The following is a 56,416-nucleotide window of genomic DNA, read 5'->3' on the forward strand; positions in this document are numbered from 1 at the left end:
GTTCTGGGGCTGGGAGCGGTCGGTGGGTGCTGGCCCGCCGTGGCGCCGGCGCTGGCGCTCGGCGGGGCGAGTGGGTCGCAGCGTGCCGCGGTCACGGTGGGGCGTGGCGAGCGTGGTCGGTGGCAGCCCGCCGTGGCGATGGCGGTGGGCCTGGATGCGGGGGCGCGGCAGAGCACCGCCGCGGCGGTGGAGCTCGGTGAGGGTGGTGAGTGGCAGCGCGCCGTGGGGCGGGCGCTGGCGCTCGGCGCGGCGGGTGGGTCGCAGTGTGCCGCGCTCGCGACAGGGCTCGGCGCCCGGCGTGGGCCGCGGGGTGCAGTCGCGGGGGAGGGCGGCCGTCGTCATGATCCGTCCGCCTCCGCGCGTGGCAGCAGCACCCGCACCACCAGGCCGTGCGGGTCCGCCGCGCGCAGCTCGATCCGTCCGCCCCGGCCGGCGGTCAGGCGCTCGGCGATCGCCAGGCCCAGTCCGGTTCCCGGGAGGCCCCGGTGCCGGTCGGCGCGCCAGAACCTCGCCTGCGCCTGCGCCAGCTCCTCCGCGGACAGCCCGGGCCCGGCATCCGCCACCGACACCACCGCCCACGCACCCTCCACGCCGCACGAGACCGAGACCTCCGCGCCCGGCGCGTACTTCAGCGCGTTGTCCAGCAGCACGTCCAGCACCTGCGCCAGCTCCGCCTCCGTCGCCGCCGCACGCGGCGGCTCCCCGGTGGCCCTCTGTGCCTCTGCCGCGTGCAGTGGCTCCCTGGTGAGGTGCGGCGTCATCCCGGCGGGTTGCCTCTGTGCCTCTGCCGTACGCGGCGGCTCCCCGGTGAAGCGCAGCCTCACCCCGGCGCGCTCGGCGGCCGGTTGCCACAGGTGCACCTGCGCCTCCGCCACGGCCGCCGCGTCGCAGGAAGCGCTGTCGCCGGACACGGCCAGCTCGCCGGCCCGGTGCTCGGCCGCCGCCAGGGTCAGCAGGTCGTCCAGCAGAGCCTCCAGACGGTCCAGCTCCGCGACCGCGCCCTCGTAGGTGCGCGCGGCCGACGCGGGCAACGACGGCCCGAGCGCGTCGACCCGCAACCGCAGCGCCGTCATCGGGTTGCGCATCTGGTGCGAGGTGTCGGCGACCAGCCGCCGCTGCTGGTCCAGCGCCGCCGTGACCGCGTCCGACATCCGGTTGAACCCCGCCGTCAGCTGCCGCAGCTCGGGCGGTCCGGCCAGGTCCGCGTGCACCGGCCGCAACCCCGCGGTCAGATCCCCCACCGCCCGGTCCAGCCGCCGCATCGGGCCCAGCACCCACCGCGTCGCACCCAGCGCGAGCCCCGCCCCCGCCAGCGTCACCAGCGCCGCCCCGGCCAGCACCGCGAACCAGCTGCGCCGCACGTCGTCGGCGGCCCTCGTCACCGACGCCCGCAGCACCACCGCCCCCGAGACCTTCGTGCCGGTGCCCGCCGGGCGGGCCAGCAGCACCGGCGTCCGCGACCACGGCCGCACGGTCGCCGCCGGCTGGCTCGGCTGGTTCCGCAGCGCCGCGTCGATCAGCTCCGCCACCGCCGGATCCGCCGCGGCCAGGCCACCGGTCTCCGCCACCGGGGCGCGCCGGGCGGTGACCACGACGATCCCCTCGCCGTACAGCTCGGTGTACCGGGTCACCTCGGCCAGCAGCGCCGACGCGTCCCCCGCGGCCACCGCCTGGTCGGCCAGCGCCGCGAACCGGTCCACGTCGGCGGTCCGGGCGAGCAGCAGCTGCTGCGTGCGCTCGGTCGCCGTCACGCTGAGCAGCGGCAGCGCGAACCCGGCGGTCGCGAGCACGACGAAGGCCAGCAGCACGGCCAGGACGCGGGTGCGCACCTACGCGCCCAGCCGGTAGCCGAACCCGCGGATCGTCGTCAGCAGCTCCGGCCGCCGCAGCTTCGCGCGCAGCTGCGTCAGGTGCACGTCCAGCGACCGCGACACGGCCACGTACGCGTCGCCCCACACCTCGTCCATCAGCTGCTGCCGGCTCACCGCGGTGCCCGCCCGCCGGGCCAGGGCCGCCAGCACGGCGAACTCCTTCGCGGTCAGCTCGACCTCCGCGCCGCCGACCACCACCCGCCGCGCGCCCAGGTCCACCTCGATGTCGCCGACCACGACCACCTGCGGTTCCGGCCGCGCGGCCGCGGCGCGCCGGGTCACCGCCTCGATGCGGGCCAGCAGCTCGCTCAGCCGCACCGGCTTGACCAGGTAGTCGTCGGCCCCGAGCCGCAGGCCCCGGACCACCGATCGTTCGTCGCCCCGGGCGGTGAGCACGATGACCGGCAGCGCGCTCACCGCCCGCAGCTTGCGCAGCACCTCCAGGCCGTCCAGGTCGGGCAGGCCGAGGTCGAGCAGCGCCAGGTCGGCGTCCCGGTGGGCGAGCAGCGCGTCCTCGCCGCGCCGCACCCGGGTGGGCTGGTGGCCGTGCGCGCCGAGGGAGTCGACGAGGGCGCCGGCCACCCCGTCGTCGTCCTCCACCAGCAACACGCGCACGGACCACACCTTAGGAGGCGTCCATCGCCGACTCCTTGCTGGTGTCGCGCATCCGGACGTAGATGACCAGCGAGATGAACACGACCGCGGTGACGTACCAGAAGAACAGCGACTCGTGCCCGGCCTGCTTGAACCACAGCGCGACGTACTCGGCGGTGCCGCCGAACACCGCGACCGCGACCGAGTAGGGCAGCCCGACGCCCAGCGCGCGGATGTTGGTCGGGAACAGCTCGGCCTTCACCACCGCGCTGATCGAGGTGTAGAGCGCGCTGATCGCCAGCGGCACCACCATCAGCACGAACGCGAACACCGGGTTGCGCGTGTGCGCCAGCAGCGTCAGCGACGGCACGGTGACCAGCGTGCCCAGCACGCCGAACCCGATCAGCAGCGGCCGGCGGCCCACCCGGTCCGACAGCGCGCCGTAGAGCGGCTGCAGCACCACGAACACCACGAGCGCGAAGAAGTTGATCCACGCCGCGTCCGGCTTGCTGATGCCGCTGGTGTTGACCATGAACTTCTGCAGGTAGGTCGTGTAGGTGTAGAAGAACAGCGTGCCGCCCATGGTCAGGCCGACCACGAGGGCGACCTCCTTCGGGTGCTTGGCCAGCGCCTTGAGCGTGCCGTGCGCGGCGCTGTCCCGCTTCGCCTTGGACGCCTCGAAGTCGGCCGACTCGTCCATGCCGCGCCGCAGCCAGAACACGATCACCGCGCCGACCGCGCCGATGCCGAACGCGATCCGCCAGCCCCAGCTGTGCAGCTGCTCGGTGGTGAGCACCTGCTGCAGCACGATCTGCACCGCCAGCGCGACCAGCTGGCCGGCGATCAGCGTGACGTACTGGTAGCTGGAGTAGTAGCCGCGCTTGCCGCGGGTGGCGACCTCCGACATGTAGGTCGCCGAGGTCGAGTACTCGCCGCCGACCGAGATGCCCTGCAGCAGCCGCGCCAGCACCAGCAGCAGCGGCGCGGCGATCCCGATCGAGCCGTACCCCGGGGTCAGCGCGATGAGCAGCGAGCCCGCGGCCATCAGGCTCACCGACAGGGTCAGCGCCGAGCGCCGCCCGAACCGGTCGGCGTAGCGCCCGAGCAGCCAGCCGCCGAGCGGCCGCATGAGGAACCCGACGGCGAACACGCCCGCGGTGTTGAGCAGCTGCGCGGTCGAGTCGCCCTTCGGGAAGAACGTGGCGGCGAAGTAGACGCTGAACGCGGTGTAGGCGTACCAGTCGTACCACTCGATCAGGTTGCCGACCGAGCCGCGGAGGATGTTGCTCACCACGCGGCGGCCGGCGCGCCGGTCCTCGCCGGCGTCGATGGTTGACGTCATCGAAAACTCCCTTGTCTCATGACCGCCGACCACGTTCGGTGGCCGGGGCCGCCGCGGACAAGGGAGTGCGCCGAGAGCTAACAGTTCCTTAGGACGAAGGTCCTCGTGACCGGGCTCACCGGGTTACTTCCGCGTAGGCGGCCGGGCGGTGCTGCCCCGCTCTCCGGCGGCCGGATAACCTCACCGGGCAACTGCGGGAATCGAACGAGGAGTGTCACGTGGGACGGTCCGTACTGGTCACCGGCGGCAACCGCGGCATCGGCCTGGCCATCGCCCGGGGCCTCGCCGAGGCCGGGCACCAGGTGGCGGTGACGCACCGCGGGTCCGGCGCGCCGGAAGGGCTGTTCGGCGTGCAGGCCGACGTCACCGACAGCGAGCAGGTCGACGCGGCGTTCAAGCAGGTCGAGGAGCACCAGGGCCCGGTCGAGGTGGTCGTCTCCAACGCCGGCATCACCGACGACACGCTGCTCATGCGGATGAGCGAGGACCAGTTCACCCGGGTCGTCGACGCGAACCTCACCGGCGCCTACCGGGTCGCCAAGCGCGCCTCGCGCGGCATGCTGCGCGGCAAGTGGGGCCGGTTCATCTTCATCGCGTCGGTGGTGGGGCTCTCCGGCGGCGCCGGGCAGGTCAACTACGCGGCGAGCAAGGCGGGCCTGGTCGGCATGGCGCGGTCGCTGGCCCGCGAGCTGGGCTCGCGCAACATCACCGCGAACGTGGTGGCGCCCGGGTTCATCGTCACCGACATGACCGACGCGCTCACCGAGGACCAGCGCACCGCGGCGCTGAACCAGATCCCGGCGGGGCGTTACGGCGAGACCGCGGACATCGCCGCCGCGGTGCGCTTCCTGGCCTCCGACGAGGCGGGCTACATCAACGGTGCCGTGCTGCCGGTCGACGGCGGCCTCGGCATGGGGCACTGACTTCTTCCTCCCGAACTTCACACCGAAAGGACAGGCGTGGCCGGACTTCTCGAAGGTAAGCGACTGCTGATCACCGGCGTGATCACCGACGGCTCGATCGCGTTCCACGCGGCGAAGGCCGCGCAGGAGCAGGGCGCGCAGGTCGTGCTCACCGGCTTCGGCCGGCTCTCGCTGGTGGAGCGCATCGCCAAGCGCCTGCCGCGGGAGGCGCCGGTGATCGAGCTCGACGTGCAGAACACCGAGCACCTGGACACCCTGGCCGACCGCGTGCGCGAGCACGTCGACGTGCTGGACGGGGTGCTGCACTCGATCGGCTTCGCGCCGCAGTCCTGCCTGGGCGCGCCGTTCCTGGACGCCCCCAAGGAGGACGTGTCGGTCGCCGTCGAGGTCTCGGCGTACTCGTTCATGTCGCTGACCAAGGCGCTGCTGCCGCTGCTGTCCCGGGGTTCCTCGGTGGTGGGCATGGACTTCGACGCCCGCGTGGCGTGGCCGGCCTACAACTGGATGGGCGTGGCGAAGGCGGCGCTGGAGTCGGTCAACCGCTACCTGGCGCGCGACCTGGGGCCGCAGGGCATCCGGGTGAACCTGGTGGCGGCCGGCCCGGTCAAGACCATGGCCGCCAAGTCCATCCCGGGCTTCGGTGAGCTGGAGGGCGGCTGGGGCGACCGCGCCCCGCTGGGCTGGGACGCCGAGGACCCGACGCCGGTCGCGAAGACCATCTGCGCCGTGCTGTCGGACTGGCTGCCGGCCACCACCGGCTCGATGATCATGGTCGACGGCGGGGTGCACGCCCTCGGACAGTAGGGCCGATCCAGCGTGAAGGCGGCCACAGCGGCAGAATCGTCTACCGTGAGTTACGACGCGCTGCTGTGGCTGTCCTTCGGCGGTCCGGAGGGACCGGACGACGTCATGCCGTTCCTGGAGAACGTGACCCGGGGGCGGGGGGTGCCGCGCGAGCGCCTCCTCGAGGTCGCCGAGCACTACCAGCACTTCGGTGGCGTGTCGCCGATCAACCGGCTCAACCGCGAGGCGATCGCCGCGGTGGAGAAGGAGCTGGCCGCGCAGGGCGTCGACCTGCCGGTGTACTTCGGCAACCGCAACTGGCAGCCGATGGTGGAGGACACCGTCGCCCGGATGACGGCCGACGGGGTGCGCCGCGCGCTGGTGTTCCCGACCAGCGCCTACGGCGGCTACTCGGCGTGCCGCCAGTACGACGAGGACATCGAACGGGCCCGCGCCGCCGTCGGCGCGGGCGCGCCGGAACTGGTGAAGCTGCGGCACTTCTTCGACCACCCGCTGTTCGTCGGCGCGTTCGCCGACGCGCTGCGGGCCGGTCTGGAGCAGGTGCCCGGCGCGCGGGTGGTGTTCACCGCGCACTCGGTCCCGGAGAGCGCGGACCGGGCCGCCGGGCCGCCGGAGGAGGGTGGCCGCCGGTACTCGCGGCAGATCCACGAGGCCGCGCGGCTGGTCGCCGCGCAGGCCGGGGTCGCCGAGTACGACGTGGTGTGGCAGTCGCGGTCGGGGCCGCCGCAGGTGGCGTGGCTGGAGCCGGACATCGTCGACCACCTCGACGCGCTGCACGCCGCCGGTGTCCAGGGTGTCGTGGTGTGCCCGGTCGGGTTCGTCTCCGACCACCTCGAGGTGATCTGGGACCTGGACAACGAGGCCGCCGAGCGCGCCGCCGAGCACGGCATGGGGTTCGCCCGCGTGGCGACGCCGAACGGGGACCCGCGGTTCGCGGAGCTGGTGGTGGAGCTGGTGCGCGAGCACCTGGCGGGAGCGCCGGTGCGGAAGCTGTCGGACTTCCCGCTCGCCGGGTGCACGGTCAACGGCGTGCCGTGCGCGGTGGGGTGCTGCGAGCCGGTGAAGCGGCCCGTTCGCGCCTGACGCTCAGTCGGCGGCGGCCACCTCGTCGAGGACTTCCCGGGCCCGGTCCAGCGCGGTGTGCCAGCCGCCCGGATCGGGCCGGGGGAAGACGTACTCCAGCTCCACGTCGCCGAAGGTCCGCCCGAGGTAGCGCTCGTCCCACTGCGCGGGCTGCCAGTAGGCCTCGATGCGGATCACCTGGTCCGCGTCCACGCCGTGGTCCGCGGCGACGCGCTCCCAGGCCTGGCGGAAGGCGTCGACGGCCTGCGCGGGCGCGGACTCCGCGAAGACCGCGCCCGTGCCGGTGGTGAACGAGATCAGGTTGCGGGCCGGGTCCACGTAGTCCACGAAGTTCCCCCGTACATCACGAAACGACGCGGGAGATCAAACCACGGAGCGCGCCCGCCCGCGCGTCACGACCCGCCTTCGGTGACGAGGTCGATCGCCGTCGCGGTGACCGTCAGCAGCGCGGGGCGCAGCTCGGGCGCCTGCTGCCCGGCCGCCCGCACCTCCCGCGCGAGCCGCTCGGCGTCGGGGGTGCCGGACTGCGTGATCCACGCCTCGTCGGGGCAGAGGATGGCCACCGTCAGCTCGTCCCAGCCGTGGATGCCGGACATCCGCTCGTGGAAGTCGGGCAGCATGACCGCACCCGCGGCGCCGAACCCGTCCGGGCGGTGCACGCGGAGCAGCCGCCCGGTTTCGGTGACCGCCTCCTCCAGGACCAGGCCGGACCGCACCGAGGCCAGCGCTGTGGTGACGACCTCGGTGAAGCCGCCCGCGCCGTCGAGGTGGTCGTTCAGCACGTGCCGCATCCCGACCGTGCCGCGCGGCGTCAGCGCGGTGTAGGCGAACGTGGCGAACAGGTCGCGCCCGGCCACCGGCAGCCACGGCATGGTTTGCCGCACGACGTCGCTGCCGCCGAGCGATCCGCTGCGCAGCACCGGCAGCAGCTCACCGTTCGCCTGCTTCTCGCGGGCGCGGCGGGCTTCCTCCGCCAGTTCCCCGGCCTCCTCGGCGCGCAGGACCTCGTCGAGCACCTGCTGCGCCTTCTCCAGCGCGCTGTCCCAGCCGGCCGGCTCCGGCCGTTCGAAGAGGAACTGCAGCCCGGCATCGGCGAAGGTTGTGTCGAGGAACTCCCGGTCCGCCGCCGAGGGCTCCCAGTAGGCGGCGATCCGGGTGACCCGCCCGGCGTCGGCGCCGTGCTCGGCCACGATGCGCCGCCAGGCCCGCCGGAAGCCGTCCTCGTCCCGCGCGCCGACCGGCTCGGTGAAGAACTCGTCCGCCGGTCCGAGCGTGAACGAGATGGGGTTGGTGGTGGGGTCACCCAGATCCACGGAAGCTGTCTCCTGCCACTACGACGATGTGTGGATCAAGGAAACACGCCGGTGTCAAGCCGCCGATCAGGGCTGCCGGTCACCCTGTTCGGTGAGTTGCCGGACGGCTTCGTTGATCGCCGCGTAGCGGGCCGTGCGGACCGCCGTGCTCAGCGGGCGCAGGGCGTCGGCGCGGCGCACGGCCGCGGACGACGACAGCGCGCCGCCCGGCTCGTCGATCTCCGCGATCGCCAGGATGGCGCCCACCTCGTCGGCCCGCTGCAGCACCCGCAGCGCCCGGCCCGGCGTCCCGGCGGGCCAGTCCAGGCGCGGCCGCGCCCGCAGCTTCGCCGCCAGCTCCGCCCGCACCCCCGGCCGGTCCCGCGCCACGTCCAGCGCCTGCAGCGCGCCCGCCGAATCCCGGATCGCGTCGGTCAGCCCGTGCTCGGCCTCGCTCAGCCCGACGTAGTCCGGGCTCAGCGGCACCGCGGCCCGGTGGACCGACCAGCGCACCAGCCCCTCCGCGATCGGCACCGGCACCAGGCCGAACCCGAGGTCGGGCAGCAGCACCGCCTCCCCGGCGCGCATCGCGGCCTCGGTGAACGGCCCGCCGCCGCCGAGGCCACGCGGGTCGCCGGGCGCGGGCAGCACCAGCCGGGCGGGCCCGGCGCCGTGCGCGCGCAACGCGGCGAGCAGCTGGACGGGCGTGCCGGGGAAGTCACCGGTGAGCGGGAGGTCGAGCGTCACCGCCGCTTCGGCGTCGGCGGCCACCACCTCGTGCGCCTCGCCCCACGCCAGGAGCGCGTCGAGGACGTCGTCGGACGCCGCGGCTCCGGACAGCCACGCCGAGGCCCACACGGTGAGGGTCGCACTGGGACAGCACACGGCGACCCAGAATACGGCACCCGGCCGCTGGAGTTGCTCCACGTCGACGACACCGCGGGACGTGCGTAGCGTCGTAGTCGTGACACCCGTACCCGAGAACCTCCCGCGCACAGCGGGAGAGCTGCGCGCCGCCGGGCACCTGCCGCGCAGCATCAAGACCGAGATCCACGACAACCTCCTCGCCGCGCTGCGCGAGGGCCGGAACCCGTGGCCGGGCATCGTCGGGTTCGACCGGACCGTGCTGCCCCAGTTCGAACGCGCCCTGCTGGCCGGCCACGACGTCGTGCTGCTCGGCGAGCGCGGCCAGGGCAAGACGCGCCTGCTGCGCACCCTGGCCGGGCTGCTCGACGAGTGGACCCCGGTGATCGAGGGCTCCGAGCTGGCCGAGCACCCGCTGGACCCGATCACCCCGGCCTCGCGGCGCCGCGCCGCCGAGCTCGGCGACGACCTGCCGGTGACCTGGCTGCACCGCGAGGCGCGCTACACCGAGAAGCTGGCCACCCCGGACACCTCGGTCGGCGACCTGATCGGCGACGTCGACCCGGTGAAGGTGGCCGAGGGCCGCAGCCTGGGCGATCCGGAGACCATCCACTTCGGACTCGTGCCGCGCGCGCACCGCGGCATCGTGGCCATCAACGAGCTGCCCGACCTCGCCGAGCGCATCCAGGTCGCGCTGCTCAACGTGATGGAGGAACGCGACATCCAGATCCGCGGCTACACGCTGCGGCTGCCGCTGGACGTGCTGCTCGTCGCCACCGCCAACCCGGAGGACTACACCAACCGCGGGCGGATCATCACCCCGCTCAAGGACCGCTTCGGCGCCGAGATCCGCACGCACTACCCGCTGACCGTGGCCGCCGAGGTGGACGTGGTCCGGCAGGAGGCGAACCTGGTCGCGGAGGTCGGCGAGCCGCTGCTGGAGGTGCTGGCCCGGTTCGTGCGCAACCTGCGCGAATCCACCGTGGTCGACCAGCGCTCCGGCGTGTCGGCCCGGTTCGCCGTGGCCGCGGCGGAAACCGTCGCGGCGGCCGCGTTGCGCCGGGCCGCGCTGACCGGCGAGCACCCGGCCGTGGCGCGCCCGGTCGACCTGGAGGCGGTGCCGGCCGTGCTGCGCGGCAAGATCGAGTTCGAGCCGGGCGAGGAGGGCCGCGAGACCGAGCACCTGGTGCACCTGCTGCGCCGCGCGGTCGCCGAGACCGCCCGCGAGCGCTTCGGCGGGCTCAACCTGCGCCCGCTGGTCGAGGCCGTGTCCAACGGGCACCTGGTCGCCACCGGCGAGCGCGTGCCGGGCGCGGACCTGCTCGCCGCGCTGCCCGAGCTGCCGGTGCTGCACGAGGTCGCCGAGCGGGCCGGGGTGTCCGCCACCGACGAGCCGGGCCGCATCGCCGCGGCCGTCGAGCTGGCCCTGGAGTCGCTCTACCTGGCGCGGCAGCTGGCGAAGGACTCCGACGACGCGACCACGGTGTACGGGCCGTGAGCACCGCACCGCAGGGCTGGTCCTACGGCCCGTGGCACGAGGGCCCCGACCCGCTCGCCCCGCCCATCGACCTGCGCGAGGCGCTGGACGAGATCGGCCGCGAGGTCATGGACGGCGCCTCGCCGCGGTCGGCGCTGGAGGAGCTGCTGCGCCGCGGCACCCGCAACACGCGCGGGCTGGACGAGATGACCCGCCGGGTGTGGCAGCGCCGTGCCGAGATCCAGCGGCGGCACCGGCTCGACGGCACCCTGCAAGAGGTGCGGCGCCTGCTCGACGAGGCGCTGGATGCCGAGAAGCGGGCGCTGTTCCCCGACCCGTCCGACGACGCCCGCTTCGCCGAGGCCCAGCTCGACGCGCTGCCGCCGGGCACCGCGGCCGCGGTGCGTGAGCTGTCGGACTACCCGTGGCGTTCGGAGGAGGGCCGCGAGAAGTACGACCAGATCCGTGACCTGCTCGGCCGCGAGATGCTCGACGCCCGTTTCGCGGGCATGAAGCAGGCGTTGCAGAGCACCAGCCCGGAGGACGTCGAGCGCGTCCACCAGATGCTGTCGGACCTGAACGCGCTGCTCGACGCCCACGCCCGTGGCGTGGACGACATCGACGAGCGGTTCGCCGAGTTCATGCGCCGCCACGGCGAGTTCTTCCCGGAGAACCCGCGCGACGTCGACGAGCTGATCGACGCGCTCGCCGCGCGGGCCGCCGCGGCGCAGCGGATGCTGAACTCGATGTCGGCCGAGCAGCGGGCGGAGCTGGCCGAGCTGGCGCGGCAGGCGTTCGGCGACCCGCGCATCGGGCAGCAGCTGGCCGGCCTGGACGCCCGGTTGCAGGCGATGCGGCCGGGGGAGGACTGGACCTCCTCGGCGCGATTCCGCGGCCAGGACCCGCTGGGGCTGGGCGAGGGCGCGCAGGCCATGCAGGACCTGGCGGAGCTGGACGCCCTGGCGGAGCAGCTGGCCCAGTCCTATCCGGGCGCCCGGCTGGAGGACATCGACCTGGAGGCGCTGGAACGCCAGCTCGGGCCGGACGCCGGGGTGGACGCGCGGCGACTGTCCGAACTGGAGCGTGAGCTGCGGTCTCAGGGACTGTTCGAGCGGGCGCCGGACGGCTCGCTGCGGCTGACCCCGAAGGCGTTGCGGCGCCTGGGGGAGACGGCGCTGTCGGACATCGTGCACTCGCTGCGCGGCAAGACCGGCGAGCGGCAGACCGAGTCGGCCGGGGCGGCGGGGGAGCCGACCGGGGCGAGCCGGCCGTGGCAGTTCGGCGACCGGGAACCGTGGGAGGTTTCCCGCACGGTGCGCAACGCCGTGCTGCGGACCGCGTCCACGGGCGGCGGCCGCGTGCGGCTGGACGTGTCCGATGTGGAGGTCGTGGAGACCGAGCTGCGGTCGCGGGCGGCGGTGGCGCTGTGCGTGGACACGTCGTGGTCGATGGTGTCGGAGGGGCGCTGGCTGCCGATGAAGCGCACCGCGCTGGCGCTGCACCAGCTGATCTCCACGCGCTTCCGCAACGACGCGTTGCAGCTGATCACGTTCGGCCGGTACGCGACGTCGGTGGAGCTGCCGGAGCTGGTCGGGCTGGAGGGCGTGTGGGAGCAGGGCACCAACGCGCACCACGCGCTGCTGCTGGCCGGACGGCACCTGCGGCGGCACCCGGACGCGCAGCCGGTGGTGCTGATGGTGACCGACGGCGAGCCGACCGCGCACCTGGAAGCGGACGGCACCGCGGAGTTCGACTACCCGCCCCAGCCGCGGACGCTGGTCAAGACGCTGTCCGAAGTGGACCGGCTGGCGAAGATGGGGGCGTCGGTGTCGGTGTTCCGCCTCGGCGACGACCCGCGGCTGGCGGCGTTCGTGGACCTGATCGCGCGGCGGTCCGGCGGCCGGGTGGTGGCACCCGAGGCGGACGGCCTGGGCGCGGCGGTGATCAGCGACTACCTCCGCACCCGGCGCCGCTAGGTGACGCGCGCCGCCGGCCGTGCGAGTCCCACGCTCGTGCGCGCGAGTCCCACGCTCGTGCGCGCGAGTCCCACGCTCGTGCGCGCGAGTTCCGCGCTCACGGCGGTGAGTTCCGCGTCCGGCGCCCCGCCGGTGTCAGCGGAGCCCGATCCGCAGGCCCGGGCGGCGGCGGTGCACGGTGAGGTAGGACAGGCCGCCGGGGCCCGCCTCGACGGCGCGCGCCTGGCCGTGTGCCAGCCACACCAGCGAGCCGGGGCCGGCGTCCACCGCGTCCTCCCCGGTGGTCACCGTCCCGGTGCCGGTGACCACCACCAGCAGCACGTCGAGGTCGGGCTCGGTGTGGGTGCCGATCCGCTCGCCCGCCGGCAGGTGCACGAGGTTCGCGTCGAGCTGGCGGCCCTCCTCGCGCAGCCGCCACAGGACGCCCGGCGCGTCCTCGCCCGCCGCGGCGATCCGCGTGAGGTTCGCCGGGACGGTCTCGCTTGGGATCGTGGCGCTCAAGGAAACCTGCTCTGTGAGTACGGACGGACCCGCCCAGGGTAGCCGCGCTCAGCGCCGGGGGACGACCGCGATCCGGGCGCCGCGGCCGGGCACCATCGTGATGTGCCGGGGCCTGGCGTGCTCGCCGCGGGCGCGGTCCGGCTCCAGCGCGAACCGGGTGAGCACCGCCCGCAGCACGATCGTCGCCTCCAGCAGGGAGAACCCGGCGCCCAGGCAGCGCCGCACGCCGCCGCCGAACGGGAACCACGTGCCGCTCGCCGGGCCGCCGCCGAGGAACCGCTCCGGCCGGAACGCCGCCGGGTCGTCGTGGTGCGCCGGATCCCCCTGGACCAGGGCGATCGACGGCATCACCGTGTGGCCCGCGGGGATCCGGTAGCCGCCGATCTCGATGTCCCGCGTCAGCCGCCGGGCGACCTCGGAGATCACCGGGTGCTGCCGCATCGCCTCCTTCGCCACCGCCTCCAGGTACTTCTCGTCCCCGGCGTCGGCGGCCTCGATCGCGCGCCGCTGCCGCGCCGGGTCGCGCGCCAGCTCGTGGAACGACCAGGCCAGGGCCGTCGCGGTGGTCTCGTGCCCGGCCAGCAGCAGGGTGATCAGCTGGTCGCGCAGCTCGGCGTCGGAGAGCCGGTCGTCCTCGGCGGGCACGGTCAGCAGGCGGGACAGCACATCACCGCGGCCGTCGAGGTCGCCGGCCTTGCGGCGGTCGGCGATCTCGGCGTAGAGCAGCTCGTCCACCCGGTCCTGGGCCAGGCTGTACCGCCGCCACGGGCCGACCCGGCGCAGCTTGGCGTTGTGCCAGCCGAACAGCTCCAGCACACCGATGTCGACGATGCGGGTGAGCAGCTCGCGCAGCTCGTCCAGCCGCGGCCCCTCGGCGACGCCGAACACCACGCGCAGGATGATCTCCAGCGTCAGCGCCTGCATGCGCTCGTGCGAGCGGAACACCCGGCCCGGCGTCCAGGTCGCGACCTCGGCCTCGGCGAGCTCGGTGATCATGTCCCGGTACCCGCGCAGCGCCGCGCCGTGGAAGGCGGGCATCAGCAGTTTGCGGGCGCGCAGGTGCACGTCCTCGTCGGTGAGCAGCACCGAGTGCGGGCCCATCAGCGGCTTGAGGATGACGTTGCCCTCGCCGGCGTGGAAGACGTCGGCCGGACCGCTGAACACGGCCCTGATGTGGTCGGGGTTCGCCAGCTGCACGACGTGGCGCTCGGGGTAGAGGTTGAGCCGGATGAGGTCGCCGTAGCGGCGCCGCAGCAGGGGCATCAGCACGTGCCGGAAGTTGCCGAAGAGCACCGTCTGCACGCCCGCCGGGAGCTTCGGCCCCGGCGGCAGCGGGAGCGCGCTCGTGCGGGACGGGGTTTCGACGCTCATCGCGACCTCCTCGACGTGACCGGTGCCTCATTTATACGCACGTGTAATCCGGGTGTCCAGCTAGGGTGCCGGGTGTGGGACACCGGGAAGAGCTGCTCGCCGCCGCGCGGCGGCTGCTGGAGGAGAAGGGGTACGCGCACATCACGGCGCGGGACCTGGTCGCGGCCTCGGACACCAACCTGCACTCGATCGGGTACCACTTCGGGTCCAAGGCGGGCCTGCTCAACGCCGCGATCGGCGAGGTGTTCGAGGAGTGGACCGACAAGCTGGCCTCGATCGCGATGGCCGAACCGGCGGTCCCGCCGATCGAGCGCGGGCGGCGCGCGTGGGCGGCCATGCTGGACAGCCTGCCGGCCAGCCGGGCGCTGCTGCTGTCCTACGTCGAGGCGCTGGCGCAGGCGGAGCGGACGGAGTCGCTGCGGGAGCAGTTCGCCGGGCACTACCGCCGGTGCCGGGCCAAGGTCGCCGAGCTGGTCGCCCGGTCCCTGGCCGACGGCTCCCGGCCCGACGACCCGCGGTGCCAGGCGGTGGCCAGCTTCGTGATCGCCATCTGCGACGGGCTGGCGGTGCAATGGCTGCTCGACCCGGAGGGGGCGCCGACGTCGGAGCAGCTGACGGCCGGCCTGGAGGCGATGTGGGCCGCCTCGTTCCCGGGCGCCTGACTCACCCGATGCGGTCACGCGCCGCGCGATGACCCGGAAGTGGATCTACGGTCCGGGCGTGGCTACGAAAACGATCTTCCGGGTGGTGGCGGTGGTGACGGCCCTGGTGGCCGGGTTCGCGCCGGCGGTGGCGTCCGCGCAGCCCGCGGGGCCCCTGGCCGGGTTCGACATCAGCGCCTCGCAGGGCGTGCCGGACTTCGCCGCGGCGAAGGCGGCCGGCGCGCGGTTCGTGTTCGTCAAGGACACCGCGGGCGCCGGGTACGCCAACCCGAACTTCCTGGCCCAGTTCCGCGGCGCGAAGGCCGCCGGGCTGTACCGGTCGGCCTACCACTACGCGCGCCCGGACCAGACCGGCGGCGCCGAGCACGCCGCCTACCTGCACACGCACGACGGCAAGTGGTTCGCCGACGGCATGACCCTGCCGCCGGCGCTGGACCTGGAGGACACGCCGGGCATTCCCGCCTGTTACGGGAGGCCGCCCGCGGACATGGTCGCGTGGATCCGCGACTTCAGCACCGAGCTGAAGCGGCGCACCGGGCACACGCCGATCATCTACACGACGGCCCGCTGGTGGACGGCGTGCACCGGGAACAGCGCCGCCTTCGCCGCCGACCACCTCCTCTGGCTGGCCCGCTACGACACGACGATGGGCGAGGTGCCCGGCGGCTGGACGGCGAAGTTCTGGCAGTCCGCGGTGACCGGCCCGCTGCCCGGCGACCAGGACACGTTCTTCGGCACGCTCGGCGAACTGCGGTCACTGACCGCTTCGTGACGCGAAACGTTCCCACCGGGCGGGACGGTTCACCGCGGCGCCACCTAGGGTTGGGGTATGAAGACTTGGTCCTCGGTGCCGCTGCCCTACGTGCCGGGCACGCCCCGCCCTCTCCGGTTGTTCGACACCGCCACCGGGCAGGTGCGCCCCACCGCCCCGGGCAAGACCGCGCGCATGTACGTCTGCGGCATCACCCCGTACGACGCCACGCACCTCGGTCACGCGGCGACCTACCTCGCGTTCGACCTGGTCAACCGGGTGTGGCGGGACAGCGGTCACACGGTGCACTACGTGCAGAACGTGACCGACATCGACGACCCGCTGCTGGAGCGCGCCGAGCGGGACCAGGACGACTGGGTGGTGCTCGGCCTGCGGGAGACCGCCCTGTTCCGCGAGGACATGGAGGCGCTGCGGGTGCTGCCGCCGAAGCAGTTCGTCGGCGCGGTGGAGAGCATCCCGGAGATCGTCGAGGTCATCTCGAAGCTGCTGGCGCACGGCGCGGCCTACCGGGCCGACGACCCGGAGTACCCGGACGTCTACTTCGACCGCTCGGCCACCGGCCGGTTCGGCTACGAGTCGAACTACGACGGCGAGACCATGGCGAAGTTCTTCGCCGAGCGCGGCGGCGACCCGGACCGCCCCGGCAAGCGCGACCCGCTCGACGCGCTGCTCTGGCGCGCCGCCCGGCCGGGTGAGCCGTCCTGGGAGTCCGAGCTCGGCCCCGGCCGCCCCGGCTGGCACATCGAGTGCAGCGCGATCGCGGTCAACCGGCTCGGCATGGGCTTCGACGTGCAGGGCGGCGGCTCGGACCTGATCTTCCCGCACCACGAGTACAGCGCCGCCCACGCCGAGGCGCTGTCCGGTGAGCACCCGTTCGCCCGGCACTACGTGCACGGCGGCATGATCGGCCTGAACGGCGAGAAGATGTCCAAGTCGCGCGGCAACCTCGTGTTCGTGTCGCGGCTGCGGGCCGACGGGGTCGACCCCAACGCGATCCGGCTGGCGCTGTTCGCCGGCCACTACCGCAGCGACCGCTCGTGGACCGACGACCTGCTCACCACCGCCCAGCAGCGGCTGGCCCGCTGGCGCGAGGCCGCGGCGCTGCCGTCCGGGCCGGAGGCGGACGACACGATCGCCCGCCTGCGGGACCACCTCGCCGACGACCTGGACACGATCAACGCGATGCGCGCGGTCGACGCGTGGGCCGACGAGGCGCTGCGGCAGGGCGGGCGCGACACGGGCGCGCCCGCCCTGATCCGCGTCGCCGTCGACGCGCTGCTGGGCGTCGAACTCTGATCGGCGTATAACGACCTATACGGTGCGGCCCTGGTGCAGCCGCAGGGTCGCACCGTCCCACTCCCGGCGCAGCCACCGGTCGTGGCTGGCGAGGACGACCGCGCCGGGCGCGGACCCGAGCGCGTCGAACAGCTCCTCGGCGAGCGTGAGCGAGATGTGGTTGGTCGGCTCGTCGAGCAGCAGCAGGTCCGGGGGCCGGGCGATGAGGATCGCCAGCGCGAGCCGCCGCCGCTGCCCGACCGACAGCACCCCGGCCGGGCGGTCGAGGTCCCACGGCGCGATCAGGCCCAGGTTGGTCAGCTCGGGGGAGTCCGGGCCGGCCGCCTCGGCGTAGAGCCGCCGCGGGGTCTTCGCCGGGTCGGGCAGGGTGACGTCCTGCGCGAGCATCCCGGTCCGCAGGCCCGCCCGGCGCCGCACGGCGTGCGGGGCCAGACCGCCGGCGAGCACGCTGAGCAGCGTGGACTTGCCGGCGCCGTTGCCGCCGGTGACCAGCAGCCGCGCCGACGCCGTGACGTCCAGCTCGGCCAGCTCCAGCCGTCCCGGCACGCGGATGCCGCGGGCGGAGAGGATCAGCTCGTCCTCACCCGGCGGGGCGGTGAGCGCGCCCGCGAACCGCAGCGGCGGCGGGGGTTTGCGCACCTGGTTGGCGGCCAGCTCGTCGAGCCGCTGCTGCGCGTTGCGGACCCGCCGGGAAATCTGCTTCTGCACCCGGCCGGTCTTGAAGTCGTACAGCATCTTCGCGTTGTCCCGGGGCGGCCGGTCGTGGGCGACGGCGCGCGCGGTGACCGTGACCGATTCGGCCAGCCGCTTCAGTTCCGCCTGCTCCCCGGCGTAGCGCTGCTCCCAGCGGGCGCGTTCGATGCGCTTGTGCGCCAGGTAGTCGCGGTAGGCGCCGCCGTAGCGCACCGGCCCGCCCAGCGCCGGGTCGAGGTCGACGATCGCCGTGCACACCGCGTCCAGGAAGACCCGGTCGTGCGAGGCGAGCACCACCGTGCCGGACAGCCCGGTGAGGTGGCGTTCCAGGAACTCCATCGCCGGGTCGTCCAGGTGGTTGGTCGGCTCGTCCAGCAGCAGCGTGGCCGGCTGCCGGATGAGCAGCGCGGCGAGCCCGAGCCGGGACCGCTGGCCGCCGGACAGCTCGCCGACGGGCCGCTCGGTTCCGCCCAGCCCGAGGCCGTCCAGGACGATCGCGGCGCGCCGGTCGGCGTCCCAGAGGTCGTGCGCCTGGGCCCACTCCAGCGCCGCGCCGTACTCGGCGAGGGTGGCCTCGGACGGGTCGTCGGCGACGGCTTCGGTGAGCCGCTCCAGGCGCCGGGTCGCGCGGCGGATGTCGGCGAGGGCGTCCTCGACGACCGCGGACACCGGGGTGCCGGCTGGGTAGGGCAGTTCCTGGTGGAGGAAGCCCACGTCCGGTCCGGTGTGGACGGTGCCGCCGTGCGGGCGTTCGAGGCCCGCGAGGAGCTTCAGCAGCGTGGACTTGCCGGCGCCGTTCTCGCCGACCAGGCCGACGCGGTGGCCCGGGTCGGCGGCGAAGTCGAAGCGGTCGAAGACGACGCGGTCGCCGTAGGAGAAGGAGAGTTCGTGAACGCGCAAAGACATGGGACATCACCGGCCGGAGTGTGACGGCGGAACCCGCCGGGCCGGCTGGCCGCGGACGCGGGTCGGACGGGATGTCAGTTCTTCATGGCGCTTCCAGGCTAGCGCGGGCGGTCAACTCTTTTTCTCGCAGCCGGATCTTGCCGACCGGGAGGGCCGGTGCGGCGCATGACTACGGTGGAGCCGTGCCCCACCTCTACGCCACCAGCGACCTCCACGTCACCCACAACGGCAACGCGCCGCTGATCGACGAAATCCGGCCGGACTCGCCGGAGGACTGGCTGCTGGTGGCCGGCGACGTGGCCGAGAGGATCGAGGCGATCACCACCACCCTGGACACCCTCAAGCAGCGCTTCGCCGAGGTGGTGTGGGTTCCGGGCAACCACGAGCTGTGGACCGTCCCCCGGGACGGCAACGATCTGCGCGGCGAGGCCCGCTACCGGCACCTCGTGCAGCGCTGCCGCGAGCTCGGCGTCCGCACCCCCGAGGACGAGTACCTGGTCTGGCCCCACGCCGGCCGGCCGCTCACCATCGCCCCGCTGTTCCTGCTCTACGACTACAGCTGGCGCACCCCGCAGGCCGAGGACGTGTCCCTGGCCGAGGCGCTCGGCCAGGCCCGCGAGGCGAACGTGGTGTGCACCGACGAGTTCTACCTGCACCCCGACCCGCACCCCACCCGCCAGGACTGGTGCGCCCACCGGCTCAAGGTCAGCGAGCAGCGCCTGGACGCCATCCCCGCCGGCCACGGCACGGTCCTCCTGTCGCACTGGCCGCTGCACCGCCACCCGACCGCGCCCCTGCGCTGGCCGGAGTTCGCGTTGTGGTGCGGCACCACCCGCACCGAGGACTGGCACCTGCGCTACCGCGCCGAGGTCGCGGTGTTCGGGCACCTGCACATCCCGCGCACCACGTGGGCCGACGGCGTCCGCTTCGAGGAGGTCTCGCTCGGCTACCCGCGCGAGTGGCGCAAGCGCGCCCGCGGCCCGATCCCGCTACGCCGCATCCTCTGACCGCGCCCGCAGCGCCAGCAGCGGCACCGTCACCACCAGCACCCCGGCCGCGACGAGGAAACTCAGCGCCGGGCTGGCGTGGTAGAGCCCGGTGAACACGGCGGGGGAGGCGGACATCCCGAGGAACCGCAGCGCGGTGACCACCGAGATCGCGCCGCTGCGCCCGCCGCCCGCCCCGCCGAGCACCGTCGCGTTGATCCCGACCAGCACCAGCTGGCCGCACACCCCGCCGACGGCCCACGCGCTGGTCACCGCGGGCAGCGACGGGAACAGCCCGATCGAGGCCATCGCGGCCGCGCCGAGCAGCAGCCCGGCGGCCAGCGCCACCCGCGGCCCGAACCGGTCCGACGCGGCGCCGACCAGCCGAGCGGCGACGAACCCGGCGATCCCGTACGCGGTCAGCACCAGCCCGCGCACACCCGGGGTGAGGGCGAACAGGTCGTCGATCCGGAACGCCACCAGGAACGGCAACCCGGCCAGGCACGCCCAGGCCAGGAACACCACGCCCCCGGCCCACAGCACGACCGGCCGGAACGCGTCCCGCAGCCGCGATCCCGGCTCGGCCGCTGAGTGGTCCGGCGGCAGCGGGGCCGCCGCCAGCACCAGCGCGACCACCGCGATCCCGGCGAACGCCCACCGCCAGTCGCCCTCCGCGGCCAGCCCGCCGACCAGGGGCGCCGAGGTCTGCCCGAGCGCCTGCATCGCGCCGAACGCGCCGAGCGCGCGGCCGAGCCGGTCCGCCGGGGTGATCGCCGCGAGCTTGGTCAGCAGCAGCGGGGTGGTGAACGCGTTGGCCACGCCCTGCAGCCCGCGGGTGACCTGGAACAGCCAGAACCACGGCACCAGCGCGGCCAGCGCCGCCGCCAGGACGTAACCGGCGTAGGCGATCCGGATCGTGCGGACCGGCCCCCACCGCGCGCCGTAGGTGCCGGACACGAGCATCACCAGCGCGAACGGCAGCAGGTACGCGGTCAGCGAGGACGCCGCGGTCGCGGGCGACACGCCGAAGCTCGCCGACAGCTCGGGCAGCATCGACGACACCACCCCGCCCCCGAACGGGCCGAGGAGGCCACCGACGTAGAGGGCGACGCGGGCGAGGCCGCCGCTCACCGGCCTGCCGGTCCCGGCCCCTCCGCGCCCGGACGGCGCCGGCGCAGGTAGCGCTCGAACTCGGCGGCGATCTTCTCGCCGCTGGACTCCTCCAGGGTGATCGCCGTTTCGGCGTCGCCGCGCTCCTCCAGCGAGCGGACGTACTCGGCGATCTCCTCGTCCTCCTCGGCCATCTCGCTGACCGTCTGCTGCCACTCCTCGGCCTGCTCGGGCAGCGCGCCCAGCGGCACCTCGACGTCCAGGACGTCTTCGAGCTTGTGCAGCAGCGCCAGCGTCGCCTTCGGCGAGGGCGGGTGCGACACGTAGTGCGGCACCGCGGCCCAGATGGAGATCGCCGGGATGCCCGCCTGCACGCACGCGTCCTGCAGGATCCCGACGATGCCGGTGGGGCCCTGGTAGCGGCTGCGTTCCAGCCCGAACCGCGCCGCGGCCTCCGGGTCGTAGGCGGTGCCGGTGACCGGGACCGGGCGGGTGTGGGCGGTGTCGGCCAGCAGGGCGCCGAGCGTGACCACGGTGGACACGCCCAGCTCCTCGATGTGGCCGAGCAGCTCGCGGCAGAAGGCGCGCCACCGCATGTTCGGTTCCGGGCCGGTCACCAGCACGATGTCCTGGTCGTAGCCGGGCGGGTGGCAGATGGACAGGCGCGTGGTCGGCCATTCCACCCGCCGGGTGACGCCGTCCACCATCCGCACCGTCGGGCGGCTGACCTGGAAGTCGTAGTAGTCGTCCGGCTCCAGCTCCGCGAGGGGCTTGGCGTCCCAGCTGAGCTGGAGGTGCTCCAGGGCGGTGCTGGCCGCGTCACCTGCGTCGTTCCAGCCTTCGAAGGCGACGACCATGACCCGTTCCCGGGACGTGGCGCCCCCGGGGACGGACTGCTCGGGCTGCGGGATCGCGTCGGCTGGGTCACTCACCCACCCAGCCTACGACCCGCCGGGCGGTGACGAGACCGTAGCCTGGTGTCATGTCCGATCGTTTCTCGTCACCGCTGCTGGACGCCCTCGCCGCCCGTGTGGTCGTGGCGGACGGCGCGATGGGCACCGCGCTGCAGGCGCACGAGTTGTCCCTGGACGACTTCGCCGGCCTGGAGGGCTGCAACGAGATCCTGAACGTGACGCGCCCGGACGTGGTGCGGGGCATCCACCGCACCTACCTGGAGGCCGGCGCGGACGCGGTGGAGACGAACACCTTCGGCGCGAACCTGGCGAACCTGGGGGAGTACGGGATCGCCGACCGCATCACCGAGCTGGCCGAGGCCGGGGCGCGGCTGGCGCGGGAGACCGCCGACTCCTACGCCACGGCCGACCGGCCGCGGTTCGTGCTGGGCTCGGTCGGCCCGGGCACCAAGCTGCCCACCCTGGGCCACGCCCCCTACGCGCGGCTGCGGGACGCCTACGCCGAGCAGGTCACCGGTCTGCTGCACGGCGGGGTCGACGCGGTGCTGGTCGAGACCTCGCAGGACCTGCTGCAGACCAAGGCCGCGATCCTGGGCGCACGCCGGGCGATGCGGGCCGCCGGCCGCGAGGTGCCGGTGATCGCGTCCATCACGGTGGAGACGACCGGCACGATGCTGCTGGGCACCGAGGTCGCCGCCGCGCTGGCCGCGCTGGAGCCGCTGGGCATCGACGTGATCGGGCTGAACTGCGCGACCGGGCCGGCGGAGATGAGCGAGCACCTGCGCACGCTGTCGAAGTCGGCGCGGGTGCCGCTGTCGGTGATGCCCAACGCGGGCCTGCCCGAGCTGGGACCGGACGGCGCGGTGTACCCGCTCTCGCCCGAGGGTCTGGCCGAGGCGCTGTCCGGGTTCGTGCGCGAGTTCGGCGTGGGCCTGGTGGGCGGCTGCTGCGGCACCACCGGCGAGCACATCCGGCAGCTGGCCGAGGCGGTGCGCGACGCCGAGCGCGCGCCCCGCCGCCCGCGGCACGAGCCGGGCGTGTCCTCGCTGTACCAGGCGGTGCCGTTCGAGCAGGACGCCTCGGTGCTGATGGTGGGGGAGCGCACCAACGCCAACGGCTCCAAGAAGTTCCGCGAGGCCATGCTCGACGGCCGCTACGAGGACTGCGTGGAGATCGCGCGCGAGCAGACCCGCGACGGCGCGCACCTGCTGGACCTGTGCGTGGACTACGTGGGCCGGGACGGCGCCGCCGACATGGCCGAGCTGGCCGGGCGGCTGGCGACCGCGTCCACGCTGCCGATCATGCTCGACTCCACCGAACCGGCGGTGCTGCAGGCGGGGCTGGAGCGGCTGGGCGGCCGGTGCGTGGTCAACAGCGTCAACTACGAGGACGGCGACGGCCCGGACTCGCGCTTCACCAAGATCATGCGGCTGGTGTCCGAGCACGGCGCCGCGGTCGTGGTGATGTGCATCGACGAGGAGGGCCAGGCCCGCACCGCCGAGTGGAAGGTCCGCGTCGCCACCCGCACGATCGAGGACCTGGTCACCAACTGGGGCATGCGGGTCAGCGACATCATCGTCGACTGCCTGACCTTCCCGATCACCACCGGGCAGGAGGAGACCCGCCGCGACGCGCTGGAGACCATCGAGGCCATCCGCGAGCTCAAGCGCCGCTACCCGGAGGTGCAGACGACGCTGGGCATCTCCAACGTCTCCTTCGGACTGAACGCGGCCGCGCGCCAGGTGCTCAACTCGGTGTTCCTGCACGAGTGCGTCGAGGCCGGGCTGACCACCGCGATCGTGCACGCCTCGAAGATCCTGCCGATGGCGCGGATCCCGGACGAGCAGCGCGTGGTCGCGCTCGACCTGGTCTACGACCGGCGCCGCGACGGCTACGACCCGCTGCAGAAGCTGATGTCGTTGTTCGAGGGCGTGTCGGCCGCCTCCAGCCGCGCCTCCCGCGCCGAGGAGCTGGCCGCGCTGCCGCTGTTCGAGCGGCTGGAACGGCGCATCGTCGACGGCGAGCGCACCGGGCTGGAGGCCGATCTCGACGCGGCCCTGGCGGAGAAGCCGGCGCTGGACATCGTCAACGACACCCTGCTGTCCGGCATGAAGACCGTCGGCGAGCTGTTCGGGTCCGGCCAGATGCAGCTGCCGTTCGTGCTGCAGTCCGCGGAGGTGATGAAGACCGCGGTGGCCTACCTCGAACCACACATGGACAAAACGGATTCCTCGGGCAAGGGCCGGATCGTGCTCGCCACGGTCAAGGGCGACGTGCACGACATCGGCAAGAACCTGGTGGACATCATCCTGTCCAACAACGGGTACGACGTGATCAACCTGGGTATCAAGCAGCCCGTGAACGCGATCCTGGAGGCCGCCGACGAGCACGGCGCGGACGCGATCGGCATGTCCGGGCTGCTGGTCAAGTCCACGGTGATCATGAAGGAGAACCTGGAGGAGATGAACTCCCGCGGGGTCGCCCAGCGCTGGCCGGTCCTGCTCGGCGGCGCGGCCCTGACCCGCACCTACGTGGAGAACGACCTGGCCGAGCTGTACCACGGCGACGTCCGCTACGCGCGGGACGCGTTCGAGGGCCTGCGGCTGATGGACACGATCATGGCCGCCAAGCACGGGCGGGCGCCGGAGATCAGCGCGGAGGAGGCGGCGAAGAGAGCGGAGCGCAAGGCCCGCCGCGAGCGGTCCCTGCGCATCGCCGAAGCCCGCAAGTCCGCCCGAGAGCCGGAGGCCCCGATTCCCGCCCGTTCCGATGTCGCGACCGATGTGCCCGTGCCCGTGCCGCCGTTCTGGGGCACCCGCGTGGTGAAGGGCATCCCGGTCGCCGAGTACGCCGCCCTGCTCGACGAGCGGGCCACCTTCCTCGGCCAGTGGGGCCTGCGTGGCGCCCGCGGCGGGCAGGGGCCCAGCTACGAGCAGCTGGTGGAGACCGAGGGCCGCCCGCGGCTGCGGTACTGGCTGGACCGGCTGGCCACCGACGGGGTGCTGCAGCACGCCGCCGTCGTGTACGGCTACTTCCCGGCCGTCGCCGAGGGCAACGACCTGGTGGTGCTGACCGAGGCGCACGCCGACGCGCCCGAGCGGGCCCGGTTCACCTTCCCGCGCCAGACCCGCGACCGCTACCTGTGCCTGGCCGACTTCTTCCGGCCCCGCTCCACCGGCGAGGTGGACGTGCTGCCGCTGACCCTGGTCACCATGGGCCAGCCGATCGCCGACTACGCCAACGAGCTGTTCGCGAACGACGCCTACCGCGACTACCTGGAGGTGCACGGGCTGGGCGTGCAGCTGACCGAGGCGCTGGCCGAGTACTGGCACCGCCGCGTCCGGCAGGAGCTGCACTTCACCAGCGGCCGGGCGGTCGCCGACGAGGACCCGCGCGAGCTGGAGGACTTCTTCAAGCTGGGCTACCGCGGCGCCCGTTTCTCCTTCGGCTACGGCGCCTGCCCGAACCTGGAGGACCGCGCGACGATCGTGGAGCTGCTCGACGCCGAGCGCATCGGCGTGAAGCTGTCCGAGGAGTTCCAGCTGCACCCCGAGCAGTCCACCGACGCGATCGTGGCCCACCACCCCGAGGCCAAGTACTTCAACACCTGAGCAGAGGGAGAACCACTTGACGGACGGCCTGGCTGCCGTGCTCTGGGACATGGACGGCACGCTCGTCGACTCGGAGAAGCTGTGGGACGTGGCGTTGTACGAGTGCGCCGAGTGGCTGGGCGGCACGCTCACCACCGAACAGCGGCTCACGCTCGTCGGGTCCAACATGGACGCCACCGCGGGCTACCTGCTGGCCGTGACCGGGCACGAGCCGGCCGCCGCGGCGATCGCGGACACCGGCGCGTGGATCCGCGACCGGACCGCGAACCTGTTCGCCGACGAGCTGCCCTGGCGGCCGGGCGCCCGCGAGGCGCTGACCGCGGTGCGCCGCGCCGGGATCCCGTCGGCGCTGGTCACCTCCACCGAGCGGTCGCTGACCGAGCTGGCGCTGGACACGATCGGGCGGGAGTTCTTCGACGTCACCGTCTGCGGGGACGAGGTGGACGGGCTGAACAAGCCGCACCCGGAGCCGTACCTGCGCGCGGCGCGGCTGCTCGGGGTGGACCCGGCACGCTGCGTGGCCGTCGAGGACTCCCCGCCGGGCACCGTGTCGGCCGCCGCCGCGGGGTGCGTCGTGCTGGTCGTGCCCAACGACGTGACCGTCGCACCGGGGCCGCGGCGGGTGTTCCGCACCTCGCTCACCGGCGTCGACGCGGACGCGCTGCGCGCCCTGGTGTGACGCCGCCGTCAGCAGCGGCGGCCCGGATCGGATGCGGTGCGGGCCGGATGGAAGGATCTACAGACCGTGAAGACCTTCGACGAGCTGTTCGCCGAGCTCACCGACCGGGCCCGCACCCGGCCCGAGGGATCGGGCACGGTCGAGGCGCTGGACGCCGGCGTGCACGCCCAGGGCAAGAAGGTGCTCGAGGAGGCCGGTGAGGTCTGGATCGCCGCCGAGCACGAGTCCGACGACCGGCTGGCCGAGGAGATCTCCCAGCTGCTGTACCGGGTTCAGGTGCTGATGCTCGGTCGCGGGCTGACCACCGAGGACGTGTACCGCTACCTGTAGCGGGACCGGAGAACGATCGAGGAGTGAGGGCATGCTGCGGGTTGCGGTGCCGAACAAGGGAGCGCTGGCCGGGCCGGCGTCGGAGATGCTCGGCGAGGCCGGTTACCGCCAGCGGCATGAGCAGCGCGACCTGACCGTGCTCGACCCGAACAACGAGGTCGAGTTCTTCTTCCTGCGCCCCAAGGACATCCCGATCTACGTCGGCTCGGGCGAGCTGGACCTGGGCATCACCGGCCGCGACCTGGCCCTGGACTCCGGCGCCCCGGTCGAGGAGGTGCTGGCGCTGGGCTTCGGCGGCTCCACCTTCCGCTACGCGGCCCCGGCCGGGCAGGACTGGAAGCCGGCCGACCTGCACGGCAAGCGGCTGGCCACCTCCTACCCGCGGCTGGTGCGCGACGACCTGGCCCGCCAGGGGGTCGAGGCCGAGGTGATCCGGCTCGACGGCGCGGTGGAGATCTCGATCCAGCTCGGCGTCGCCGACGCGATCGCCGACGTGGTCGGCTCCGGCCGGACCCTGCGGCAGCACAACCTGGTCGCGTTCGGCGACCCGATCTGCGTGTCCGAGGCGGTGCTGGTGCAGCGCGCCGGCAGCGACGCGGCCAAGGCGAAGGCGCAGCTGACCGCGCGCCTGCAGGGCGTGGTGTTCGCGCAGCAGTACATGATGCTCGACTACGACTGCCCGCGGACGCTGCTGGACCGGGCGGTCGCGATCACGCCGGGCCTGGAGTCGCCGACGGTCGCGCCGCTGGCCGACCCGGACTGGGTTGCGGTGCGGGCGATGGTGCCGCGCAAGAAGGTCAACCAGATCATGGACGAGCTCGCCGAGGTGGGCGCGAAGGCGGTCCTCGCCTCCGACATCCGCTCCTGCCGGCTTTGACCGGCGGTGTCCTGCCGGCGTTCGCGCCGATCTGGGCACTGACCGGACTGGGATACCTGCTCGGCCGGTTCCGCGTGCTGGGCGAGGGCGCCGAGGCGGCGCTGACGAAGTACGTCTTCGTGGTGGCGATGCCCGCGGTCCTGTTCACCACGATGCAGGACACGCCGCTGACCGCCCTGCTCAACCCGGGTGTGGTCGCGTTCCTGCTCGGTACCGTCGTGGTGGGCGCGATCGGGTTCGCGCTCGGCAAGTGGGTGTTCCGGCGCAAGCTGTCGGAGTGGGCGGTCAGCGGGATGGCCTCCTGCTACGCCAACGCCGGCAACCTCGGCATCCCGGTGCTGCTGCAGCTGTTCGGGGACTCCGCGTTCATCATCGTGGTGATCCTGCTGCAGACGCTGGTGCTGATGCCCGCCCTGCTGGCGCTGCTGGAGACCGACTCGCGGGAGCCGGGCCGCTCGCGGTGGCGGACGCTGCTGATGCTGCCGGTGCGCACCCCGGTGATCGCCGCGTCGCTGACCGGGATCCTGTTCCGGGCGAGCGGGCTCCACCTGCCGCAGCTGGTGGCGCAGCCGCTGCACCTGATCGCCTCGGCCGGGGTGGGCACCGCCCTGCTGGTGCTGGGCATGTCGCTGACCTCCGGTGGCTCCCGCGAGCCGGTGGGGACGCGGCGCGCCGAGATGGCGACGGTGGTCGGGCTGAAGCTGGTCGCCCAGCCCGCCATCACCCTCGGCATCGGGCTGCTGCTCGGCCTGCCGCACCCGGTGCTGATGATCGTGACCGTGTGCGCCGGGCTGCCCACCGCGCAGAACATCTTCATCGCGACCAGCCAGTACGCCCTGGACAGCCGGTTCGTGCGCGACTGCGTGCTCGTGTCGACCCTGGTGTCGATGGGGTCGCTGTCCCTGGTGTCCTGGCTGGTCGGCGAGTTCCTCTAGGGCTGCAGGTCCAGGGCCGCGGCGAAGGTGCCGTCCATGTGGAACGGCGTGGACTGGTGCTGGTGCGTGATGAGCCACCGGTCGCCCTCGCGGCGGAGGCACACCGTCGACCGGAACCACAGGGTGAACGGCTCCGGCTGACCGGCCGGGACGGCGGTGAGCCGGTTCAGGCTGTGCGCGTAGGCGACGTCGCCGCCCACGGTGACGTGCAGGTCGCGAACCTCGTAGTCGACGGGGCCGGAGAACCCGGCGAACCAGCCGCGCAGGGTCTCCGGATCCCGGGTTTCGGCCGGGCCGTGCAGCAGCGGCGGCGCGAGCGTGAACGCGACGATGTCCGGCGCGTACCGGGCGACCACCGCTTCGGCGTCCCCGGCCCGGATCGCGGCCGCCTGGTCCGCGATCAGCGCGCGGATCTCGTTCTGCTGGTCGATGGTGCTGGTCATCGCTGGTCCTCCCACTAAGGTGTGCTTGCACGGGGGACGTCGAAGCCGAGGTGCCGGTCTCGACATCCCCGGCGACCGGATTTCTTTTCTCGGGGGAGGGCCGATGAAGTTCCTGGTGCTGATCTACCGCAACGCCGCCTCGCAGGCGGTGTGGGAGAAGCTGGCCGACGACGAGAAAGGGCAGGGCCTGAAGGCGTACGAGGCGCTCGACCGCGACCTCGCCGAGTCGGGGGAGCTGGTGACGTCGTCCTCGCTCGCGCCGCCGGAGACCGGCAAGCGGGTCCTGGTCCGCGACGGCCAGGTGATCGCGGGCGACGGGCCGTTCGCCGAGGTCAAGGAGCAGCTGGCGGGGTTCTACGTGCTGGACTGCGACGGCCTCGACCGGGCCGTGGAGTGGGCGGCGCGGATCCCGGAGGCGGCGCTGGGCCTGGTCGAGGTGCGCCCGACGCAGGACCTGAGCGTCTTCCTGCCGTGACCGAGCTGCTGCGCGAGCTGGCGCCGCAGGTGCTCGCCGCGCTGGTGCGCCGCTACGGCGACTTCGACCTCTGCGAGGACGCGGTGCAGGAGGCGCTGCTCGCGGCCGCGACGCAGTGGCCGGCGCAGGGGATGCCGGCGAACCCGAAGGGCTGGCTGATCACCACCGCGTCCCGGCGGCGGATCGAGCTGTGGCGCGCGGAGACGGCCCGCCGCCGCCGCGAGGAGCACGTCGCGATGACGACGCCACCGGACCCCGCGCCGGTGCCCGCGGTGGACGACACGCTCACGCTGCTCATGCTGTGCTGCCACCCGTCGCTGACCCCGGCGTCGCAGGTGGCGCTGGCGCTGCGCGCGGTCGGCGGGCTCACCACCGCCGAGATCGCCCGCGCCTACCTGGTGCCGGAATCGACCATCGCGCAACGCATCAGCCGCGCCAAGCAACGCATCAAGGCCGGCGGCGCCCGGTTCCGCCCGCCGTCGCGGGAGGAGTACGGGCCGCGGCTGGCGGCCGTGCTGAACGTGCTGTACCTGATCTTCACCGAGGGCCACACGGCGAGTTCGGGGGAGTCGCTGCAGCGCGTGGACCTGACGGCCGAGGCGATCCGCCTGACCCGGCAGCTGCACGCCCGGCTGCCCGATGAGGGGGAGGTGACGGGCCTGCTCGCCCTGATGCTGCTGACCGACGCCCGCCGCGCCGCCCGCACCGGACCGGACGGCGCGCTGGTCCCGCTCGCCGAGCAGAACCGGTCGCGCTGGGACCGCGCGATGATCGGCGAGGGCATCGAACTCGTCACGCGGGCGCTGACCACCGCACCGGCCGGGCCGTACCAGCTGCAGGCCGCCATCGCCGCGGTGCACGGGCAGGCCGAGCGGGCCGGGGACACCGACTGGCGCGAGATCGCCGGGCTGTACGAGCTGCTCGCGGCCGTGGCGCCCGGGCCGATGGTCACGCTGAACCGGGTCGTCGCGGTGGCCGAAGTGGACGGTCCGCGGGCCGGGTTGCGGGAGCTGGCCGCGGCGGAGCAGGACCCCGCGCTGGCCGGGCACCACCGGGTGGACGCGGTGCGCGCGCACCTGCTGGAGCGGGCGGGCGATCCGGCGTCGGCGGAGCCGGCGTACCGCCGCGCGGCGGTACGCACGCTGAACGTCCCGGAGCGGCGGTACCTGGAGGCGCGGGCCCGCGCCTGCGCCGCCCGATCCGTATAACGACCTATACGGCGCGGCTCTCAGAGCTTGGCCAGCATCGTCTCCACCACGTCCAGGAGGGCAGCGCGGTCCGGCTGCACACGGCCGAGCACCCGGAGGCCGTAGTAGCTGCTCAGCACGTGGTGGGTCAGGGCGGCGGCGCTCTGGTCGCGGCTGATCTCCCCGCTGCGCTGCCCTTCGTCGAGCGCGGCGCGGACCGCCCGTTCGACGGTGGTGAAGTGCCGCCGCACCTCCTGCGCCACCTCCGGGTCGGTGCCGGCCATCTCGATCGAGGCGTTGATGATCAGGCAGCCGGGGGAGGGCGGGTCCGCGAGGTCGAGGTCGATCGCCTGCACCATGAGGTTCCGCAGCCGGTCCTTGACCGGTTCGGGCTGTGCCAGGAGTTCGGTCTGCACGGCGGTGTTGGTTTCGAAGTAGCGGCGCAGCGCGCGCAGGTACATCTGCCGCTTGTCGCCGAAGGCGTTGGACAGGCTGGACAGGCCCATGCCGGTGGACTCGGCGAGATCGCGGGTCGAGGTGGCCTCGTACCCCCGCCGCCAGAACGTGTGCATGACGGCGGTGAGAGCGTGCGTCTCGTCGAACTTCCTGGGCCTGCCCATGCCGCCAACCTATTCGTGGTGGATCAGGCGCGCCAAAACGGCCGCCGGTCCGCGATCCGCGCGACGAGCAGGGTGGCCAGCGCGCCGGCCGCGAGCAGCGCGCCGACCCACATCGGGGCGTGGTAGCCGAAGGCGTCGATGCCGAGGCCGGCCAGCCAGGTGCCGAGGGTGACGCCGGCGCAGATCGTCGCGGTGTTCATGGTGTTGACCAGCGCGCCGCTGTTGGACAGCCGCATGACGCGCGAGGCCATCGCCGGGTTCAGCGGCAGCCCGGTGAAGCCCAGCAGGAACAGGGCGACGAGGGTGAGTGCCTGGTTGCTCGCGACGAGCGCGTACAGGCCCAGCAGCACCGCCAGGACCACGCCGCCGAGCCAGAGGGTGCGCATGGTGTGCGCGTCGGCCAGGCGCCCGAGGACGACGTTGCCGATGACGGTGCCCACGCCGTACAGGACGAACAGCAGCGGGACGACGGCCGCGCCGAAGCCGGCCACCTCGGTCAGCACGGGGGACAGGTAGGCGAAGGTGGCGAACACCCCGCCGATCAGCAGGGCGTTGGTGGTGAAGGCGCCCCAGAGCCGTCCGCTGCGGAAGACCGACAGCTCCGCGCGGAGGTCCGGCCGGCCCGGGGCCGCGGGGCTGCGGACGGTGACCAGGACCAGGACGAGGCACAGGGCGACCAGGACGTCCACGGTCCAGAAGGCGGCCCGCCAGCCCATCAGCTGGTCGATGAAGGTCGCCAGGGGCAGGCCGAACACGTTGGCCACCATGAAGCCGCCGAAGACGACGGCCAGTGCGCGGCCCACCCGGTCCGGCGGCACCAGGCCGGCGCACACGGACGCGGCGAGCCCGAAGAACGCCGCGGTGGCCAGCGCCGTGAGGACGCGGGCGAGCACCATGACCCAGTAGGCGCCGGCGAGGGCGCCGAGGGTCTGTCCCGCGAGGAACAGCACCAGCATCATGATCATTGCCGGCTTGCGGGGCGCCCTCATGAGCGCCAGCGTCAGCGCCGGGCCGCCGAACACCATGCCCAGCGCGAAGACGGTGACCAGGTTGCCCGCCGCGGTGGTCGAGACGCCGAGGCCGGCCGAGAGCGACGGGAGCAGCCCGGCCACCATCACCTCGGTCGTGTGGAGGCAGAAGATGGCGAGGCCGAGGACGGAGACCGCGAGCGGCATCGCCCGGCTGTCTGCCCGGGTGTGGGACGTGGTGGGCATGCGCGGGCCTTTCCGGAGTTTTGGTTCAATTGATCTAAAACTGGCGCCAGCGTGTCACCTCGCTCGGGCCGGTGTCGAGCCGGGGGTGGGGTTACCGCGTCACGGCGGGCATGATCATCGTCACGCCGTTCGGGGACACGCAGTGTGTGCGGGAAGCGCTTTCCGGCGCGGCCGGTCAGGGTTTTCGGTCAGGGGTTTTCGGTCAGCGGTGCCGGCCGGGGCCGCCAGGGCACCGCGGCCTGGACCTCATCCGGAACTTGGCCCCGCACCTCGCTCCTGCCGCTTCGCGGCGGGCATGATCATCCGCACGCCGCGGCGCATGCGGCGTGCGAGAAAGCGTTTTCCGAAGCCGCTACTCGCGGGGTCGCTTGGGCATCAGGTCGTACAGCCGCTTCCGCGCGCCGTTGTCGTTCTCGTTGCGGGCGTGCGCCACCTGGGTGATGAAGTCCTCGAACACGAAGTCGTCCTCGGCCGGGATCGGGGGCGAGGGCTGCTGGCGGGCAAGGTGGCCGTCCAGCACCGCCGCGATCTCCCGGAACGCCACCGCCTGCGTGGTCTCCGGGGCGAACGTGGTGACCGGCATGCCGTGCGCGGCCGCCTCGTTCATCACCACCCCGAGCGGCACGTGCGCCAGCAGCGGGTAGCCGAACTGCTTGAGCTCCTCCAGCGCCGCCACCGCGTACCCGGACATCGGCCGCCGGTACAGGCCCGGCACCACCCCGAAGTAGGGGATGGGCGGGCGGTTCAGCGCGGTCTGCACGTAGTACAGCTGGTCGTTGAGCAGGCGCAGCGCCCGGATGCTGGTGCGGTCCGGCTGCACCGGCACCAGGATGCCGTGCGTCGCGGCGAGGGCGTTGTTGGTCAGCACGTCCAGCGCCGGCGGGCAGTCGATGATGACGTGGTCGTAGTTGGCGAACTGCACGACCCGCGCCAGCTGCCACCCCGGCACCCGGAACTGGTCCAGCCTGCGCACCAGGTCGAACATGCCGGGCGAGGTCGGGATGACGTCGAACGCGCCGCCCGGGCCGATGTTGCTGCGCCGGTGCGGCACGATCAGCTCCTCGACCGGCCCCTTCCACATCTTGGTCAGCGCCTTGGCCAGGCTCGGCGCCTGCGCGGGCACCTCGTCCAGGCCCAGCATCTCCGTGGTCGCGTGACCCTGCGGGTCGAGGTCGATGAGCAGCACCCGGCGGCCGCGTTCGGCCAGCGCCGCGGCGGCCCCGACGCTCAGCGCCGTCTTGCCGACGCCGCCCTTCTGGTTGACCACCGAAGTGATCTGCACTCGAGCGCTCCCAGGTCAGTCGATCCCTGGCCGCAGAGTAGTGGATCTCGTGCGGCCGGCGGGGGACGGTCACGCCCGTCAGCGTGTCCGCACCATCAGCGCCTGCGCGGCCTGGCCCACCTGGCCCTGGACGTCGGACAGCGTGCTGGTGGCCGTGCCCACCCCGGTCGGGCCCACCAGCGTGCGGGCGTCCAGGGCCGTCCACTCGCCCGCCGGCGCGCGCCGCAGGTGCACGGTCAGCTCGCTGTTGATGAACCACCACTTCGCCGGGTCGAGGAAGTTCGACGCGCCGTTGCCGGTGTCGGCGACCGCGAACAGCCGCTGCAACGGCGTCGGCTTCTCCCCGGCCACCAGCTCGACCCGCTGCCTGCCCCACACCCACGCCGGGCCCGGCTCCGCGGGCGAGCCGGCGATGATCCGCCACTCCATCGCGCCCAGGTACCCGCCACGGCCCCAGGTGTCCGGCCAGGTCGCCGGACGGCAGTCCGCCGGCGGTGGTGGCGCCGGCTCCTCGGTGGCCACCGCCGTCGTGTCGGCCTCGGCGATCCGCCACGCCGACGCCCGGGCCACCGCCCGCGTGCCGTCGTGCAGCTCGGCGCCGAGCAGCTCGACCGACCGTCCCGGCCGCTCCACCCAGGACCGCAGCGACAGCTCGGTCAGCGGCGCCGGGCCGAGGATCTCCACGGTCACCCGCGCCAGCAGCCCCGGCCGGTCGGTGGTCAGGCCCTCCAGCGCGCGGGCGAGCAGCGCCGAGGGCGGCCCGAAGTGCTGCGCCTCCGGGGTCCACGGTCCGGCCGTGTGCTCGGTCGGCTGGTAGCGGTCGCCGCCCAGCGGCAGGTAGAAAGCGTTCTCCGTCATCTCCGTCCGCCTGATCCTCAGTCCGCTCGATCCAGGGCCGTTTCCACACCCGGGTCCGGCTCCGGCCAGCCCGGGTACTCCGGTGGCGTGCCGCCGAAGGACGGGCACAGCGACTGGTGCGCGCACCAGTCGCACAGCCGGCTCGGGCTGGGCCGGAAGTCGCCGGTCTTGCCCGCCTTGAGGATCGCCTGCCAGATCGCCTCCAGCGTGCGTTCGAACCGGCGCAGCTCGGCCTCGTCCGGCGCGTAGGCCAGCGACTGCCCGTCGGTCAGGTACATCAGCTTGAGCTGGCGCGGCACGACGCCGCGCAGCCGCCACAGCACCACGGCGTAGAACTTCATCTGGAACATCGCCTTGGCCTCGCCGATCTCGCGGGGCGCGGCGCCGGTCTTGTAGTCCACCACCCGGATCTCGCCGGTGGGCGCGACGTCCAGCCGGTCGACGTACCCGCGCAGCCGGACCCCCGACTCCAGCTCCAGCTCGACGTGGAGCTCGCACGCCTCCGGGTCGAACCGGCGCGGGTCCTCCAGCTGGAAGTAGCTGTCCAGCAGCTTCGTCGCCGACTCCAGCCAGCCCTGCACGTCCTCGCCGTCGAACAGCGCGGCCCACTCGGGGTTGTCGGCCGACAGCTCGCTCCAGGTGGGCGCGAGCAGCTCGCGGGCGCGGTCCGGTTCGCGGTCGGTCTTGGGCAGCGCGAACAGCCGCTCCAGCACCGAGTGCACGAGCGTGCCGCGCAGCTGCGCCTTCGTCGGCACCTCCGGCAGCCGGTCGACCGCCCGGAAGCGGTAGAGCAACGGGCACTGCTTGAAGTCGCTGGCCCGCGAAGGGGACAGCGCGGGGCGGCGCACGCCGAGCTGGGGTTCCGTGGTCGCCGTCTGAGCCATACCCCGCACCCTAAACGAGGGGTCCGACAAGATCGCGACGCCGCGCGCACCCGCGGGTCACCGCCGCCTGACACCCCACGCTCTACCCTGACGGGCATGGCCGCGACCGGCGAGCACGGGAGGAACCAGCCGAGGCGGGTGCTGACCACCGCCGACGGCGGCCTGCTGCTGTTCCGGGTCCAGGACGTGCCGGTGCTGCTCGCCCCCTCCTGGTGGATCGGCTCGCTCGTGGTGGTCGTGCTCTACCAGCCGCTCGTCGACCGGCTCCTGCCCGGCGCCACCGCGGCCACGTCGTGGGCGCTGGCCGCGGCGTTCGCGGTGCTGCTCGGGCTGTCCGTGCTGGCCCACGAGCTGGGCCACTGCGTGGTGGCGCTGCGGATGGGCATCCCGGTGCGGCGGCTGCGGCTGTTCCTGCTCGGCGGACTGTCCGAAGTGGCCCGTACCCCGCGCGAACCCGGTCAGGAGGGGCTGATCGCGGCCGCCGGGCCGGTCGTGTCGGTCCTGCTCGCGGCGTTCGGCGGCCTGCTGCTGTTCGCGGTGCCGCCGGACGGCGCGGTGTGGCTGCTGGTCGCCGAGTGCGCGGTGGCCAACCTCGCGGTCGGCGTGTTCAACCTGCTGCCCGGCCTCCCGCTGGACGGCGGGCGCCTCCTGCGCGCCGGGGTGTGGGCCCTCACCGGGCGGCGGGCCAGCGGCACCCGCGCGGCCGTCGTGGGCGGCGGGATCGTCGCCGCCGGGCTGCTGGTGTGGGCGATGCTCGGCATGGTCTCCGGCAGCGAGGACCGCTGGCTGCGACTGGGCGTGTGCGTGGTCACGGCGTGGTTCGTCGCGATGGGCGCCGGATCGGAGCTGACCGCCGAAGCCAACCGGGGCTGGCCGGAGGGGCTGGCGGTGACCGAGCTGACCCGGCCGGTGCTGCAGCTGCCCGCGGAGAGCCCGGTGTCGGACGCGCTGGCGGCCGCGGCGGGCCGGGGAGTGGTGCTGGTGCGCGCGGACGGCGTCGCGGCCGGCCTGCTCGACGAAGGCGCCGCCGAGCGGCTCGCGGAGACCTCGCCGCAGGCCCCGGCGGAGCTGGCCGCCGAGCCGATCCGCGCCGAGACCGTGCTGCTCGCCTCGGAGCCGGGGGAGGAGATCGCCGAGCGCGTCCGCGAGACCGCCGCGTGGCAGTTCCTCGTGGTCGACGACGAGGGCCGCCCGGCCGGGGTGCTGCGCCGCGAGGACCTGCGCTCGGCCCTGTCGGCCCGCCGCGTCCGCTGACGAGCCGGTCTGGGAAGATCGAGCGCTGCGTTCGCGAGTTTCGAGGAGTTCCACAGTGCAGGTGAGCGGGCCGTTCCGCCCGGGTGACAGGGTCCGTCTGACCGATCCGAAGGGACGCAACTACACGCTGGTGCTCGCCGAGGGGGAGGAGTACCACACCCACCGCGGCGCGCTGCGGCACGACGACCTGATCGGCAAGCCGGAGGGCTCGGTGATCACCTCCGTCGGTGGCACCGCCTACCTGGCGCTGCGGCCGCGGCTGGCCGACTACGTGCTGTCCATGCCGCGCGGCGCGCAGGTGATCTACCCCAAGGACGCGGCGCAGATCGTGATGTGGGGCGACATCTTCCCGGGCGCGCGGGTGCTGGAGGCCGGCGCCGGGTCCGGCGCGCTGACCTGCTCGCTGCTGCGGGCGGTGGGCCCGGAGGGCAGCGTGCTGTCCTACGAGGTGCGCGAGGACCACGCCGAGCACGCGGTCAAGAACGTCGAGCGGTTCTTCCGGGAGCGGCCGGCGAACTGGACGCTGAAGGTCGACGACCTCGCCAGCCACGAGGGCGAGGTCGACCGGGTGATCCTGGACATGCTGGCGCCGTGGGAGGTGCTGGACACCGTCCACCGCAGCCTGGTGCCGGGCGGGGTGCTGGTCGTCTACGTGGCGACGGTGACCCAGCTGTCCCGGGTCACCGAGGCGCTGCGGGAGATGCAGGGCTGGACCGAGCCCGAGTCGTGGGAGAGCCTCGTGCGGCCCTGGCACGTGGTGGGCCTGGCGGTGCGCCCGGAACACCGGATGGTCGGGCACACCGCCTTCCTGCTCACCACGCGACGGCTGGCCGACGGGGTGACCCCGCCGCGGCCGCAGCGCAGGCCGAGCCGCGGCTGAGGTTTCCGCGTCAGTTCGTGCGGTCGCCCAGGTAGCACCACACGCCGCCCTCGTTGGCGAGGCCGAGCTCGAAGTCGTTGGTGCCGCCCGGGCCGACCGCGTGCACCGGCACGTAGGCGGTGTCGCCCACGACGTCCGGGCTGCCGGTGACCGTGACGGTGATGCCGGGCGGGATGTCCGGCACCGACTGCGGCCGGCTCGCGCACACCATCGACTGGATGGTCTCCTTGTCCCCGGTGCTGTACGCGGTGGCGATCGCCTGCGCGGTCTCCTCCGGGGTGGACTTCCCGCCCGGCGCCGCGGTGCCCTCGGGCGTGGACGTCGGGGTGCGCGAGCTGCTGGACGGAGCCTCACTGGAGGCCGGGGGAGCGGTCGCGCTCGTGCTGGGCGCGGCGCTGTTGCCGTCGCCGCCGTCGTCCTTGGTGAGGAACCAGATCAGGAACGCGGCACCGGCGATGACGATCACCGCGGCGATCGCGATGCCGACGATCAGGCCGGTCTTCTTCTTCGGCGGCTCACCGCCCGGCCCGCCCGGGTACTGCTGCCCGGCGTACGGGTCGGCGTAGGGGTCCTGGCCGAACTGCTGCGGCGCGCCGGGGAAGCCGGGCGGCGGGGTCTGCGGGTAGCCCGGCTGCCCCTGTGGGTGACCGGGCTGCTGCGGCCCGCCCTGCGGATATCCGGGCTGCTGCTGGGGGTAGCCGCCGCCCGGCTGCTGCCCGTAGGGGCCCGGCCGGCCCGGCTGGCCGTGGGGGCCTTGCTGCCCGTAGGGCCCGGGCTGTTGCGGCGGGTAGGTCATGATCGGGTTACCCCTTCGTGGATCGGTTGGCTCAGGACTCGTCGACGCACCAGTTCGAACCCTGCCGTTTGAGCGGCATCTTCGCATCCTGCCGGTCACCGTTGTAACGGAGATTGACCGGCACCTTCGCGGTGTCGCCGGTGACCTCGGCCGGGCCGGAGATGCTGGCCTGCAGCTCGCTGGCCGCGTCCCACTGGGACTGCAGCGAGGAGACCTCGCTGTCGGTGGCGCCGCCGCAGGTCAGCGCGGCGTACCGGCTGGCGCTGCGGGCGTTCATGGCGTCCACGACCTGCTGGGCCACGCTGTCCGGGCCGCCCGCGGCGCCACCCCCGGCGCCGGTGGTCGCGGACGAGGACGAGCGCCGGGACGACGGCGCGGTCGCGGTCGAGGAGTTCGCGCGCGCCGTGGGGCTCGCGCTGGAGGAGGAGCCGGCGGCGGCGACGGTGTTGCCGGTGTCCTTCTCGTCGTCGCCGCCGAGCGTGACCACCAGGGTGACGGCCACCGCGGCGACCACGACCGCGGCCGCCGCGATGCCGGCGATCAGGCCGGTCTTCTTCTTCGGCGGCTCACCGCCCGGCCCGCCGGACCCGCCCGGCGCGGCGAACTGCTGCGTCGCGCCCGGGAACCCGGGCGGAGGCGTCCGCGGCGCCCCCTGCGGGTAGCCGGGCGGCGGCCCGCCCTGGGGCTGTCCGGGCTGCTGCCCGTACGGCCCGGGCTGCCCGTAGGGGCCCTGCGGCCCGTGGGGACCCGGCTGGCCCGGGCCGTGCGGCGGGTAGGTCATGGACGGACGTCTCCTCGTTCACGTCGGGTGTCTGCCTGCCTTCGACGCGCCGAAGCGGCATCCGGTTTCCCCCGGCGCGAATCCGGGGTGTAACGCGAGCGATCGTAGCGCCGATGTCCGGCAACTCGATCTTGGCCGTCCGCTGCGGCGGCCGGCGATCCGGTGTGGCGACGCGAAAATCACCCGGGTTTGAAGGAGGAGGAGAAGGGGAAGACGCCCGGTGAACGTCCTGTAAAGCCTTGGTTGGGTGGTCGTGACATGAGTGAATCGCTCACCGCCCGGATGGCCGCTGTCCGTGGCCGGGTGGATACTGTCCGTAGTTTTCCGAGCGGTTCGCCGACCGCTGGGCAGGACCCTCGTGTAACGGTTCCGTCCGGCTTCGTGATGCGACGCGCCGATCCTGTGATGCGGAAAGGGCTTTTCATGTCGGTGATCGCCGGTACCGTGGGTTAAAAGCACTCCGAGGAGGTGCCGACATGCAACACGACCTTCCCGGAGGTCGGCACGAGGACGCCGACCCTTCAGAGATCAGTGGAGCTGGAACGACGCCGGACGAGCAGGCGCGGCAGGTCCGCTTCCTGGAAGAGGAAGTAGCCCTGCTGCGGCGCAAACTAACCGAATCACCCCGTCAGAACCGCGTGCTGGAGCAGCGTCTCGCCGAGGCGTCGGAACGAGTCGCCCAGCTCACGGAGCGGAACAACAAGCTCGTGGAGACCCTCCGCGAGGCGCGGGGGCAGCTCCTCGCGCTGCGCGAAGAGGTCGACCGGCTCGCCCAGCCCCCCAGCGGGTACGGCGTGTTCGTCACCGCGTACGAGGACAACACCGTCGACGTGTTCACCGCCGGCCGCAAGATGCGGGTGTCGGTGTCCCCGGCGGTGGAGGTGGAGTCCCTCCAGCGCGGTCAGGCTCTCCGCTTGAACGAGGCGCTGACCGTCGTCGAGGCGGGCGACTTCGAGCTCACCGGCGAGGTCTGCTCGCTGCGTGAGGTCCTGACGCCGGCGACCGAGGGCGGCAGCGCCCGCGCGCTCGTCGTCGGTCACGCCGACGAGGAGCGGGTGGTCTGGCTGTCCGACCCGCTGGCCGCGCAGACGCTCAAGCCGGGCGACTCGCTGCTGGTGGACTCGAAGGCGGGCTACGCCTACGAGCGGGTCCCCAAGGCCGAGGTCGAGGACCTCGTGCTGGAGGAGGTCCCGGACGTCCGCTACGAGGACATCGGTGGCCTGGGCAGGCAGATCGAGCAGATCCGCGACGCCGTGGAGCTGCCGTTCCTGCACGCCGACCTCTACCGGGAGTACGAGCTGCGGCCGCCCAAGGGCGTCCTGCTCTACGGCCCGCCCGGGTGCGGTAAGACGCTGATCGCGAAGGCGGTCGCCAACTCGCTGGCCAAGAAGGTGGCCGAGGCCCGCGGCGACGGCGACTCGAAGGACGCCAAGTCGTACTTCCTCAACATCAAGGGCCCGGAGCTGCTCAACAAGTTCGTCGGGGAGACCGAGCGGAGCATCCGCCTGATCTTCCAGCGGGCCCGCGAGAAGGCCTCCGACGGCACGCCCGTGATCGTGTTCTTCGACGAGATGGAGTCGATCTTCCGCACCCGCGGCAGTGGCGTCTCCTCGGACGTGGAGACCACGATCGTGCCGCAGCTGCTGGCCGAGATCGACGGTGTCGAGGGGCTGGAGAACGTCATCGTCATCGGCGCCTCCAACCGCGAGGACATGATCGACCCGGCGATCCTGCGCCCGGGCCGGCTGGACGTGAAGATCAAGATCGAGCGGCCGGACGCCGAGGGTGCGAAGGACATCTTCTCCAAGTACCTGACGCCGGGGCTGCCGATCCACGCCGACGACCTCGCCGAGTTCGGCGGGGACGCGCAGGCCACGATCGAGGCGATGATCCAGAACACCGTCGAGCGGATGTACGAGGAGACGGACGAGAACCGGTTCCTCGAGGTCACCTACGCCAACGGGGACAAGGAGGTCCTGTACTTCCGCGACTTCAACTCGGGCGCGATGATCCAGAACATCGTGGACCGGGCGAAGAAGGCGGCGATCAAGTCGGTGCTGGAGACCAAGCAGCCCGGTCTGCGGGTGCAGCACCTGCTCGACGCGATCGTCGACGAGTTCGCGGAGAACGAGGACCTGCCCAACACCACCAACCCGGACGACTGGGCCCGCATCTCGGGCAAGAAGGGCGAGCGGATCGTCTACATCCGCACGCTCGTCACCGGCAAGAACCAGGAGTCCGGTCGCGTCATCGACACGGCCACGAACACCGGCCAGTACCTGTAACCGCAGGCACGTCAGGGGAGGCCGCCGATCCGCCCGGGTCGGCGGCCTCCGCCGTGTGAGTGGCTTCGGGGCCGCCCCGCGCGCCGCCCCGCCCAGCCGGCGAGCAGCAATCCGCCGAGGACGGCCAGCGCGCAGCCGATCACCACGGGCACGTCCGGCCCCGCGCACGACACCGAATCGGCCGTGCAGCTGCGGAACGGCCCGCCCTGCCCGCTGGAGTCGTACCGCCCCACCGCGAACAGCAGCATCAGCAGGGCGGCCCCGTGCACCGGAAGCAGCGCCAGCGTCACCGCGAGCGCGGTCACCACGCCACGAACCCCGCGGACGATCTTGTCGGACACGGGGTGAGGACGCTTCCCGGCGGTTTCGGTTGCCCGGCGTGTCGCCCCGCGATGGCCGTATAACGACCTATACTGCGCGCCATGACCGAGCCCGCCGCCGAGATCCGCGCCCCGATCACCGAAGCCGACGTCCTGGCCTGGCTCGAGGAGACCGCGCAGGCGGTCCGCGCGCACGCCGTCCCGCCCGCGGAGCTGATCCGGCTGCTGGGGGAGTTGCGGCGTGCGTCGGCGGCCTGTGCCGACGCCTCGGACTGGGTGCTGCTGGCGGCCCGGGAGGAGGGAGCGAGCCTGCGGCAGATCGCGCCGGTCTTCGGCAAGGGCTACGTGCGGGCGCCGGCGGCGCGGCTGGAGAAGCTGCACCGGCAGGCGCTGAACTCCGAGCAGTGGCTGGACATCCTCCGTCAACGAGCATCAGGCGTATAACGCCCTATACGGCGCGGCTTTCGGCGAAAACCACCGGTGGCCAGCACGCCGATACACGCTGGAAAACCCGCACGGAAAGGACAGTCCCCTGCGCATCGGACTCGGCCTGGCGGCCCTCGGGCGGCCCGCCTACATCAACCTGGGCAGAAGCAGTGAGCTCCCGGTCCGGCGGGACGTGCGCGCCATGCGCGAGGCCACGTTCGCGGTGCTCGACGCGGCGTACGCGGCCGGTGTCCGCTGGGTCGACGTCGCGCGTTCCTACGGCCGCGCCGAGGAGTTCCTCGCCGGCTGGCTGGCCGAACGCGGTCACCGCGACCTGACGGTGTCCAGCAAATGGGGCTACACCTACGTCGGCGGCTGGCGCATGGACGCCACGATGCACGAGGTGAAGGAGCACTCCGCCGGCGTGTTCTCCCGCCAGTGGACCGAAAGCCGCTCCCTGCTGGGCAACGCCATCAACCTCTACCAGGTGCACTCGCTCACCGTGGACAGCCCGCTGTTCACCGACGAGGCGCTGCAACGGGCGCTCGCGGCGCTCAGCGACGACGGCGTGCGTGTCGGGTTCTCCACCTCCGGGCCGAGGCAGGCCGAGGTGATCCGGCGGGCGTTCGAGCTGGAAGTGGCCGGGCGCCCGGTGTTCTCCGCCGTGCAGTCCACCTGGAACCTGCTCGAACCGTCGGCGGGACCGGCGCTCGGCGAGGCACACGCCGCCGGGAACCTGGTGCTGGTCAAGGAAACCCTCGCCAACGGCAGGCTCGTGGTGAACCCGCCGCCCGCGATCACCCGTCTGGCGCAACGCTTCGGAGTCGGCGCGGACGCCATCGCGGTCGCGGCGGTTCTGGCCCAGCCGTGGGCGGACACCGTCCTCGTCGGTCCCGCCAGCGTGCCGCAGCTGACCGCGAACCTGGCGGCGAACGGCGTCGACCTGCCACGGGTCGAACTCGCGGGACTGCGGGCGCTGGCCGAGCCGCCGGAACGGTACTGGGATCGGCGATCCTCGCTGCAATGGCAGTGAAGGCTTGGACTAATCTCAGCGCCCACAACGCAGACTGAAGGGAACGTCACCGTGCGTCATGGAGGGATGGTGGTCCTGGCCGCGGTGGTGCTGACCGGGCTGACCGGGTGCGCGGATCGCCCCAACGACCTGGAGACCTACTACGACAAGCCGGCGGGCGCGGCGACGCCGTCCGCGACGACGCCGGCGACCTCGTCCAGCGTCTCGGTCGGCCAGGCGGCGGTGAACAGCCCGGTGAACCACATCGCCGAGGACGTGGCGGCGGCGGTGCTCACCAAGAGCGACCTGGCGAACGAGGGTGTGCGGGAGGCCGCCGCCCGCGCCGCCAACGGATCCTGCTTCGACGCCGTGCCCGCGGGTGACCCGCGTGGCTCGACCTGGCTCTACACCAGTGGTTCCGCGCTGACGCAGCAGGTCACCGGCTACCTGGACCGCACCGCGGCCGAGGTGCTGGCGCAGGTCGACTGCGACGGCCAGCCGCTGACGGTCACCCGTCCCGCCGGCGCGGAGGCCGCGCGCGCCTGGTGCGACGGCACCACCTGCACGGTGCTGCTGGCGGGCGGGCACGTGCTGTCCGGTCTCCAGGTCACGGCGAGCACGCAGACCCGGGCCGCGGACGCGGTGAAGGGCCTGGCCGCGCTGGTCGCGGAGAAGCTGCCCGCCAGCTGAGGAAAGCGCTACCCCTGGCGGCGGAACCACTCGCGGGTCGCGTGCCTGCCGTCGGGCACGAAAGGGCTTTCCGGGTCCCGCGCCCAGGCCCGCAGCTCGTCCAGGGGCATCCAGGCGCCGGAGACGATTTCCTCCGGCTGGTGAACGACGGGACCGTCCCAGCGCACCTCGTAGGCGAAGTAGTGGCAGCGCAACGGTGGCTGCTCGAACGTGAACGTGAACAGCGGTCGCAGGGGCACGCCGCGCACGCCCAGTTCCTCGGCCAGTTCCCGTTCCGCGCCCTCGGCGGGCGTCTCGTCCGCGGCGACCACCCCGCCCGCCCAGCAGTCGTAGAGGCCCGGGAACACGTCCTTGTCCGGTGACCGCCGGTGCACGTAGACGCGGGAGCCGTCGCCGGAGCGGACCAGGACCAGCGTCGCGGCGTGCCAGAGGCCCTGTTCGCGCATGTCGGCGCGCCGCACCCGGCCCACGACCGCGCCCGCGGCGTCGTAGTGGGCGACCATTTCCCCATCGCTGTTCACCATCGGCAGCCAGCATCGCAGATCCGGGTGCTTTACCTGGTCGCAACCGGTGGCCCGCTCACCGTGGCCGCCCGGGACCCGTAGGCTTGGGACATGCGGCGGATCATGGGAACCGAAGTCGAGTACGGCATCGCCGTGCCGGGCGACGCGACGGCGAATCCGGTACTGACCTCGACGCAGGTCGTGCTGGCCTACGCGGCGGCGGCGGACATCCCGCGGGCGCGGCGGGCGCGGTGGGACTACGAGGTCGAGTCGCCGCTGCGCGACGCCCGGGGCTTCGACCTGGCTGGCCCGGGCGGTCCGGGGCACGACCCGGACGTGGAGGACCTCGGCGCGGCCAACGTCATCCTGACCAACGGCGCCCGGCTCTACGTCGACCACGCGCACCCGGAGTACTCCGCGCCCGAGGTGACCAACCCGCGGGACGGGGTCATCTGGGACAAGGCGGGGGAGCGGGTGATGGAGGAGGCCGCGATGCGGGCGGCCACCGTGCCCGGGCAGCCGCCGTTGCAGCTGTACAAGAACAACGTCGACGGCAAGGGCGCCAGCTACGGCACCCACGAGAACTACCTGATGGCGCGGTCGACGCCGTTCACGTCGGTGATCTCCGGGCTGACGCCGTTCTTCGTGTCGCGGCAGGTGGTCACCGGCTCGGGCCGGGTGGGCATCGGGCCGCAGGGCGAGGAGGCGGGTTTCCAGCTGTCGCAGCGGTCGGACTACATCGAGGTCGAGGTCGGCCTGGAGACCACGCTGAAGCGGGGGATCATCAACACCCGCGACGAGCCGCACGCCGACGCGGACAAGTACCGGCGGCTGCACGTCATCATCGGCGACGCGAACATGGCCGAGTACTCGACCTACCTCAAGCTGGGCACCACGGCGCTGGTGCTGGACATGATCGAGGCCGGTCAGCGGTTCGACGACCTGAAGCTGGACGAGCCGGTGCGCGCGGTGCACCAGATCAGCCACGATCCGACGCTGAAGACGAAGGTGTCGCTGGCCAACGGGCGCAAGTACACCGGGCTGGACCTGCAGTTCGCCTACCACGAGCTGGCCGCGGCGCACCTGGAGCGCACCGGCGGCGACCAGGTGTCCAAGGAGGTGCTGCGGGTCTGGGGCGAGATCCTGGACGCGCTGGCCCGGGACCCGGCGGAGTGCGCGGACCGGCTGGACTGGCCGGCGAAGCTGCGGCTGTTGGAGGGCTACCGGCAGCGGGACAACCTGGGGTGGGCCGCGCCGCGGCTGCACCTGGTGGACCTGCAGTACTCCGACGTGCGGCTGCAGAAGGGCCTGTACAACCGGCTGGTGGCGCGGGGCTCGATGAAGCGGCTGGTCACCGAGGAGGAGGTGCAGGCGGCGATCACGAACCCGCCGGAGGACACGCGGGCGTACTTCCGCGGGCGGGCGCTGGAGAAGTACGCGACGTCGATCGCGGCCGCGTCGTGGGACTCGGTGATCTTCGACGTGGGCAAGGAGTCGCTGGTCCGCATCCCGACGCTGGAGCCGCTGCGGGGCACGAAGGCGCACGTCGGACGGTTGCTGGACGAGTCGGAGACGGCGGAGGAACTGGTCGAGGCGCTGACGGGTTCGGACTGACCGCAGCGGGAAAACCACCGATTGTCGTGGTCTCTGGGTAGGCTAGGGACAGGACTCACCGGGAGGCGAGATGGCTCAGGAGAAGATCGAGAAGCACGGTGGCGGCGGCTCCGACGACGAGGTCGAGGGTGGTGCCCCGGCCGGCCAGGAACGCCGCGAGAAGCTGGGTGAGGACGTCGACACGATCCTGGACGAGATCGACGACGTGCTCGAGGAGAACGCCGAGGACTTCGTGCGTGCCTACGTGCAAAAGGGCGGCGAGTAACCGCTCACCGGCGGCCATTAGGGTGGTCGCACTGAGTAGCTTGTAGTGCCGGTTGTCGCGCTTCCGCGGGCTCGGAGCCCGCGGGAGCGTCACACTTCGTCGATGGGAACCACGAGCACGTATGGAACACACCTCGGGCCCCACGGGCTCCGCGCTGCCCGCTGCCTTCTTCTCGAGCACGACGTCGTCGTTCGCCGAGTTCCTCCGCATGCAGGCGCCTGACCTGCTGCCGGGCCGCCGGCAGCTGCCGGGCGCCGGTCCGGTGGACGCGCCGCACGGCACCACGATCGTGGCCGTGACGTTCGCCGGTGGCGTGCTGGTCGCCGGTGACCGCCGGGCGACCTCGGGCAACCTGATCGCGTCCCGGGACATGGAGAAGGTGCACGTCGTCGACGCCTACTCCGCGGTGGGCATCGCGGGCAGCGCCGGGATCGCGCTGGAGCTGGTGCGGCTGTACGCGGTCGAGCTGGCGCACTACGAGAAGATCGAGGGCGTTCCGCTGTCGCTGGACGGCAAGACGAACAAGCTCGCCACGATGGTCAAGGGCAACCTGGACGTGGCGATGGCGGGTCTGGCGGCGCTGCCGTTGTTCGTCGGCTACGACATCGAGGCCGACGACCCGAAGCGCGCCGGGCGGATCGTGTCCTACGACGTGACCGGTGGCCGGTACGAGGAGCGCGCGGGCTACCACGCGATCGGGTCGGGGTCGCTGTTCGCGAGGTCGGCGCTGAAGAAGCTGTACGACCCGGACGCCGACGAGGAGACCGCGGTGCGCACGGCGGTGGAGTCGCTGTACGACGCGGCCGACGACGACAGCGCGACCGGTGGGCCGGACCTGGTGCGCCGGGTCTTCCCGACGCTGGTGACGATCACCGCCGAGCGCGGCGCGGTGCGGCTGCCGGACGAGCAGGCCGCCGCGGTGGCGGAGGCGGTCGTCGCGGGGCGGGCCGAGCAGGCCACCCGCGGCCGCAGTTGATCGCCGCGCCCGTGGCTGAACTTCCCCTTCCTTCGAGCATTCTTGGAGCCTGACCGTGACGCTGCCGCTGTACGCCTCTCCTGAGCAGTTGATGCGCGAGCGCTCGGAGCTCGCGCGCAAGGGCATCGCGCGCGGCCGGAGTGTGGTCGTGCTGAAGTACCGCAGCGGCGTGCTGTTCGTGGCCGAGAACCCGTCGACGACGCTGCACAAGATCTCCGAGATCTACGACCGGATCGGGTTCGCCGCGGTCGGCCGGTACAGCGAGTACGAGAACCTGCGGGTGGCCGGTATCCGGCACGCGGACCTGAAGGGCTACCAGTACGACCGCCGGGACGTGACGGCGCGGGCGCTGGCCAACGCCTACGCGGCGACGCTGGGCAGCATCTTCACCGAGCAGCTCAAGCCGTACGAGGTGGAGCTGTGCGTGGCCGAGGTGGGGTCGGCGCCGGAGGAGGACCAGCTGTTCCGGCTGACCTACGACGGCTCGATCTTCGACGAGCCGCGGTACGTGGTGACGGGTGGCCAGACGGAGCCGGTGGCGAACAAGCTGAAGGAGATCTACGAGGACGGCCTGGAGCTGCGGGACGCGCTGAAGGTGGCGCTGGACGCGCTGCGGGCGGTGAGCAACAACGGGGACAGCGCGCCGCTGAAGCTGGAGGTGGCGGTGCTGGACCGCGAGCGGCCGGGCCGCAAGTTCCGGCGCATCCAGGGCGCCGCGCTGGACGCGTTGCTGCCGGAGCAGCCGGCCGAGTCGGCCGAGACCGGCGAGACGGCGCCGGAGAGCCCGAAAGACGGCGAGACCCCGCCGGCGAGTTGAGTTCTGGCGAGGGGTCCTCGGACTTCGGTCCGGGGGCCCTTTCGCATGCCCGGGGCTCGGTGCCCTCGCCTGGCCGGTGGGCAGGGGTCGCGCGGGGAGCGGCTGCTTGGTGTCTCACCGGCTCGCGCGCAGGGCGCCCCCGGGTATCGGCGCCGGGATCAGGCCCAGTGGGCCGGCCGCGTGAGCCCGTCCGGCAGGCGCGTCGCGCTGTCGCCGTGGGCGGCGGTCACCTGGGCCTGCGTGAGGAACAGGCTGCCGGTCAGGTCGGCGCCCGCGAGGTTCGCCCCGCGGAAGTCCGCTCCGATGACATCCGCCTGGCGCAGGTCGGCGTGCTGGAGGTCGGCTCCGATGAGGTACGCGCCGCGCAGGTTGGCGGCCCTGAGGTCGGCTTCGCGCAGCTTGGCGCCGATCAGGTCGGCTCCGCGGCGGTTCTTGCCGCGCTTGCCGCGGACCAGTTCGCTCGCCCGCAGCAGCAGGCCGCTCACCTTCTCCCGGTGGCCGGCCACGTCGAGCTCCACCAGCTCGGCCGGGCCGCCGCGGGCCATCCGCTCGGTCTCCGCCAGCGCCGCCCGCAGCTCGTCGTGCACTGGGCGCGCGGCGGGCAGGCCGAGCGCCTCGGTGAGGTAGAACAGCAGCTCGTGCAGCTGCCGCATCACCGGGAACGCGGCGAACATCGGCTGCCGGGTCTCGGGTGCGGTGCGCCAGTCGCGGCCGCCGAAGGTGTCCTGGGAGATGCGCTGCCCGGCGCCGAAGCAGTCGAAGACGGTGCAGCCGGTGAAGCCCTTCTCCCGCAGCCGGGAGTGGATGCCGCAGCGGTAGTCGTCGAGGAGGTTGTGGCACGGTGTGCCCGCGTCCTTGTCCACCGCGAAGTCCGCCGAGGCGGCGAAGGGCAGGGCCACGCAGCACAGGCCGAAGCAGCTGGCGCAGTCGGCTCGCAGCGCGTCGCCGGTCACGGTTTCGGATCACCCCTGTCGCAGTCCGGTTCGACCCTATCGGGTGGCCCGGGCCACAACGTGGGAAACCCCTGGTAACGGCCTCGTCCGCGGTGGTCCGGCACGTGGTGCGACGATCACCCGGCGTGTCGCCGCCCGAACGGCGCACCGCGACAGGGCCGAAAGCGCCTAGCATTGAGAGATGCAGCGGCGGATTTTTGGCATCGAGACCGAGTTCGGCGTCACCTGCACGTTCCACGGGCAGCGCCGGCTCTCGCCCGATGAGGTGGCGCGCTACCTGTTCCGGCGGGTCGTGTCGTGGGGGCGCTCGTCCAACGTCTTCCTGTCCAACGGCTCCCGGCTCTACCTGGACGTGGGCTCGCACCCCGAGTACGCCACGGCCGAGTGCGACGACCTGGTGCAGCTCGTCACGCACGACAAGGCCGGCGAGCGGATCCTCGAGGACCTGCTGGTCGACGCCGAGCGGCGGCTGGCCGACGAGGGCATCGGCGGGGACATCTTCCTGTTCAAGAACAACACCGACTCGGCGGGCAACTCCTACGGCTGTCACGAGAACTACCTGGTGACGCGCGCGGGCGAGTTTTCCCGGATCGCCGACGTGCTGCTGCCGTTCCTGGTGACCCGTCAGCTGATCTGCGGCGCCGGCAAGGTGCTGCAGACGCCGCGGGGCGCGGTGTACTGCCTGTCGCAGCGGGCCGAGCACATCTGGGAGGGCGTCTCCAGCGCCACGACCCGGTCGCGGCCGATCATCAACACCCGCGACGAGCCGCACGCCGACGCCGAGCGGTACCGGCGGCTGCACGTCATCGTGGGCGACTCGAACATGGCCGAGCCGACGACGCTGCTGAAGATCGGCACGGCGAACCTGGTGCTGGAGATGATCGAGCAGGGTGTGCAGTTCCGGGACTTCACGCTGGACAACCCGATCCGGGCGATCCGCGAGATCAGCCACGACCTGACCGGGCGGCGCCCGGTGCGGCTGGCCGGCGGGCGGGAGGCCTCGGCGCTGGACATCCAGCGCGAGTACTACGGGCGCGCGGTGCAGCACGTGCAGGCCAACGACTCGGGCCCGACCGCGCAGCGGGTGGTGGAGCTGTGGGGCCGCGCGCTGGACGCGGTGGAGCAGCAGGACTTCGGCAAGATCGACACCGAGATCGACTGGGCGATCAAGCACCGGCTGGTGGAGCGGTACCGGGCCAAGCACAACCTGGACCTGTCCAGCCCGCGGGTGGCGCAGCTGGACCTGGCCTACCACGACATCCGGCGCGGGCGGGGCTTGTTCGACCTGCTGCAGCGCAAGGGCCTGGTGCGGCGGATCACCGACGACGGGGAGATCGAGCTGGCCAAGGACACGCCGCCGCAGACCACGCGGGCGAAGCTGCGGGGCGATTTCATCGCCGCCGCGCAGGCCGCCGGGCGGGACTTCACGGTCGACTGGGTGCACCTCAAGCTCAACGACCAGGCGCAGCGGACCGTGTTGTGCAAGGACCCGTTCCGCGCGGTGGACGAGCGCGTCGACCGGCTGATCAGCTCGCTGTGAACGCGTTCGCGGAGCAGTGGCGGGCCTGGCACGCCGAGCGGGAGCGGGTGCTGGCGGAGCCGCACGGGTGGCTGAGCATCACGGCGCGGCACTGGCTGACGCCGGAGCCGCGGCGGTTCGACGGCATCCCCGGCGCGTGGCGTGTCGACGGCGAGGCCGCGGTCGTGGTGGTGGAGCCGGACGAGGAGTTCGGCGTGTCCGGCACGGCGCGGTTCGAGCTGGTCAACAGCGGGCCGGGCGAGATGGTCAAGGCCGGTGACCGGGTCGTGGAGGTGGCGCGGCGCAGCGGGTACCTGCTGCGGTTGCGGGACCGGGCGGCGCCGGTGCGGGCCGCGTTCCGCGGCGTGCCGGCCTACGAACCGGACCCGGCGTGGGTGCTGCCCGGCCGGTTCGAGCCGTTCGACGAACCGCGGGCGGTGACGGTCGGGGCGGTCGTGGAAGGACTGTCGCATGTGTACTCGTCGCCGGGTGTGCTGCGCTTCGCGTACCGGGGCGAGGAGTTCGCGCTGACCGCGTTCAACGGCAAGGGCGGCGCGGCGTTCTCGGTGCTGTTCACGGACGCGACCTCGGGCGTGACGACGTACGCGGCGAACCGCAGCCTGTCGGTCGGCGCGCCGGATGCCGGGGGCCGGGTGGAGCTGGACTTCAACCGGGCGGTGAACCTGCCGTGCGCGTTCATCGACCTCGCGACGTGCCCGCTGCCCCCACGGGAGAACCGGTTGCCGTTCCCGGTGGAGGCGGGCGAGCAGATCCCGTGGGAGCGCCGTTGACGCACCGCGGCGGGTGGTCCCGCGGTCTTGCTGACGCCGACGTGCTCGTGCAGGCGGCGTAGCGGCCGCAGGCCGGCGGGCGGCAGCAGGCCGCGTACCAGGGTCGCGCGGGCCGAGACCGTGGACAGTCCGAACGCGATGCAGCACAGCAGCGTGCTGGTGCCCAGCGGCAGCGGGGTGAAGCCGAGGAAGAACCGGAGGTCGTCCTTGCCGCCGAAGTTGCTGCCCGGCGAGGGGCGTGGGCGCGGCTGGAGTCCGAGCCGAGCGAACACGGGATCCCCTCGGCAGTGCACTTGCCACCTGATGTGTACGGGTGTCAACATCGAGCCGTGAGCTCCTCGGCGCCCGTGCGAAGCGGCTACCACCACGGCGATCTGCGCAACGCCCTGATCCGCTCCGCCGCGGAACTCGCCCAGGCCGGTGGCCCTTCGTCGGTGACGATCCGGGCCGCCGCGCGCGCGGTCGGGGTCACGCCGACCGCCGCCTACCGGCACTTCGCCGGGCACGAGGAGCTGCTGGAGGCGGTCAAGACGCGCGCGATGGAGCTGCTGACCGCGTCGGTGAACGAGGCGCTGGACCGCCTGGACCCGGTCGGCGATCCGGCCGAACGGGGCCTGAGCCGGCTGGCCGCGATCGGGCGGGGGTACTTCGCGTTCGCCCTCGCCGAGCCCGGGCTGTTCCGCACCGCGTTCGCCGGCGGTCTCCCGCCGATGCCGGCCGTCGCGGAGTCCGGCCCGTTCGGCAAGCTGATCGAGGCGATCGACGACCTGGCCGCGTCCGGGTACCTGCCACCGCAGCGCCGCCCGATGGCCGAGTTCGCGGCGTGGGCGTCGGTGCACGGCCTGGCGATGCTGCACCTGGACGGCCCGCTGTCCGCCGCCCCGCGGGAGGCCCGGGAGCTGGCGCTGGAGCGCACGATCGAGATCATCGCGGAGGGCCTGGGCGGGGCCGCGCTGACGGAGCGGATGCGCGAGGAGCTGCGTCGCGCCGTCCAGGGCTGAGACTCCGTCACCGGCGTCGGAATTTGTTCGCTCGACGCCAGCGGAAGTACGCCTGGTGAAAGCCGAGCAGGGCTTACCGCGGAGACGGTCGATCAAGGCGGTCCCACGTAGCGCCCTTGGCGTAGTGGAGCACCACGTCACCGCGCCTGGGAGCGCTGATTCACCCACCAGCAGGCACTCAAGTAGTGAATCAGGTAGCGATCACGGATCGGCTTCGCGACCGGGGGCCGCAACGAGCTCATTGAGCGGCCTACGCGGCTGAAAATCGCGTCTCGCGGGGGTGTGGGTGGGTATCTCGTGGACTTCCCGGGCGCGCCGGGGTGGACCTCGGCGACTCGATCACCAGTGCGAGCTACTGTGGTCGGGTGTCCACCGCCCGCGCCGAGCGCCTGGTCAATCTGGTGCTCGCTCTGCTGTCGACCCGGCAGTACCTCACCGCTGACCGGATTCGCGGGATCGTGCCCGGATACGCCGACGCCGCGAGCGACGAGGCCTTCTCCCGCATGTTCGAACGGGACAAGACCGAGCTGCGTGAACTGGGGATCCCGCTGGAGACCGGCCGCAACTCGGCCTTCGACCCGGCCGAGGGCTACCGCATCGCCCGGCGGGACTACGAGCTGGGCGAGATCGAGCTGGCCCCGGACGAGGCCGCCGCCGTCGGGCTCGCCGTCCGGCTCTGGGACTCGCCCGAGATGACCGGCCAGGCCCAGGGCGCCCTGGTCAAACTGCGCGCCGCCGGGGTCGACCTCGACCACACCGAGCCGCCGGTCGTGGAGTCCCGCGTCCGCGCCGAACCGGCCTTCACCCCGCTGGTCGCCGCCGTGCAGGCCCGCCAGGCCGTCCAGTTCTCCTACCGCCGCTCCGGCTCGGCGGAACGGCTCACCCGCACCCTGGAACCGTGGGGCGTGGTGTCCTGGCGCGCCCGCTGGTACGTCGTGGGCCACGATCGCGACCGCGGCGCCCCACGTTGCTTCCGGCTCTCCCGCATCGTCGGCGACGTGCGCACCGCCGGGCGCCCGGGCGAGGTGCAGCGGCCGGACAACGTCAACCTGCTGGAGCTGATCGCCGGCACCACCGACACCGACCCCGCGCCCGTCACCACCGCCAAGCTGTGGATCGCCGACCAGCGCGCGGCCGGTGTGCGCCGCCGCGCCCGCCTGACCGGGCGGCTCACTGTCGACGGCATCGAGGGCGACCTCGCCGAGATCGACCTGTCCTTCCCGGAAAGCGCCGCCGACTGGATCGCCGGGCACGGCCCCGACGTGCTGGTCCTCGAGCCGGACGTGCTGGCCAAGGCGGTCCGCGGCCGCCTGGAGTCGGTGCTGCACCCCGAACTGCACCACGACCTGCACCACGAGGTGCGGCGATGAGCGGATCGACCAACCGGATGCCCCGGCTGCTGGCGCTCGTGCCCTACCTGCTCGCGCGCCCCGGCATCCGCATCGAGGACGCCGCCCGCGACTTCGGCGTCACCGCGAAGCAGCTGCGCCGCGACCTGGAACTGCTGTGGATGTGCGGGCTGCCCGGCTACGGGCCGGGTGACCTGATCGACCTGTCCTTCGAGGGCGACACGGTCACGGTCACCTTCGACGCCGGCATGAACCGGCCGCTGCGCCTGACCGGCGGGGAAGCCACCGCGCTGCTGGTCGCGCTGCGCGCGGTCGCCGAGACCCCCGGCGTGGTCGACACCGACGCGGTGCACCGCGCCATCGCCAAGATCGAGGCCGCCGCCGGGCAGGCCCAGCCCTCCGGCGTCGTGGTCGGGCTGGCCGTGCGGGAGGGCGAGAAGACCGCCGCCACCCGCCGCGTGGTGCAGAACGCGCTGCGCGCCGGGCGGGCGCTGCGCATCCGCTACTACACCGCCTCCCGCGACCAGATCACCGAGCGCACGGTCGACCCGATGCGGCTGCTGATCGTGCAGGCCGTCGGCTACCTGGAGGCCTGGTGCCGCCGCGCCGAGGGCGTGCGGCTGTTCCGCCTGGACCGCATCGACGAGGTCGAGGTCCTCGACGAGCGCGCCGCCCCGCCGCCGACAGCGCGGCCCACCGACATCTCCGACGGCGTGTTCCGGGCCCGGCCCGGCCAGCCCGAGGCGCGGCTGGTGCTGGAACCGGACGCGCGCTGGGTCGCCGAGTACTACCCGTGCGAGGAGCTGGCCGAGCTCGACGGCGGCAGGCTGCGGGTGCGGATGCGCTACGGCGACGAGTCCTGGATGGTGCGGCTGGTGCTCGGCCTCGGCGGCGACGCGCGCGTGGAAAGCCCGCCCGAGCTGGCTGAGGCTGTCCGTAGCCGGGCCGCCGCCGCACTGGAAAGGGCACGTCACCTCCCGGCCACCTTGGGCCAGTAGGGTGACGCCGTGTCGTACCTGCCGAGCATTCTGCTCGCCGCCGTGGGCCTCCTGGCGCTGATTGTTGTCCTGATCCGGACATTCGGGGTCTTGCGCCGGTTCCGGAAGGCATCGAGCATGGTTACGGCGAGTGTCACCGATCGCACCGGTCTGTTGAAGGCCCGGTCGGCCGGTCTGCGCGTCGCGCTCGAACAACGGCGGCGTCCCGCCCCTGAGCAAGTAGAGTTGGTCACAAGCAAGGAAGGAGGCCACTGATGTTCAACGCGATGCAGCCGTGGCACTTGATCGTCTTGGTGCTCGTCGTGATCCTGCTGTTCGGCGCGAAGCGCCTGCCGGATGCCGCGCGGTCCATCGGCAAGTCCATGAAGATCTTCAAGGCCGAGACCAAGGACCTCCGTGAGGACGGCAAGGCCGAGGAGCCCGAGAAGAAGCAGATCACGGCCTCCGACACCACTGCCACCACCGCCTCCGCGGCCTCCCCGGCCGACGACCAGGTCGCGCAGCTGCAGAAGCAGCTCGACGAGCTGAAGCGGCAGCAGGCGGCGGAGAAGGCCGACCAGGCTCACAAGCACGCCAGCTGAGGCGAGGACGGAGCCTGTCGTGGCGGACTCCGCCCCCAAGAGCCGGAGGGACCGGCGGCGCAAGCGCAGCCGCCGGCTCAACCCCGACGGCACGATGACGCTCATCGAGCACATCTACGAGTTCCGGCGCCGCCTGGGCTGGGCCCTGCTCGCCGTGCTCGCCGGCGGGATCTTCGGCTTCATCTGGTTCAACACCAGGATGGGTCCGGTCCCGTCGCTCGGGTCGATCATCAACGACCCGTACTGCGCCATCCCGGCCGACCGGCGGCTCGGCAGCACCGAAGGCTGCTACCTGCTGCAGACGGTGCCGTTCGAGGCGTTCATGATCCAGCTGAAGGTCGGTCTCGCCGGGGGCGCGGTGCTGACCTCACCGCTGTGGCTGTACCAGCTGTGGGCGTTCATCGCCCCCGGCCTGTACACCAAGGAGCGCAAGTACGCGCTCACCTTCGTCGGCTTCGCGAGCGTGCTGTTCGCCGGTGGCGCCGTCCTGGCCTACCTGCTCATCCCGCACGCCCTGCAGCTGCTGATGGGCTTCGGCAACGACTTCTTCATCACCGGCCTCACCGGCGACAAGTACATCTCGTTCGTGCTGTCGCTGCTGATCATCTTCGGGGTCAGCTTCGAACTGCCGCTGCTGCTGGTGATGCTGAACTTCGTGGGCGTGCTCAAGTACGCCCAGCTCAAGAGGTGGCGCCGCGGGATCATCATGGCGGTGTTCGTCTTCGCCGCGTTCGCCACGCCCGGGTCGGACCCGTTCTCGATGATCGCCCTGGCCGGCGCGCTGACCGTGCTCGCCGAGCTGGCCATCCAGATCGCGCGCGTGCACGACAAGCGCAAGTACCGGGGCAGCGAGAGCGAGGAGTGGGCGGGCCTGGACGACAACGAGGCCGCGCCGTTCGACTACACCCCGAGCAGCATCGACGACACCCCGGCCAAGCCGAAGACCGAGGACGTGACCTAGCCGGTCCGCCCCACCATGGGTATCCGCGCGGCCCTGGCCGTCCACCCCGACACCGGCCGCGGTGCGGCGGCCAGGATCGCCGGCACCGTGGCCGCCCGGCTGCGTGCCGGGGTGGACCGCCTGGACCTGCTCGGCACCACGGCCCCGGGGGATCTGCCGGACGGGCTCGACGCGCTGGTCGTCCTCGGCGGCGACGGGGCCGTGCACCACGCCGTCCAGTACTGCGCCGCCACCGGCACCCCGCTCGGGCTCGTCCCGGCCGGCACCGGCAACGACCTCGCCCGCGGGCTCGGCGTCCCCCTCGACCCGCTGGCCGCGGCCGACGCCGTCGTGACCGCGCTGCGGGAGCGGCGCCACCGCGCCGTCGACCTCGGCCACGCCGGCGGCACCTGGTTCGCCACCGTCCTGTGCACCGGGTTCGACGCCGCCGTCAACGCCCGCGCCACCCGCCTGCGGTGGCCGTCCGGCCCGCACCGCTACGACGTCGCCGTCCTGGCCGAGCTCGCCGCGTTCCGGGCCCGCCCGGTCACCCTCACCACCGACACCGGGCGCCTCGACCTCGACGCCACCCTCGTCGCCATCGGCAACACCCCGTTCTACGGCGCCGGCATGCGGATCTGCCCGCACGCCGACCCCGCCGACGGGCTCTTCGACATCACCGTCGTCGGCCGCGCCACCCGCGCCGACCTGCTGCGGATCCTGCCCGGCCTGCGCCACGGACGGCACCTGCGCCACCCGGCCGTGCGCACCCTGCGCGCCCGCGAGGTGCGCATCGAGACCACCGGCTGGCCCCTCTGCGCCGACGGCGAGAT

At 73.0% G+C, this 56,416-nt stretch carries 57 protein-coding genes (1 of these 57 cut by a window edge); 35 read left to right on the top strand and 22 right to left on the bottom strand.

Features of this window, described 5'->3' with window-relative positions; translation table 11 throughout:
* Positions 1–338 precede the first annotated feature (338 nt).
* Genes D0D28_RS00005 through D0D28_RS00015 form a run of 3 tightly spaced genes read right to left on the bottom strand, consistent with a single transcriptional unit; the run spans position 339 to position 3,807 of the window.
* Positions 339–1,829 carry a sensor histidine kinase gene (locus D0D28_RS00005; RefSeq protein ID WP_116109037.1) on the bottom strand — a complete coding sequence of 497 codons (1,491 nt, stop codon included), beginning with the start codon at positions 1,827–1,829 and terminating at the stop codon, positions 339–341.
* Complete coding sequence (locus tag D0D28_RS00010) at positions 1,830–2,486, bottom strand: response regulator transcription factor (RefSeq protein ID WP_094003123.1); 657 nt, start codon at positions 2,484–2,486, stop codon at positions 1,830–1,832. It lies immediately after the preceding gene.
* A 10-nt stretch (positions 2,487–2,496) separates the two neighbouring features.
* A complete protein-coding gene (locus D0D28_RS00015; RefSeq protein WP_116109039.1) occupies positions 2,497–3,807 on the bottom strand; it encodes an MFS transporter in 1,311 nt (436 codons plus the stop codon).
* A 218-nt stretch (positions 3,808–4,025) separates the two neighbouring features.
* Between D0D28_RS00015 and fabG the strand changes: the two genes are divergently transcribed.
* Genes fabG through D0D28_RS00030 form a run of 3 tightly spaced genes read left to right on the top strand, consistent with a single transcriptional unit; the run spans position 4,026 to position 6,617 of the window.
* Entirely contained in the window at positions 4,026–4,730 is a 705-nt protein-coding gene (gene fabG, locus D0D28_RS00020; protein ID WP_116109042.1) for a beta-ketoacyl-ACP reductase, read from the top strand.
* A gap of 36 nt (positions 4,731–4,766) precedes the next feature.
* Positions 4,767–5,534, top strand: coding sequence for an enoyl-ACP reductase FabI (fabI, locus tag D0D28_RS00025; RefSeq protein WP_116109045.1), 768 nt, complete (start codon positions 4,767–4,769; stop codon positions 5,532–5,534).
* 45 nt (positions 5,535–5,579) lie between these two features.
* Positions 5,580–6,617 carry a ferrochelatase gene (locus D0D28_RS00030; RefSeq protein WP_116109047.1) on the top strand — a complete coding sequence of 346 codons (1,038 nt, stop codon included), beginning with the start codon at positions 5,580–5,582 and terminating at the stop codon, positions 6,615–6,617.
* A gap of 3 nt (positions 6,618–6,620) precedes the next feature.
* Here D0D28_RS00030 and D0D28_RS00035 read toward each other — a convergent pair whose 3' ends face one another.
* The 3 genes from D0D28_RS00035 to D0D28_RS00045 all read right to left on the bottom strand — a co-directional run bounded on the left by D0D28_RS00035 (position 6,621) and on the right by D0D28_RS00045 (position 8,794).
* Positions 6,621–6,944: a hypothetical protein gene (locus tag D0D28_RS00035; RefSeq protein ID WP_094002890.1), complete on the bottom strand. Its 324-nt coding sequence runs from the start codon at positions 6,942–6,944 to the stop codon at positions 6,621–6,623.
* A gap of 65 nt (positions 6,945–7,009) precedes the next feature.
* Positions 7,010–7,930 carry a hypothetical protein gene (locus D0D28_RS00040; RefSeq protein ID WP_094002891.1) on the bottom strand — a complete coding sequence of 307 codons (921 nt, stop codon included), beginning with the start codon at positions 7,928–7,930 and terminating at the stop codon, positions 7,010–7,012.
* A 66-nt stretch (positions 7,931–7,996) separates the two neighbouring features.
* Positions 7,997–8,794 carry a hypothetical protein gene (locus D0D28_RS00045; RefSeq protein ID WP_162830940.1) on the bottom strand — a complete coding sequence of 266 codons (798 nt, stop codon included), beginning with the start codon at positions 8,792–8,794 and terminating at the stop codon, positions 7,997–7,999.
* A 79-nt stretch (positions 8,795–8,873) separates the two neighbouring features.
* Between D0D28_RS00045 and D0D28_RS00050 the strand changes: the two genes are divergently transcribed.
* The gene (locus tag D0D28_RS00050; protein WP_094002893.1) at positions 8,874–10,271 is read left to right on the top strand and encodes an ATP-binding protein; all 1,398 of its coding nucleotides are present in this window, start codon (positions 8,874–8,876) and stop codon (positions 10,269–10,271) included.
* Positions 10,268–12,226: a VWA domain-containing protein gene (locus tag D0D28_RS00055; RefSeq protein WP_116109052.1), complete on the top strand. Its 1,959-nt coding sequence runs from the start codon at positions 10,268–10,270 to the stop codon at positions 12,224–12,226. Before D0D28_RS00050 ends, D0D28_RS00055 begins: the two co-directional genes overlap by 4 nt.
* A gap of 135 nt (positions 12,227–12,361) precedes the next feature.
* Here the strand turns inward: D0D28_RS00055 and D0D28_RS00060 are convergent, their stop codons facing one another.
* Positions 12,362–12,727: a hypothetical protein gene (locus D0D28_RS00060; RefSeq protein WP_116109054.1), complete on the bottom strand. Its 366-nt coding sequence runs from the start codon at positions 12,725–12,727 to the stop codon at positions 12,362–12,364.
* Between the two features lie 48 nt (positions 12,728–12,775).
* Positions 12,776–14,098 (bottom strand): cytochrome P450, encoded by a 1,323-nt coding sequence (locus tag D0D28_RS00065; RefSeq protein ID WP_116109057.1) that lies wholly within the window; start codon positions 14,096–14,098, stop codon positions 12,776–12,778.
* A 74-nt stretch (positions 14,099–14,172) separates the two neighbouring features.
* On the opposite strand from D0D28_RS00065, the gene D0D28_RS00070 reads away from it, so the two are divergent.
* The 3 genes from D0D28_RS00070 to mshC are packed head-to-tail and all read left to right on the top strand — an operon-like array spanning position 14,173 to position 16,828.
* A complete protein-coding gene (locus D0D28_RS00070) occupies positions 14,173–14,760 on the top strand; it encodes a TetR/AcrR family transcriptional regulator (protein ID WP_094002897.1) in 588 nt (195 codons plus the stop codon).
* 58 nt (positions 14,761–14,818) lie between these two features.
* Positions 14,819–15,532, top strand: a complete 714-nt coding sequence (locus D0D28_RS00075) for a GH25 family lysozyme (RefSeq protein ID WP_240323025.1) — start codon at positions 14,819–14,821, stop codon at positions 15,530–15,532.
* Positions 15,533–15,589: 57 nt separating this feature from the next.
* Entirely contained in the window at positions 15,590–16,828 is a 1,239-nt protein-coding gene (mshC, locus tag D0D28_RS00080; RefSeq protein WP_116109060.1) for a cysteine--1-D-myo-inosityl 2-amino-2-deoxy-alpha-D-glucopyranoside ligase, read from the top strand.
* A gap of 15 nt (positions 16,829–16,843) precedes the next feature.
* Here mshC and D0D28_RS00085 read toward each other — a convergent pair whose 3' ends face one another.
* Entirely contained in the window at positions 16,844–18,427 is a 1,584-nt protein-coding gene (locus D0D28_RS00085) for an ABC-F family ATP-binding cassette domain-containing protein (RefSeq protein ID WP_116109062.1), read from the bottom strand.
* 182 nt (positions 18,428–18,609) lie between these two features.
* On the opposite strand from D0D28_RS00085, the gene D0D28_RS00095 reads away from it, so the two are divergent.
* The gene (locus D0D28_RS00095) at positions 18,610–19,434 is read left to right on the top strand and encodes a metallophosphoesterase family protein (protein WP_094002900.1); all 825 of its coding nucleotides are present in this window, start codon (positions 18,610–18,612) and stop codon (positions 19,432–19,434) included.
* On the opposite strand, the gene D0D28_RS00100 is transcribed toward D0D28_RS00095, so the two are convergent.
* Together D0D28_RS00100 and D0D28_RS00105 are read right to left on the bottom strand one after the other, a co-directional pair.
* Positions 19,417–20,544, bottom strand: a complete 1,128-nt coding sequence (locus tag D0D28_RS00100; RefSeq protein ID WP_116109065.1) for an MFS transporter — start codon at positions 20,542–20,544, stop codon at positions 19,417–19,419. The two genes, D0D28_RS00095 and D0D28_RS00100, sit on opposite strands and share 18 nt — an antisense overlap.
* Complete coding sequence (locus D0D28_RS00105) at positions 20,541–21,455, bottom strand: PAC2 family protein (protein ID WP_094002902.1); 915 nt, start codon at positions 21,453–21,455, stop codon at positions 20,541–20,543. Before D0D28_RS00105 ends, D0D28_RS00100 begins: the two co-directional genes overlap by 4 nt.
* 50 nt (positions 21,456–21,505) lie before the next feature.
* On the opposite strand from D0D28_RS00105, the gene metH reads away from it, so the two are divergent.
* From metH to D0D28_RS00130, 5 genes are all read left to right on the top strand, one after another.
* Positions 21,506–25,048, top strand: coding sequence for a methionine synthase (metH, locus tag D0D28_RS00110; protein WP_116109068.1), 3,543 nt, complete (start codon positions 21,506–21,508; stop codon positions 25,046–25,048).
* Positions 25,049–25,064: 16 nt separating this feature from the next.
* Positions 25,065–25,727, top strand: a complete 663-nt coding sequence (locus D0D28_RS00115) for an HAD family hydrolase (protein WP_116109070.1) — start codon at positions 25,065–25,067, stop codon at positions 25,725–25,727.
* Positions 25,728–25,793: 66 nt separating this feature from the next.
* Positions 25,794–26,057 (top strand): phosphoribosyl-ATP diphosphatase, encoded by a 264-nt coding sequence (locus D0D28_RS00120; RefSeq protein WP_094002905.1) that lies wholly within the window; start codon positions 25,794–25,796, stop codon positions 26,055–26,057.
* 31 nt (positions 26,058–26,088) lie between these two features.
* Positions 26,089–26,934 carry an ATP phosphoribosyltransferase gene (gene hisG, locus D0D28_RS00125; protein ID WP_094002906.1) on the top strand — a complete coding sequence of 282 codons (846 nt, stop codon included), beginning with the start codon at positions 26,089–26,091 and terminating at the stop codon, positions 26,932–26,934.
* Positions 26,931–27,869, top strand: coding sequence for an AEC family transporter (locus D0D28_RS00130; RefSeq protein WP_094002907.1), 939 nt, complete (start codon positions 26,931–26,933; stop codon positions 27,867–27,869). Before hisG ends, D0D28_RS00130 begins: the two co-directional genes overlap by 4 nt.
* Here the strand turns inward: D0D28_RS00130 and D0D28_RS00135 are convergent.
* Entirely contained in the window at positions 27,866–28,312 is a 447-nt protein-coding gene (locus tag D0D28_RS00135) for a YybH family protein (RefSeq protein WP_094002908.1), read from the bottom strand. The genes D0D28_RS00130 and D0D28_RS00135 overlap by 4 nt on opposite strands.
* A gap of 103 nt (positions 28,313–28,415) precedes the next feature.
* Between D0D28_RS00135 and D0D28_RS00140 the strand changes: the two genes are divergently transcribed.
* Positions 28,416–28,787, top strand: coding sequence for a YciI family protein (locus tag D0D28_RS00140; RefSeq protein ID WP_116109074.1), 372 nt, complete (start codon positions 28,416–28,418; stop codon positions 28,785–28,787).
* Entirely contained in the window at positions 28,784–29,995 is a 1,212-nt protein-coding gene (locus D0D28_RS00145) for an RNA polymerase sigma factor (RefSeq protein WP_116109076.1), read from the top strand. Before D0D28_RS00140 ends, D0D28_RS00145 begins: the two co-directional genes overlap by 4 nt.
* Before the next feature lie 20 nt (positions 29,996–30,015).
* Here the strand turns inward: D0D28_RS00145 and D0D28_RS00150 are convergent, their stop codons facing one another.
* The 5 genes from D0D28_RS00150 to D0D28_RS00170 form a co-directional block, all read right to left on the bottom strand.
* Positions 30,016–30,594, bottom strand: a complete 579-nt coding sequence (locus D0D28_RS00150; RefSeq protein WP_116109079.1) for a TetR/AcrR family transcriptional regulator — start codon at positions 30,592–30,594, stop codon at positions 30,016–30,018.
* 23 nt (positions 30,595–30,617) lie between these two features.
* A complete protein-coding gene (locus D0D28_RS00155) occupies positions 30,618–31,808 on the bottom strand; it encodes an MFS transporter (RefSeq protein WP_205413148.1) in 1,191 nt (396 codons plus the stop codon).
* Between the two features lie 352 nt (positions 31,809–32,160).
* Positions 32,161–33,090 carry a ParA family protein gene (locus tag D0D28_RS00160; RefSeq protein WP_094002912.1) on the bottom strand — a complete coding sequence of 310 codons (930 nt, stop codon included), beginning with the start codon at positions 33,088–33,090 and terminating at the stop codon, positions 32,161–32,163.
* A 78-nt stretch (positions 33,091–33,168) separates the two neighbouring features.
* A complete protein-coding gene (locus tag D0D28_RS00165; protein ID WP_094002913.1) occupies positions 33,169–33,948 on the bottom strand; it encodes a thioesterase family protein in 780 nt (259 codons plus the stop codon).
* 17 nt (positions 33,949–33,965) lie between these two features.
* Positions 33,966–34,832, bottom strand: a complete 867-nt coding sequence (locus tag D0D28_RS00170; RefSeq protein ID WP_094002914.1) for a RecB family exonuclease — start codon at positions 34,830–34,832, stop codon at positions 33,966–33,968.
* Positions 34,833–34,928: 96 nt separating this feature from the next.
* Between D0D28_RS00170 and D0D28_RS00175 the strand changes: the two genes are divergently transcribed.
* On the top strand, positions 34,929–36,086 hold the full coding sequence (locus tag D0D28_RS00175; protein WP_094002915.1) for a site-2 protease family protein: 1,158 nt from the start codon (positions 34,929–34,931) through the stop codon (positions 36,084–36,086).
* A gap of 55 nt (positions 36,087–36,141) precedes the next feature.
* Positions 36,142–36,966: a tRNA (adenine-N1)-methyltransferase gene (locus D0D28_RS00180; protein WP_094002916.1), complete on the top strand. Its 825-nt coding sequence runs from the start codon at positions 36,142–36,144 to the stop codon at positions 36,964–36,966.
* Positions 36,967–36,976: 10 nt separating this feature from the next.
* Here D0D28_RS00180 and D0D28_RS00185 read toward each other — a convergent pair whose 3' ends face one another.
* Together D0D28_RS00185 and D0D28_RS00190 are read right to left on the bottom strand one after the other, a co-directional pair.
* Positions 36,977–37,762 carry a hypothetical protein gene (locus tag D0D28_RS00185; protein ID WP_094002917.1) on the bottom strand — a complete coding sequence of 262 codons (786 nt, stop codon included), beginning with the start codon at positions 37,760–37,762 and terminating at the stop codon, positions 36,977–36,979.
* 31 nt (positions 37,763–37,793) lie between these two features.
* The gene (locus D0D28_RS00190; RefSeq protein ID WP_094002918.1) at positions 37,794–38,543 is read right to left on the bottom strand and encodes a hypothetical protein; all 750 of its coding nucleotides are present in this window, start codon (positions 38,541–38,543) and stop codon (positions 37,794–37,796) included.
* 476 nt (positions 38,544–39,019) lie between these two features.
* Here D0D28_RS00190 and arc point away from each other — a divergent pair, with 476 nt between their 5' ends.
* On the top strand, positions 39,020–40,828 hold the full coding sequence (gene arc / locus D0D28_RS00195; RefSeq protein WP_094002919.1) for a proteasome ATPase: 1,809 nt from the start codon (positions 39,020–39,022) through the stop codon (positions 40,826–40,828).
* Positions 40,829–40,839: 11 nt separating this feature from the next.
* Here arc and D0D28_RS00200 read toward each other — a convergent pair whose 3' ends face one another.
* Positions 40,840–41,169, bottom strand: coding sequence for a hypothetical protein (locus D0D28_RS00200; RefSeq protein WP_116109081.1), 330 nt, complete (start codon positions 41,167–41,169; stop codon positions 40,840–40,842).
* An 81-nt stretch (positions 41,170–41,250) separates the two neighbouring features.
* Between D0D28_RS00200 and D0D28_RS00205 the strand changes: the two genes are divergently transcribed.
* The 3 genes from D0D28_RS00205 to D0D28_RS00215 all read left to right on the top strand — a co-directional run bounded on the left by D0D28_RS00205 (position 41,251) and on the right by D0D28_RS00215 (position 43,276).
* A complete protein-coding gene (locus D0D28_RS00205) occupies positions 41,251–41,592 on the top strand; it encodes a hypothetical protein (RefSeq protein ID WP_094002920.1) in 342 nt (113 codons plus the stop codon).
* A gap of 58 nt (positions 41,593–41,650) precedes the next feature.
* Positions 41,651–42,607 carry an aldo/keto reductase gene (locus D0D28_RS00210; RefSeq protein WP_162830951.1) on the top strand — a complete coding sequence of 319 codons (957 nt, stop codon included), beginning with the start codon at positions 41,651–41,653 and terminating at the stop codon, positions 42,605–42,607.
* Between the two features lie 66 nt (positions 42,608–42,673).
* A complete protein-coding gene (locus D0D28_RS00215) occupies positions 42,674–43,276 on the top strand; it encodes a hypothetical protein (protein WP_116109086.1) in 603 nt (200 codons plus the stop codon).
* Between the two features lie 8 nt (positions 43,277–43,284).
* Here the strand turns inward: D0D28_RS00215 and D0D28_RS00220 are convergent, their stop codons facing one another.
* Complete coding sequence (locus D0D28_RS00220) at positions 43,285–43,800, bottom strand: NUDIX hydrolase (protein ID WP_162830941.1); 516 nt, start codon at positions 43,798–43,800, stop codon at positions 43,285–43,287.
* A 90-nt stretch (positions 43,801–43,890) separates the two neighbouring features.
* Here D0D28_RS00220 and dop point away from each other — a divergent pair, with 90 nt between their 5' ends.
* The 4 genes from dop to prcA all read left to right on the top strand — a co-directional run bounded on the left by dop (position 43,891) and on the right by prcA (position 47,451).
* Positions 43,891–45,393, top strand: a complete 1,503-nt coding sequence (gene dop / locus D0D28_RS00225; protein ID WP_094002924.1) for a depupylase/deamidase Dop — start codon at positions 43,891–43,893, stop codon at positions 45,391–45,393.
* Between the two features lie 70 nt (positions 45,394–45,463).
* Positions 45,464–45,658, top strand: a complete 195-nt coding sequence (locus tag D0D28_RS00230; protein ID WP_017982463.1) for a ubiquitin-like protein Pup — start codon at positions 45,464–45,466, stop codon at positions 45,656–45,658.
* 121 nt (positions 45,659–45,779) lie between these two features.
* The gene (gene prcB, locus D0D28_RS00235) at positions 45,780–46,634 is read left to right on the top strand and encodes a proteasome subunit beta (protein WP_116109090.1); all 855 of its coding nucleotides are present in this window, start codon (positions 45,780–45,782) and stop codon (positions 46,632–46,634) included.
* A 55-nt stretch (positions 46,635–46,689) separates the two neighbouring features.
* Positions 46,690–47,451 carry a proteasome subunit alpha gene (gene prcA, locus D0D28_RS00240; RefSeq protein WP_116109091.1) on the top strand — a complete coding sequence of 254 codons (762 nt, stop codon included), beginning with the start codon at positions 46,690–46,692 and terminating at the stop codon, positions 47,449–47,451.
* A 158-nt stretch (positions 47,452–47,609) separates the two neighbouring features.
* Here the strand turns inward: prcA and D0D28_RS00245 are convergent, their stop codons facing one another.
* Entirely contained in the window at positions 47,610–48,404 is a 795-nt protein-coding gene (locus D0D28_RS00245) for a pentapeptide repeat-containing protein (RefSeq protein ID WP_116109092.1), read from the bottom strand.
* 181 nt (positions 48,405–48,585) lie between these two features.
* Between D0D28_RS00245 and pafA the strand changes: the two genes are divergently transcribed.
* The 9 genes from pafA to D0D28_RS00290 form a co-directional block, all read left to right on the top strand.
* On the top strand, positions 48,586–49,944 hold the full coding sequence (pafA, locus tag D0D28_RS00250; RefSeq protein ID WP_094002928.1) for a Pup--protein ligase: 1,359 nt from the start codon (positions 48,586–48,588) through the stop codon (positions 49,942–49,944).
* Entirely contained in the window at positions 49,941–50,714 is a 774-nt protein-coding gene (locus D0D28_RS00255) for a DUF1684 domain-containing protein (protein WP_116109094.1), read from the top strand. The genes pafA and D0D28_RS00255 overlap by 4 nt, the downstream gene beginning before the upstream one ends.
* A gap of 329 nt (positions 50,715–51,043) precedes the next feature.
* Positions 51,044–51,715 (top strand): TetR/AcrR family transcriptional regulator, encoded by a 672-nt coding sequence (locus D0D28_RS00260; RefSeq protein ID WP_116109096.1) that lies wholly within the window; start codon positions 51,044–51,046, stop codon positions 51,713–51,715.
* A 365-nt stretch (positions 51,716–52,080) separates the two neighbouring features.
* Positions 52,081–53,085: a helix-turn-helix transcriptional regulator gene (locus D0D28_RS00265; protein WP_116109332.1), complete on the top strand. Its 1,005-nt coding sequence runs from the start codon at positions 52,081–52,083 to the stop codon at positions 53,083–53,085.
* Entirely contained in the window at positions 53,082–54,062 is a 981-nt protein-coding gene (locus tag D0D28_RS00270; protein ID WP_094002932.1) for a helix-turn-helix transcriptional regulator, read from the top strand. Before D0D28_RS00265 ends, D0D28_RS00270 begins: the two co-directional genes overlap by 4 nt.
* Positions 54,063–54,071: 9 nt before the next feature.
* Complete coding sequence (locus D0D28_RS00275; RefSeq protein ID WP_094002933.1) at positions 54,072–54,317, top strand: bacteriophage holin; 246 nt, start codon at positions 54,072–54,074, stop codon at positions 54,315–54,317.
* A complete protein-coding gene (gene tatA / locus D0D28_RS00280; protein WP_116109098.1) occupies positions 54,317–54,643 on the top strand; it encodes a Sec-independent protein translocase subunit TatA in 327 nt (108 codons plus the stop codon). Before D0D28_RS00275 ends, tatA begins: the two co-directional genes overlap by 1 nt.
* 19 nt (positions 54,644–54,662) lie before the next feature.
* Positions 54,663–55,604, top strand: a complete 942-nt coding sequence (tatC, locus tag D0D28_RS00285) for a twin-arginine translocase subunit TatC (RefSeq protein ID WP_094002935.1) — start codon at positions 54,663–54,665, stop codon at positions 55,602–55,604.
* Positions 55,605–55,619: 15 nt separating this feature from the next.
* Positions 55,620–56,416, top strand: the 5' portion of a protein-coding gene (locus D0D28_RS00290; protein ID WP_116109101.1) for a diacylglycerol/lipid kinase family protein. It continues 61 nt past the right edge of the window; only the first 797 of its 858 coding nucleotides appear in the window; it begins with the start codon at positions 55,620–55,622; its stop codon lies off the right edge, out of view.

The sequence above is a fragment of the Amycolatopsis ruanii genome, from assembly GCF_003385175.1.
Lineage (GTDB): Bacteria > Actinomycetota > Actinomycetes > Mycobacteriales > Pseudonocardiaceae > Amycolatopsis_E > Amycolatopsis_E thermalba.

Excerpts from the sequence above, each read along its gene's own strand:
- D0D28_RS00015 (WP_116109039.1), bottom strand. The coding sequence starts at position 3,807 with ATGACGTCAACCATCGACGCCGGCGAGGACCGGCGCGCCGGCCGCCGC.
- D0D28_RS00065 (WP_116109057.1), bottom strand. The coding sequence starts at position 14,098 with ATGAGCGTCGAAACCCCGTCCCGCACGAGCGCGCTCCCGCTGCCGCCG.
- mshC (WP_116109060.1), top strand. The coding sequence starts at position 15,590 with ATGAAGACTTGGTCCTCGGTGCCGCTGCCCTACGTGCCGGGCACGCCC.
- D0D28_RS00085 (WP_116109062.1), bottom strand. The coding sequence starts at position 18,427 with ATGTCTTTGCGCGTTCACGAACTCTCCTTCTCCTACGGCGACCGCGTC.
- metH (WP_116109068.1), top strand. The coding sequence starts at position 21,506 with ATGTCCGATCGTTTCTCGTCACCGCTGCTGGACGCCCTCGCCGCCCGT.
- hisG (WP_094002906.1), top strand. The coding sequence starts at position 26,089 with ATGCTGCGGGTTGCGGTGCCGAACAAGGGAGCGCTGGCCGGGCCGGCG.
- D0D28_RS00135 (WP_094002908.1), bottom strand. The coding sequence starts at position 28,312 with ATGACCAGCACCATCGACCAGCAGAACGAGATCCGCGCGCTGATCGCG.
- D0D28_RS00140 (WP_116109074.1), top strand. The coding sequence starts at position 28,416 with ATGAAGTTCCTGGTGCTGATCTACCGCAACGCCGCCTCGCAGGCGGTG.
- D0D28_RS00150 (WP_116109079.1), bottom strand. The coding sequence starts at position 30,594 with ATGGGCAGGCCCAGGAAGTTCGACGAGACGCACGCTCTCACCGCCGTC.
- D0D28_RS00155 (WP_205413148.1), bottom strand. The coding sequence starts at position 31,808 with ATGCCCACCACGTCCCACACCCGGGCAGACAGCCGGGCGATGCCGCTC.
- D0D28_RS00165 (WP_094002913.1), bottom strand. The coding sequence starts at position 33,948 with ATGACGGAGAACGCTTTCTACCTGCCGCTGGGCGGCGACCGCTACCAG.
- D0D28_RS00170 (WP_094002914.1), bottom strand. The coding sequence starts at position 34,832 with ATGGCTCAGACGGCGACCACGGAACCCCAGCTCGGCGTGCGCCGCCCC.
- D0D28_RS00175 (WP_094002915.1), top strand. The coding sequence starts at position 34,929 with ATGGCCGCGACCGGCGAGCACGGGAGGAACCAGCCGAGGCGGGTGCTG.
- D0D28_RS00185 (WP_094002917.1), bottom strand. The coding sequence starts at position 37,762 with ATGACCTACCCGCCGCAACAGCCCGGGCCCTACGGGCAGCAAGGCCCC.
- D0D28_RS00190 (WP_094002918.1), bottom strand. The coding sequence starts at position 38,543 with ATGACCTACCCGCCGCACGGCCCGGGCCAGCCGGGTCCCCACGGGCCG.
- arc (WP_094002919.1), top strand. The coding sequence starts at position 39,020 with ATGCAACACGACCTTCCCGGAGGTCGGCACGAGGACGCCGACCCTTCA.
- D0D28_RS00205 (WP_094002920.1), top strand. The coding sequence starts at position 41,251 with ATGACCGAGCCCGCCGCCGAGATCCGCGCCCCGATCACCGAAGCCGAC.
- D0D28_RS00215 (WP_116109086.1), top strand. The coding sequence starts at position 42,674 with ATGGTGGTCCTGGCCGCGGTGGTGCTGACCGGGCTGACCGGGTGCGCG.
- D0D28_RS00220 (WP_162830941.1), bottom strand. The coding sequence starts at position 43,800 with ATGGTGAACAGCGATGGGGAAATGGTCGCCCACTACGACGCCGCGGGC.
- dop (WP_094002924.1), top strand. The coding sequence starts at position 43,891 with ATGCGGCGGATCATGGGAACCGAAGTCGAGTACGGCATCGCCGTGCCG.
- D0D28_RS00230 (WP_017982463.1), top strand. The coding sequence starts at position 45,464 with ATGGCTCAGGAGAAGATCGAGAAGCACGGTGGCGGCGGCTCCGACGAC.
- prcB (WP_116109090.1), top strand. The coding sequence starts at position 45,780 with ATGGAACACACCTCGGGCCCCACGGGCTCCGCGCTGCCCGCTGCCTTC.
- pafA (WP_094002928.1), top strand. The coding sequence starts at position 48,586 with ATGCAGCGGCGGATTTTTGGCATCGAGACCGAGTTCGGCGTCACCTGC.
- D0D28_RS00270 (WP_094002932.1), top strand. The coding sequence starts at position 53,082 with ATGAGCGGATCGACCAACCGGATGCCCCGGCTGCTGGCGCTCGTGCCC.
- tatA (WP_116109098.1), top strand. The coding sequence starts at position 54,317 with ATGTTCAACGCGATGCAGCCGTGGCACTTGATCGTCTTGGTGCTCGTC.